Here is a 57,671-nt window from a genome sequence, read left to right on the forward strand (position 1 = left end):
CAGTTTCAGCGACAGCGATTTCGCTCTCGGAACGCTGCGGGTCGATGCCAGTTACAGCGATATCGAACGCCGCGCCGCATTGGCGCCGCTGTCGACCGCCAATCCGCTGGTCTATTACACCACGGGCCCCTTCGCGGTTCTGAACACGGCCGGCCAGACCACCCTGTTCAGTCAGCAGTTCGGTCTGCAGACGGCAGTTACAACGCCGCTGGATGGCCTGCGTCAGGGCATGAAGCTGACCTGGGGCGGCGATCTGGGGCGCGATGAGACCGAGCAGAAATTCCAGGATGGCATAAATGCCATTGCGCCGATGGAGCAGGTCAACATGGCTGCCTATGCGCAGCTCGATGTGCCGGTGGTGGAATATTTCCGCCTGCGCGGCGGCATGCGCTACGACCGGTTCGATCTTGATATCGCCAACTTCCGCCGTCCGGCCTATACCAATGGCGCCGCACAGCAGCCGGCCGTCAATGTCACCGGCGGCTCATTCATTTATGATGCCGTGGTCTACAATGCGGGATTCGTGCTGGACGTGGCGAAGGATGTTGAAGTTTTCGGCGGCATCTCACAGGGCTATTCGCTGCCTGATTATGGCGGTTTTACCCGCCGCGCCGGCTTCCAGGGCGTCAGCACCAATTTTACCACGCTGAGGCCGGAACCGCAGAAGGTGACCACCTACGAGATCGGTACGCGCGGCCAGCTTGGCCGTGGCAACGGCGGCATCAGCGGCTATCTGTCCAAGTCGGATCTGGGTACGACGTTCACGCCGGCGACCAACCAGATTTCGCAACAGAAGGAACAAGTCTTCGGCGTGGAAATGTATGGGGAATACGGGGTGAGTGACGCTGTCACGCTGGGCGGCACGTTCGCCTGGATGGAAGGGCAGTATGACTTCAACAGGGATGGCAGCATCGACAGCTTCCTGCCCAACAACCGCATCGGCAGCCCGATGAAGGCGACTCTGTATGCCGATTGGGAGATTACCCGGGACTGGTCCCTGCGCGGTGAAAGCGTCTATCACGGCTCACGCAATCGTGGCACCAACCAGGCCCGGTACGAACTCTACGATGCCCTGTTCCTCAATGCCGTCGCCGCCTACAAGCTTGGCAACGGTACCTTCAGCTTCGGCGTCGAGAATATCCTCGACAGTTTCGAGCTGAATCCGACGGCCAGCGCCACCCGCAATACGCCGGTCGCTGCCTATGGCCGCACGGTGGCGGCGCGTTATTCTCACAAGTTCTGAGGACCATGTTCGCATACGAAACAGAAGCAGCGCCCCTATATACATTCCGCTTCGTCGGTCGCTTCACGGCGGCCGACGAAGCGGCGTATCTGGCGGCCCTGGAAGACATCGTGCAGCGACCGCCGGGATTCGTCCTGGTGGTCGTCCTGCATAACGAGAACCGCATGTCGTCTGAGGGCAACAAGGCCCAGTCGCTGTGGTTCAAGCGTCATCGCGACCGCCTGGGCAGTCTGTGCCGCGGCATGGTGCGGGTGCGACCGGACATTGACCCCGCGACCTATGATGATGTGAACTTCCGCAAGGCGATGCCGTTTTCCACCGCAGTGATGCGTGAGGAAGTCGACGGCCTGGCCTGGGCAAAGGCGCAACTGGAGATCGTGGGATGAGTGCTGCAGTCGACACGGCGAAACCGGTCGAAGCCGGGGAGGGGCGCACCAGTATGCGCATCCTGCTGTCGCTGGTCGGCCTGTATGTCGCCCAGGGCATTCCGATGTATCTCTACGCGGCGGCCCTGCCGGCGATCCTGCGCGATGGTGGCGTGTCGCGTTCAGCCATCGGCCTGATCGGTATCCTGATGGCGCCGATGATGCTGAAATTCCTCTGGGCTCCGCTAGTCGACCGTACGCCGCTGCGTCTGTTCGGGCTGCAGCGGCTGGGCCATCGCCGCTCGTGGATCGTGCCAACCCAGCTGGGCGTCGTTGCCATGCTGGTGCTGTTTGCTTTCCTGCCGCCCACCAACATGTGGGTGGTGATCGGTCTCGGCTTTGTCATCATCATGCTCAGTTCGACCCAGGACATCGCCACTGATGGTTTTGCCACCGAGCGGCTGAAGGCCAGCGAGCGCGGACGCGGCAACGCCATCCAGGGCGGCAGTGTCGCCATCGGTGTCGTCATCGGCTCAAGCCTGACGCTTTATCTTTACAGCCAGGTCGGCTGGACGCCGACCATTCTGGTGCTGGCGGCGCTCTCGGCCGCCACGCTGCTGTTTGCCACACTGATGGACGAGCCGGCGGCAGCCGGGCGCTCCGTCACGGCAGACGCTGCCCCGCGTCCGTCGTTGCGCGCGGCGCTGAAGGATCCGGTCACCTATTCGGTGCTTGGCTTCGCGCTGATCTATCGCGCCTCCGAAGGCATCACCAAGGCGATGGAGAAGCCCTTCCTGGTCGACAACGGTCTGTCGCTCGAGGTGATCGGCTATCTCTCCGGCGCATCGGCGGCCACAGCGGGCCTGTTCGGCGCGGCGCTGGCCGCCTGGACCATCCGGCGCGCCGGGTTGTGGAATACCATCCTGTGGCTTGGCCTGCTGCGCACAGGCGTGTTCCTCGGCTGTGGGCTTTATGCCTGGCTGGGGCTGCAGAACCATGTGCTGCTGGTCGGTCTGGTCGCCTGCAACACGGTGTCGCGGTACATGGAAATCGTGGCGCTCTACACCCTCTTCATGGGGGCGGCCTCGCGCGACCGCGCCGGCACGGACTTCACACTGCTGTCCTGCGCGCAGCTCTTCATCTTCATGGCGGGGTCGCTGGTCAGCGGCGTGCTGGCCGATGCCACCGGCTATACCGGCCTGTTCGGCATCGCCACGGTGATCTCACTGCTCAGCCTGTGGCTGGCGCTGCGAAAGGTGCCGGCCAGTCACCCGGCCATGGCGGTCTAGGCGGTAGGCCCCAAAGCAACCAATCGGGCAAACGAAAAGCCCCGCTGATCCAGCGGGGCTTTTTTCATTTCAGGCCGGCGCGCCATTCTCGCGAGGCGAGGGCGCCAGGCAGGAAACCTTACTTGATCTTGGTTTCCTTGAATTCGACATGCTTGCGCGCCACCGGGTCGTACTTCTTGAACGACAGCTTTTCGGTCTTGGTACGCGGGTTCTTCTTGGTCACATAGAAGAAGCCGGTATCGGCGGTGCTGAGCAGCTTGATCTTCAGGGTAGTCGGCTTGGCCATGACTCGGATTCCACAAATAGCGGTGCGGCTGGGATTGGCGGCGCAGCATAGGGATTCGCACCCCGATGTCAACGCCTAAGGATTGTCCCAGCGGATCATCGGTTTACCCCGGCGGTAGCGCCAGAAAGCGGTGCGCTGCGGCTGCAGGTCCGGTCCCAGCGTCGCCACCTGGTCCAGCACGAATTCGGTGATGTCGGCCAGCGGCAGCCGCAGCGACGCCTGGACAGGCCGGAAGGCCAGATCCAGCAGCTCGCCGGAGCCACCCAGGGTCACCGGCAGGCCGGTGACATCCTGCAGGAAAAACCGGGCATGGAAGCGGATCGGGCTCTCGGCCGGGGTGATCGCCCGGCAGAGGTAGCGCAGGCCCGAAAGATCCGGCCGCAGGCGCCCATTTTCCAGCGCGCCGAGGAGAATTCCGGTTTCTTCCCAGGTTTCCCGGATGGCGGCTATTGCCAGCGCCTGTATTGTGAAATCACTATTTTTTAATAATGGTTTAATTGGATTTTCTGATCTGTCGGATGAGTCGAGCCGGCCGCCCGGAAAGGCATAGACATCGGGCAGGAAGCGGTGCCGGCCAGCACGGCGGCCCATCAGCACCTCGGGCCCACCATGGCTCTGGCGCACCAGCACCAGGCTGGCCGCCGGCTGCGGCGAAACCGGCGGGCTCATTCCCAGTCCAGCTGGCGCTGGCCCCGGCGCATATGGTGGAAGGGCACTTGCGCCGCCGGGTCGGCGGCGGCCGGGTGGTCCAGCCAGGCCTCCAGATGGGCGATCACATACTGGGTGATGCCGGGCAGCGGCAGGCCCTCGGTATCGGCCCGGGTGACCCAGCTCAGCTTGTCCAGTTCGGCTGAGGGGCGCAGCACGCCGTCGGCCGATTCGGCGGGTGCGGCGAAGAAGCGGGCGTCGAAGCGGCGCGGCCGGCCCGGCGGGGTGATGGCGCGGCAGATATACAGCAGCGGCGCCGGATCGGGCGCCAGGCCGCCGATGCAGAACTCGGTCCAGCTGGGCGGCAGGGCCGGCAACCGGCGGCTGGCCGGTCCAGCAATGCGCAGGCCCGATTCCTCATAGGTCTCGCGGATCGCCGCCAGCGCCAGGGCCAGACCCTTGCGCGGGCCGGTGCCTTTGGTGCGCGCCAGCCGCGCGGCGCTCACCGGGTTGAGGGCGGCGGCCGGGCGGATGCGGTAGTCGGCCATGTCGAGGCGGCCGCCGGGAAAGACATAGCGGTTGGGCATGAAGGCGCTGGCGCCGTGACGCTCGCCCATCAGCACTTCCAGGCGGCCGTTGCGGCGGCGATACAGCACCAGCGTGGCGGCGTCGCGGATCCGCTGCGGTTTCGGCTTCACCCCTGAGTCGGCAGTTCCCATCGCCGGAGTATAAGTCAGTGCGGCTCGCTGCCGAAGCCGTGCATGCGCCGGGCCCATTGCAGGCCGATCAGCGCGCCCTTGATCTGCGGCAGCAGCCACAGGCAGAGCAGTACGGTCAGCGGCAGCCACAGCACCATATGCAGCCATTCCGGCGGCTGCATCTTCTGCTCCAGCAGCAACATCAGCGGCACGATGATATGGGCGACGATCAGGATGGTGAAATAGGGCGGCGCGTCGTCGGCGCGATGGCTGGCAAGCCCGAGGCCGCAGGAGGCGCAGGTCTCGTTGACCTTCAGGTAGCGGCCATAGAGCCGGCCGGTGCCACACTGTGGACAGCGCCCGCGCCAGCCGCGCAGCATGGCCTGTCCTGTCGGGCGCTCGAACAGATCGTCGAGCGACAGTGGCATCACAGCCAGCCTTTGCGCTTGAACCACCAGTAGGGCAGCACCGCCGAGGCGACCATCAGCAGGATGGCCATCGGATAGCCGACCTGCCAGCTCAGCTCCGGCATATGCTGGAAATTCATGCCGTAGATGCTGGCGATCAGGGTCGGCGGCAGGAACACGGTGGCGGCGACCGAGAAGATCTTGATGATCTTGGTCTGCTGGATGTTGATCAGGCCCAGCGTTGCATCGAGCAGGAAGTTGCCCTTATGCGCGAGGAAGGCCGCCTGTTCGTTCAGCGACTGCACGTCGCGCGCCAGGGTTTTCAGCCAGGTGCGGCTTTCCTTGGTGCCGCGCTGCTCGGCCATGGTCAGCGTCAGGAAGGCGATCAGGCGGGTGAGCGAGACCAGACTGTCGCGGATGCGCGAATTCAGGTCCTCGACATGGCCGAGCTTGCGCACGGCTTCTTCCAGGTCGGTCTCGTCGGCGGATTCATGCTGCTGGCCGCCATAGCCGAAGATGTTGCGCGACACGCCATCCAGATCCTTGCCGGCGATTTCCAGCACGTCAGCGGCGCGGTCGATCACGGAATCGAGAATGCCGCACAGCGCCGCATCGGGCGAGGCCAGCAGATTGGGCTGGCGCTGGGCGCGGGCGACGAACTGGCGGAAGGCCAGCGGATCGGCATAGCGCAGCGTGACGGTGGCGCGCGGCGTGCGCATGAAGGTGACGGCGGTGGTCTGCGGCTGCGGCGTCTCGGCCTGGTACAGCACGTTCGCAGTCATGAAGCTGGAATCGCCTTCGCGATATAGCCGGCTGGAAATCTCGATCTCCTGCATCTCTTCGCGCGTCGGCATTTCGATGCCGAGCAGGCGTTCGACGATCTTCTCCTCGGCCTGGCTGGGTTCGAGCAGGTCGATCCACACGGCGCCGTCGGGCAGGGCCGCGTCAGGGGTCAGATCGATGCGTTGCAGTTGGCCGCCAAGCGGCAGGTAGGCAGTAATCATGCTGGCCGTCCCTGGTTCCGGCGCCGCCCCGGCGGTGCAGCGCGGCGCCCTTGTAGCCCCGGATTCCGGACCTGGGAAGCCCTGAAAATCACCTGCGGCGATTTTGCCGCAGGATCATCCTGCCTGAGCTCTGCGGCGGTTTTATGGCGTGACGGACGTGGGCGCGGGCAGGGCCAGGCCACGGGCCTGCATGACGCTGCGCAGGCGGTCGGGATAGTCCGAGATCAGGCCATCGACCTTCAGGCCGATCAGGCGGTCCATCTCGGCCGGCTCGTTGACGGTCCAGGGGATCACCTGCAGGCCCAGCCGGTGCGCCTCGGCCACCAACTCGGCCGTGACATTGCGCCAGAAGGGCGACCAGACCTGGCCGCCTGCCGCTTTCACGAGTGCCGGCGTGGAGGGGAAGTCATCGGCATCGAGGCCGCCGAGCCAGGGGCTGGCGCCGGGCTGGCCGCGCTGCACGTTGTCGGAATTACCGCCTTCGATGGTGAGATGGACGCGCGGGATTTCAGGGGCGAGGCGGCCGGCCACCTTCAGCGTGCGCCAATCGAAGGACTGGATGCTGGCGCGCTGGCTCAGACCGGCACTGCGGATGGCGAGCACCAGCGCGGTGGCAAACCGTTCGGGTGGCGCGCTCTCGTCAGGTTTCAGCGGGCTCAGCTTGGTCTCGATGTTGAAGCGCACGGCGGTATTGCCGCTTTTGGCGACCAGCGCGAAGACATCGCCCAGCAGCGGCATGCGGGTGCCGTCCACCGGCTTCTGCTCCGGATAGGTCTGGCCATAGCGGCTGGCGGGATCGAGGCGGCCGACATCGTAGCGCTGCAGTTCGGCCAGCGGCGTCTGCCAGATCGCCGGGCCGGGCGTGGCGATCCACGTGCCATCCAGCCGCACAAGATGTGGCAGCAGCACTGGATCATGGCCGACCAGCAGATGGCCGTCCTGTGTCAGGTTGACATCGAATTCCAGCGTGGTGACACCCAAAGCCAGCGCGGTGGCAAAGGCAGGCAGAGTGTTTTCCGGCGCCAGGCCACGGGTGCCGCGATGGCCCTGCAGGTCGAATGAGAAGGCCGGCGCGGCAACCGTCGCCAGCAGGAGGGTGGTGGCGAAGGCTGAGCGGATCATTTTCGTTTCTTGCTCCGGTGTTTCGACCAGGGGGCGCGGTTGGTGGCTTTTTTCACCGTCGGCCGTGCCGTGCCGCCACGGGTATCGCGCGGTTTGCCGCCGCCCATGCCGACGATCTCGAAGCGCAGGCCGCCGGTCACCGGCGTGGCTTCCGCCAGCAGCACGGTGAGCGCATCGCCCAGCCGGAAGCGTTTGCGCGTGCGTTTGCCGACCAGGGCGCGATGGGCCTCGTCATGTTCGTAATAGTCGTCGCCCAGCGTGGCGATCGGCACGAAGCCGTCGGCGCCGGTCTCGTCCAGTCCGACGAACAGGCCGAAGCGGGTGACCCCGGTGATGCGACCCTCGAATTCGGCGCCGACATGATCGGCCATGAAGGCGGTGATGAAGCGGTTCAGCGCATCGCGCTCGGCCTGCATCGAGCGACGCTCGGTCAGCGAGATATGCTCGGCGATGCTTTCGAAATTCTCGTGGTCCGCCGGCGGCAGGCCGTCATCGCCCAGGCCCAGGCCGCGGATCAGCGCGCGATGCACCAGCACGTCGGCATAGCGGCGGATCGGCGAGGTGAAATGGGCATATTTGCTCAGGTTGAGGCCGAAATGGCCGCGGTTCTCGGGCGAGTAGGTCGCCTGCATCTGGCTGCGCAGCACCACCTCGTTGATCAGCCGCTCATGCTCGCTGTCTTTCGCGGCTTCGAGGATGGCATTGAAATGCATCGGCCGCAGGCCCTGGCCCTTGGCCAGCTTGTAATCCAGCGTGGCGAGGAATTTGCGCAGGCTGTCGATCTTCTCGTCCGACGGCTGCTCGTGCACGCGGTACATGCAGGGCTGCTTGCGCTTTTCCAGTTCTTCCGCTGCCGCCACATTGGCCGCGATCATGAAATCCTCGATCACCTGATGGCTCAGCATATGCTCGCGCGGTTTGATGGCAGCGATATGACCGTCCTTGCCGATCAGCACCCGGCGCTCGGGCGCATTGATGGCCAGCGGCTGACGCGCCTCGCGGGCCTTGTTGACCGCCGCATGGCAGGCATAGAGAGGCTTGAGCACCGGTTCGAGGAAGGGCTGTGCTGCTTCGTCCGGCTCGCCGTCGATGGCGCGCTGCACCTGGCCATAATTCAGCCCGGCGGCGCAGCGCATCAGGCCGCGCACGAATTTGTGGCGCAGTTTATTGCCGTTCGCATCGAACCACAGATGCACGGCCATGCAGGCGCGGTCCTTGCCTTCGACCAGCGAGCAGAGATCGGCCGACAGCGCCTCGGGCAGCATCGGCACCACGCGGTCGGGGAAATAGGTGGAGTTGCCGCGCTGGCGGGCGTCATGGTCCAGCGCCTCGCCCGGCCGCACGTAATGCGCCACATCGGCGATGGCGACGATGGCATGCCAGCCGCCGGGGTTTTTCGGATCCTCGTCGGGTTCGGCGAACACCGCGTCGTCATGATCGCGTGCGTCTTCCGGATCGATGGTGATGAGCGGGATGGCGCGCAGGTCGTCACGCTTACCCAGCGTCACCGGCTTGGCCTTCTTGGCGGCCTGCAAGGCTTCTTCGCTGAACTTGGTCGGGATGCCCAGCGTGTGGATGGCAATCAGGCTCAGCGCCCTGGGATCGGTGCTGCTGCCGATCACCTCGATCACCTTGGCGGTCTTCAGGCCGAAGCGGCGGCCCTGCATCGGCTGCGCCACCACGATCTCGCCGGGCTTGGCATGACCGTAATGCTCGGGCGCGATCACGAATTCATGGCGGATCTTGCGGTCGGTCGGCTGCAGGCGGCCTTCGCTGTTTTCGGTGAGGGCGAAGACGCCCAGCACCGGCTGCTCGTCCCGTTCCAGCCGCTTGACCACGCGACCGGTGTAGCGGTTCTTGCCGGCGCGTTCGAGCCGGGCCAGCACGCGGTCGCCGACGCCCACATCGGCCAGCTCGCGACGGCGCTGCTTGCCGCTGACCTCAAAGATGATGCGCGGGGATTCGCCGTCGCCGGTCCATTCCACCGGGCGGCCCAGCAGGTCGCCGTCGCGGTCGAGCTTCACGATATCGACCAGCGTCACTTCCGGCAGGGCATCTTTCGGTGCCATGCGCTTGCCATGGCCCTGGTTGATATCGCCCTCGGCCTTCAGTTCGCGCAGCAGGCCCTTGAGCTGCACGCGCAGCTCCGGCCCCACGCCAAAGGCCTTGGCGATTTCGCGCTTGCCCACCTTGCCGGGATTCTCGGCAATGAACTTGAGGATGTCCTGCTTGGACGGAAGGCCCGGATGGACGTTCTTCTTGGCCACGCGCGTCAGGCCGCTGCGGCTTTCTTGGCCGCGGCTTTCTTCTTCGGGGCGGCCTTCTTGGCCTTGGCAGCTTTCGGCTTTGCGGCTTTGGGCTTGGCGTCAGCCGTCTCGGCCTTTGCCGCCTTCGGCGCAGCAGCCTTCTTGGCCCCGGAACTCTTCTTGGGTGCGGCCTTCTTCTTCCTGCCCTTGCCCTGGCCGGCGCGCGAGGCGATGGCTTCCACGGCCTGTTCCATCGTCACGGCCTCCAGCTCGATGCCACGTGGCATCGGGGCATTGGTCGAACCATGCTTGATGTAGGGACCATAGCGGCCGTCGATCACATTGATGATCTCGCCGTCTTCCGGATGCTTGCCGATCTCGCGCAGCACCTTCAGCTCGGCGCGCTCGCGCGGACCTTTGCGGCGTGCATCGGCATCGGCGATTTTCTGGACGGCATGATTGATGCCGATCTCCAGCGCCTCCATGGCGTCCTTCAGCTTGGTATAGGCGCCGTCATGCAGCAGGTAGGGCCCGAAGCGGCCCAGCCCGGCGAGGATCTCCTTGCCGGTATCGGGATGCGGGCCGATCACGCGCGGCAGCGCCAGCAGTTTCAGCGCCATCTCCAGGTTGACGTCCTCGATGACGACGCCCTTGGGCAGTGAGGCGCGCTTGGGCTTGGTCTTTGCCTTGCCTTCGCCTTCGGCCTCGCCCAGCTGCACATAGAGGCCGAACGGGCCCTGGCGCAGGGTGATCATCTGGCCGGTGGCCGGATCGGCGCCCAGGTCCTGCGGCCCGGAAATGGCGATCTCGCCATGGCCGTTGCCACCGGCGCTCAGCGGCCGGGTGTAGCTGCATCCGGGATATTCCGAGCAGCCGATGAAAGCACCGGTACGGCCGGCCTTGATGGCGAGCTGGCCCTTGTTGCAGGCCGGGCAGAGGCGGGCGCCCTTGCCGTCTTCGCGCGGCGGGAAGAAATGATGCTCCAGCAGCGCGTTGATGGCGTCCAGCACTTCGCCGCGGCGGCCCATCTTCTCGTCGATGCGGGTCACCGCATCCTTCACCGAGAAGGGGATCGGATTTTCCTTGGCGTCATGCAGGCTGAAGTCCTGCCAGAAATCTTCCAGCACCTTCTTCCACTCGAGCTTGTGCTCGGCGATCTCGTCCAGCTTTTCTTCCAGGCTGGCGGTGAAGCTGTAGGCGAAATACTGCTCGAAGAAGCAGACCAGGAAGGCATAGGCGAGCCAGCCGGCATCTTCCGGCGTGAAGCGCTTGTTCTCCAGCTTCACATAACTGCGCGCCTTCAGCACTTCCAGGATGGCGGCATAGGTGGACGGCCGGCCAATGCCCAGTTCTTCCAGCTTGCGCACCAGGCTGGCTTCCGAATAGCGCGGCGGCGGCTCGGTGAAATGCTGTTCCGGCGTGACGCCTTCTTCCTTCATCGCCTCGCCGACACTCATCTTCGGCAGGCGGGCGCCTTCTTCATCGTCGCCGCTCTTGTCGTCGACGCCTTCCTCGTAAAGCTTGAGGAAGCCGGGCGACAGCACGACCGTGCCGGTGACGCGGAAGGTGCCGGCCTTGTTGGCAGCCGCGATATCCACGGTGGTGCGTTCCAGCTCGGCGGATTCCATCTGGCTGGCCAGCGCGCGCACCCAGATCAGTTCGTACAGCTTGAGCTGTACCTCATCGAGATAGCGCGAGACGGCTTTCGGCCGGCGACGGAAGTCGGTCGGGCGGATCGCCTCATGGGCTTCCTGGGCATTCTTCTGCTTCGACTTGTAGACGCGCCAGCTTTCCGGCACGGCGTCGCGGCCGAAATCCTCGGCGATCACATCGCGGGCGGCGCGGATGGCCTCGTCGGCCATGCTGACGCCATCGGTACGCATATAAGAGATGAGACCGACGGTCTCGCCGCCGATATCGAAGCCTTCATACAGCCGCTGCGCCACCTGCATGGTCATCTGCGCCGAGAAGCCGAGCTTGCGCGCGGCTTCCTGCTGCAGCGTCGAAGTGGTGAAGGGCGGTGCCGGATGGCGCTTGGCCGGCTTGATCGAGACATCGCTGACGGCATATGTCTGGCCGGCCAGCTTGGCCACGGCAGCCTTGGCGGCGGCCTCGTTGTTGATGTCGAACTTGTCGAGCTTCTTGCCGGCCAGCTCGACCAGGCGGGCGACGATCTTCTGGTTCGACGGCGTCTGGAAGTCGGCGCCGATGGTCCAGTATTCGCGCGGCTTGAAAGCCTCGATCTCGGTCTCGCGTTCGCAGATCAGGCGCAGGGCCACCGACTGCACGCGGCCGGCCGACTTGGCCGAGGGCAGCTTGCGCCACAGCACCGGCGAGAGGGTGAAACCGACCAGGTAGTCCAGCGCGCGGCGCGCCTGCTGGGCATTCACCAGGTCCATGTCGATATCGCGCGGCGCCGCCATGGCGCCCAGCACGGCGGTCTTGGTGATCTCGTTGAACACCACCCGGCGTACGGTCTTGCCCTTGACGACCTTGCGGTTGTTCAGGGCTTCCAGCACATGCCAGGAAATCGCTTCGCCCTCGCGATCCGGATCGGTCGCCAGGATCAGGGTGTCGGCCTCTTTCAGGGCGCCGGCAATGGCACGGATCGATTCCGAGCCGCGGCCCGACATCTCGTAGTGCATCGCGAAGTCCTTGTCGGGCTCAACCGAGCCCTCCTTGGCCGGCAGGTCGCGGACATGGCCGAAGGAGGCCAGGACCTTGTGGCCGGGACCGAGGTACTTTTCGATGGTCTTAGCCTTCGCCGGGCTTTCGACGACTACGACTTTCATAAGGGGCTGTTTTCCAACAAAAATTCAACAAAGCGACGGCGAGACGGCACCCGACGCGGCCCGGGGAACATGGGCGATGCAATCCCCCTTGTCAAATCCAGGGGGGTAAGAGGCCATATAATATGGCTGTTTTCCGAGGAAAATCAGGAGTAGCGGTCTTCCGGGGCCGGTTCGATCGGGAAGGCGGCGACCAGTAGCATCCGGACCTCGTCGCTGCCGGCGGTCAGCGGCAGGGACAGGCGCTCCCAGCTGCGTTCCACCTGCCACTGCGAGCGTTTGTCGCGCGAGGTGTAATCGAAGGTGGCGGTATAGCGGCGCGACATCGGCATCCGGCTGTGCACCACGGCGTCATATTCGGTGCGCAGCAGATCGGCCTGCTGTTCCGGCAGCTCGTTGACCCGCTTGCCGGTCATGTCGACCTTGAACTGGTTCACGAAGGTCGAGCCGTAGAGACGATATAAGTAGTCGCCGTCATCCTTGCGCTCGACCAGCATCAGATTGCCCAGCCAGGGCTTCATCTCGATGGGATCGATATCGGCGCGGTCAGGCATGGGACGGCCCGCACGCTTGCCCGCCCAATAGGCGTAAAGCGACTGGAGCGTCTCCAGCGTCAGCTGCGGTGCACCTTCCAGCATCCGGCCCATAAAGCTGTTTTACTACCCCCGGTCGTGCGAAACCGGATGCCGACCCAACATCCAGTATGTTTCGCCATAGGATACCGCAAAAGCATGGGGATGTCAGCCCGTGGCAGCGCGGGAAGGACCGGGAATACACGCCAAACCTATCCCGGAAGGGCGCGCCGCTACTCCTTTTGCGTCCGGCGGGTTGCCGGCCGGCCTTGGTATGACTCAAAGCGGTGTGAACCCGACACGCGCTCCGGAGGCCCTGCCATGACACGCTATCTGCCGTTTGCGGCCCTGATCCTGATCCTGGTGGCGCTGGGGGTGCGGGCTGCCGAAGACCCGGCCGAGGTGGAGGCGGTGGTGGCCGCCACCATGGCCGCGCATCCCGATGGCGCCAAGCTGTGCCAGTCCGGGCAGGCCGGCATTCTCAATGCCGTGTCCATGCAGGTGAAAGACCTCGCCATGGCGGGCAAGGTCAGCGGCAACCCGCAGACGCTCGGCACCGAAGCCAGCGCGAAGATCGGCAAGGACTGCTTTGGCGGCTGAGGGTCGAATGGCTTTTCGTGCTGCCCCGCCGGACCAAGCCACTCCATGCGAACCCCGTCCGTGACGGGCAGCTGATCGTCATCGCGGGCAGGCCACGATTTTCTGTTGCCGCTCTCGTATCGGCTTGGTGAGATCATCGACACTGGCAACCACCCCGTCCGCCAAAGCTGCCGATGACGCACGGCAGGAGAGGTTGCTATGATCGGGCAGAGGAATTGTGGTCTGTCCCCGATTACTATTACTCGCGTCCCCTATTACTCGGTCCTGTTTCCAGGGAGATGGAATGACGCGTTTTTGGGATGCTCCGTGTATGCTGGCTTTGCTTAATTCTATCCGGGTGCACCCCTTCTAAGGCTGTAGCGGTTGAATATTCGGCTGAACAAGCGGCGCAAATTGGTGAAGAGGCCATAAGAAGACAAGATTATAGAAAAGCGCTAGGTGCAATCGCGCCCTTCGCAGAAACAGGTGATAGTGCTTGGACGTTCACATACGCGTATGTAATTCGGATGTGGATTGAAGACCAAACTCCACTTGAGCCTTGCCCTTATAATTATTCTGACATGCTGCGTTGGGTTCGGATGTCCGCTGCAAAGGGTGCGCAAGAAGCGGCAAATATTTATCGTGAGGGTTATCGCTTCGGTAGATTCTCTTTGTCCAAAGACCCGGAGCTTGAGGAGTGTTGGTGGCGGGTGGCAGCAGAAAATAGCGCCTCAGAGCGTATAAAAACGGCGAATGAATGCTTGGCTAATATGAACTGATAAGTAATCGGGGGCAGACCGCGATTGCCGGGACTTGATTTTGCGGTGTGGTTTCCCAAGTGATCTTGAGCCGCTGTTGCCCATCGTGAATACGGTCTTGCATTCAGCAGAGTCCTGGCCACACTTGGCCGCAATCGGCTTCCAACGGGACACAATGGGACTCAATTGGCCCTGAACGGGACGCAACTGGTATCGCATGGGCTCTCTATGGGATCCAAGCGGCTCTGAATTGGCGGCTGATCTGCGGTCTCGGGCCGCTACCGACTCAGCAGTGCCAAAGACTTAGCTGAAAAAGTGCGGCGTCACGCCGGCTTTTCGTGCGTTTCCGCCGGGCGCGCGAATTGCGGGAAGTTTGGATGCATCGCCAGCGGAATGACATCCGTCTTGGTGAAGCAGGGATAAAGCGGCATGCCGCGCAAGGTGGTCGCCACCGCCTCGCCATCGGGCAGGTTCCACAAGACGTAAGTGCCGAGCGCATTGGCCTTGCGCCAGATGCCGACCAGTTGCCGCTTGGCCAGCATGGCTTCCGAGGCGCGCCATTCGGCCTGCACCAGGTCCTGGAATTTCTCGCCGGCGCGCAGGTATTCGATGCGCACATCCACCAGGAACAGGTTGCTGTCCGGCTTCGGCCTGCTGTCGGGTTTCTCGTGCGCCGCCGCGCCGCGGGCAAACTGCGGGAAGTTCGGATGGCCGATCAGCGGCGTGACCTGCACATCGGTGAAGAAGGGATAGAGCGGCATGGCACGCACCTGGTTGCCGACCGCCTCGTTGGTGGGCATGTCCAGGATGAACATGGTGCCCATGCCGTTGGCCTTGCGCCAGATGCCGACGAACTGGCCTTTCGCCAGCAGCCGCTCTTCCTCATCCCACTCGGCGCGCACCAGCTGCTGCGCCTTGTCGCCAAGAGTTGTGAAGTTGAATTTCACATCGATCAGGAACAGCATCCGTTTTTCCTTTTTTTTGTCGTCGTCATTCCGGCCAAGCGAAGCGCGAGCCGGAATCCCATTTGTTTTGCTGTCGTAAATGGGATCCCCGGGTCTTCGCTGCGCTACGCCCGGGATGACGGGTTGGGCGTCAGTCCACGATCCGCTTTTTCACGTAGCTGCCCGGCGCGGCCTCGATCACCTTCAGTTTGCCGTCGCCCGGCTTGCGCGCGGGTACCTTGGGGCCGGACTTCGCCGAGAGCCATTTGTCCCAGTCATCCCACCACGAGCCGGGATATTCCTTCGCGCCCTTGATCCAGTCTTCCACGTCCAGCGGGTTGGTCTTGGTGTCGTTCAGCCAGTGCTGATACTTCTTCGCCGCCGGATGATTGATGACGCCGGCGATATGGCCCGAGCCCGCCAGCATGAAGCGCACCGGCCCGCCATAGAGCTGCGTCGCCTTGTAGACCGAGCGGTAGGGCGCGATATGGTCGTCGCGGCTGGCCTGCAGGTAGACCGGAATCTTGATCTTGCGCAGGTCGAGCCGCTCGCCGGCCAGCTCCAGCCGGCCCGGCTGCGACAGCAGATTCTGCTGGTACATATTGCGCAGATAGAAGCCGTGCATCTTGGCCGGCATGCGCGTGCAGTCGGAATTCCAGTAGAGCAGGTCGAAGGGGAAGGGCTCTTTCCCCAGCAGATAGTTGTTCACCACAAACGACCAGATCAGGTCGTTGGCGCGCAGCATGTTGAAGGTGGTCGCCATCTCGCCGCCATCGAGATAGCCCTTGTCCGACATCAGGCTTTCCAGATAGCTGAGCGTGTCCTCGTCGGTGAAGACGCTGAGTTCGCCGGCTTCCGAGAAATCCACCTGGGCGGCAAAGAAGGTGACAGCCTTGATGCGCTCGTCGCCCTTCGCCGCCATCCAGGCCAGCGTCGAGGCCATCAGCGTGCCGCCGATGCAGTAGCCGATCGCGGTGACCTCGTCCTCGCCGGTGGCCTTCTTCACGGCGTCGAGGCCGTCGAGAATACCTTCGCGCATGTAGCTTTCGAAGGTCTTGTCGATCATGGTTTCGTCAGGCTGGTTCCACGACACGACGAAGACGGTATAGCCCTTTTCCGTCATCCATTTGATGAAGGAATTCTGCGGCTTCAGGTCGAGGATGTAATATTTGTTGATCCAGGGCGGCACGATATACAGCGGCCGCTGGTAGACCTCTTTGGTGGTCGGTTCGAACTGCAGCAGCTGCATCAGGTCGTTCTGGTAGACCACCTTGCCGGGCGTCACCGCGATGTTTTCGCCGACGGTGAAGGCTTTGGCATCCACCATCTTCACGTTCAGCTTGCCGTGGCCGCGCTCCAGGTCCTCCAGCAGGTTTTCCATGCCCTTGACCAGGTTCTCGCCCTTGGAGTCGAGCGTGGCGCGCACCACTTCCGGGTTGGTCAGGGCGAAGTTCGACGGCGACATCGCGTCGACGAACTGCTTGGTATAGAACTCCACCTTGCGGGCGACCCTGGGGTCGACGCCCTCCACGCCGGTCACCGTCTGCTGCACCCAGCGCGAGGTCAGCAGATAGGCCTGCTTGAAATAGTCGAAGACGGCGCTGTCCTGCCAGGCCGGATCCTTGAACCGCTTGTCGCCCTTGTCGGGCTGGATCAGCGGGGCGGTCTCCTTGCCCATGAAGCGGTCGGTGGTGTTGGCCACCAGCTTGGCGTAGTCCTGCCAGAACTTGATCTGGGATTCGGCGAGCTTGGCCGGGTCGGCCATCAGCTTCTGGGCGATTTCCAGATAGGCGCCGCCGAGATTCAGGGGATCGGGATTGACCGGGGCGGGGGGCTTGCCGGAGGGGGCGGCCTCGGCCTCGGCCTGCTGACGGGCGGCATAATCGGCCATCAGCTTCTGGCCATGCTCGGCCATCTTGGCCCAGGTCTTGGCCCATGCCGCCGGGTCCGGCAGCGGAATATCACTGTCTGGCTTATTGTTGCCGTCCGGTTTGCCACTGTCCGGTTGCTTCGCCATCCGACAGTCCTTATTCTCGGGGCCCGTTTCCTCGCCTGTACGATTCCGGGTTTGCCCGGATTTTCTCGGCACGGATTGAGGTTAAGGGATAGGGAATCGCCCCGCAAGGCCGCTGCGCCGGTCGGGACGACGAATGCGTTTTTTAGGGCTTCAGGGGGTATGGATATGGCTTGGATCGGCACGGCTTCCGCCGGTAAGACGACGCGGAGCGCCCACGATCCGCGCAAGCTGGGCCTGCGCGGCACAGCTGCGCTTGCACTGCTGACCGCCATGCTCGGCCTGTCGGCCTGCGGCACCTGGGCCGATCCGACGCAGCTGTTCGGCAGCGACGAGGATGCACCGCCGAGCGCGGCCACGGCGACCGGTTCGCCCACGGCGGCCAACAGCGACCGTTTCCCCAATCTGGCCCGGGTTCCAGCCAAGCCCGTCGAGGTCAGTTCGACCGGCGAGCGCCGGCAGGCCGTCGATAACCTGGCGGCCGACCGCAACAATGCCCGCTATACCGATGAAGAGCTGAGGGCCCGTCCGGCGGACGGCGCCACGCCGCCGCCGACCCCGCGGGCTCCGGTGACGCAGTTACCGACCGGCACCTCGACCCAGGCGCGCGGTGCGGTGGCGCCGACGGTCCCCGGCCCGCAGGGCGGCGTCAGCCCGTCGCAGGCCATGCCGGCACAGCAGGCGCCGGCGCGTGCCGCCAGTGTGACCGACAGCTTCTCGCAGAGCCTGGCCCAGTCCGGTTCCAATACGCTGCCGGCCGGCCTGGCCCAGCCCCAGGGCAACAGCGCCTCCTATGCGGCGGCCCCGCTGCCCGGTTCGACCCAGTTGCTGGCCGTTGTGCGCTTCAACGCCAACGAGACGGCGCTGGGGAACGATGACAAGGCCCTGGTCAACAAAGTGGCCGAGTATTTCAAGGGTGTCGGCGGCAAGGGTTCGCTGCGGGTGGTCGGTTACGCGCCGGCCCCGGCGCAGTCGGGTCTGTCGCAGCGCCGCGCCGAACTGGTGGCGGCCGAACTGCGCCGGCGCGGGATTTCGCCGGCCCAGATCAGGCTCGACAGCCAGGTGGGTTCGACAGCACCGGCCTATTACGAAACCGCGGCGCGAGCTAGCGACCAGAACCGCCGGGTTGAAATCTACGTCGTAAACTAAACAGATTTCAGCTAAGGATCGGCGGGGGCGCGGGGCGAATAGCTGCCGCGCCTTCGTGTAACTGAAGCCCTGTTTTCATAACCAGTTTTCCATCAGTGGACCTGAAGACCATGGATACCGAGTTCTACCGCATCAAGCGCCTGCCGCCTTACGTGTTCGAGGAAGTGAACCGTATGAAGGCTGCGGCGCGAGCTCGCGGCGAGGACATCATCGACTTCGGCATGGGCAATCCCGATAACGCCACGCCCCCGCATATCGTGGCCAAGCTGGTGGAGGCCGCGCAGAATCCGCGCGCCCATCGTTATTCCTCCAGCCGCGGCGTGCCGGGTCTGCGCAAGGCGCTGTCGAATTATTATGGCCGCCGTTTCGGGGTGGAGCTTGATCCCGAGAAGGAAGCCATCGTCACGCTGGGTTCCAAGGAAGGCCTCGCCAATCTCGCCATGGCGATTTCGGCGCCGGGCGACACCGTGCTGGTGCCGAACCCAAGCTATCCGATGCATGCCTTCGGCTTCGTCATTGCCGGTGCCAATGTGCGCTCGGTCGCCATCGGCCCGGGTATCGATTTCATCGCCGGTCTTGATCGCGCCTATCAGCACAGCGTGCCCAAGCCGATCGCGCTGATCGTCAGCTTCCCGGCCAATCCTACCGCGATGACCGTCGATCTCAGCTTCTATGAGGAGATCGTCGACTTCGCCAAGAAGCGCAACATGTGGGTGATTTCCGATCTGGCCTATTCGGAAATCTACTTCGACGGCAATCCGCCGCCTTCGATCCTGCAGGTGAAGGGCGCGCGCGATGTCGCCATCGAATTCACCTCATTGTCAAAGACCTACAACATGCCAGGCTGGCGTATCGGTTTCGGCGCCGGCAATGCCACGCTGGTCGGTGCCCTGGCGCGGGTGAAGTCCTACCTCGATTACGGCGCCTTCACGCCGATCCAGGTGGCGGCCAGTGCGGCGCTGAACGGCCCGCAGGACTGCGTGGAGGAAATCCGTCAGACCTACAAGTCACGCCGCGACGTGCTGGTGAAGGGCCTGAATGCCGCCGGCTGGAATATCCCGCTGCCGAATGCGTCGATGTTCTGCTGGGCACCGATCCCGGAGCGCTATTCGCATCTGGGCTCAGTCGAGTTCTCCAAGCTGCTGCTGCGCGAGGCCGAAGTGGCGGTGGCGCCCGGCATCGGCTTTGGCGAGCATGGCGATAATTTCGTGCGTCTGGCCTTTGTCGAGAACGAGCATCGCACCCGCCAGGCGGTGAAGAACATCAAGCGGCTGCTCGGTTCGCCGTCCAATCTCGCGGATGAGAAGGCGGCGGCGAATGGCTAAAGTATACAAGACAGCGCCGGCGCCGCTGAAAGTCGGCATCGCCGGTCTGGGTGTGGTGGGGGCCGGCGTGCTGCGCCTGCTGCATCAGCATGGCGATGCGCTGGCAGCCCGCACCGGCCGCAAGATCATGGTGGTGGCGGTTTCGGCGCGCGACAAGCGCAAGAAGCGCGACATTCCGAAAGGCGACTGGCGCTGGTATGCCAAGGCAATTGACCTGGCCGGCGATCCCGATGTCGATGTCGTGGTCGAACTGATCGGCGGCGCTGACGGTGTCGCCCGCACCCTGGTCGAGGCTGCGTTGAAGGCCGGCAAGGGCGTGGTCACCGCCAACAAGGCGATGCTGGCCATGTATGGCGACAGGATCGCGGCGCTGGCCGAGACCAAAGCCGCGCCACTGGGTTTCGAAGCCGCCGTCGCCGGCGGCATCCCGATCCTGAAAGCGCTGCGCGAAGGCCTGATCGGCAACCGCGTGCAGGGCATCACGGGCATCCTGAACGGCACCTGCAATTACATCCTGACCGAGATGCGCGAAACCGGGCGCGATTTCCGCGACGTGCTGAAGGAAGCCCAGCAGCTGGGCTATGCCGAGGCCGATCCGAGTTTCGATGTCGATGGCGTCGATGCCGCGCATAAGCTGGCGGTGCTGACCTCGCTGGCCTTCAACACCAAGGTCGATTTCAAGGCCGTGCATGTGGAAGGCATCCGCAATGTCTCGGCTGTCGATATCGCCTTTGCCAAGGAATTCGGCTACCGCATCAAGCTGCTGGCGATTGCCCGTCGCACGACCAAGGGCGTGGAGCAGCGCGTGCATCCCTGCATGGTGCCGGCCAATACGCCGATTGCCCATGTGGATGGCGTGTTCAACGCCGTGGCTGCCGAGGGCGACTATGTCGGCCGTGTGATGTTCGAGGGTCGTGGCGCCGGCAGCAACCCGACCGCATCGGCCGTCGTGGCCGATCTGGCCGATATTGCCGCGGGCCGTTCGGCGCCGGCTTTCGGCGTGCCGGCAGCCAAGCTGCAGAGTCTGAAACCTGCCGCCATGGCCGATCATGTCGGTCGTTATTACATTCGCCTGATCGTGCGCGACCAGCCGGGTGTGCTGGCCGATGTGTCGGCTGTATTGCGGGATGAAAAGATCTCCATCGAGAGCCTGGTGCAGCGTGGCCGCTCGGAGGCCGAAAACCAGCCTGTCGCCGTGATGCTGATCAGCCACGAAGCGCGTGAAGCCGACATGACCCGCGCGATGAAAAAAATCGGCAAACTGCGGTCGGTGCTGCAGCCGCCGGCGCTGATCCGTATCGAACCGCTCTGACGCATCGGGATTTGCCATGGCCGCGACCAAAACGGGCAGCGTGAAAAGCAAGGCCAAACCGGACAGGGCGACCGCAAGTGCCGCAAGCCTTTCGGTTGAACGCAATCTCACGCTTGAAGTTGTGCGGGTGACCGAAGCTGCCGCTATTGCTGCCGCCCGACTGACCGGTCTGGGCGATGAGATGGCGGCCGACCAGGCGGCTGTCGATGCCATGCGCACGGCGCTGAACGATCTGGATATCGACGGCACCATTGTGATCGGCGAGGGTGAGCGCGACGAAGCGCCAATGCTGTATATCGGCGAGAAGGTCGGTACCGGGAAGGGGGCGCGGATCGATATCGCGCTCGATCCGCTTGAAGGCACGTCGATCACCGCCAAGGGCGGCAGCAATGCGCTCTGTGTGATTGCCTTTGCCAATGCCGGCTGTTTCCTCAATGCGCCCGATGTCTACATGGACAAGATCGCGGTTGGCGGCGGGCTCACCGACGGTGTGGTCGATCTCGATTACACGCCGGCTGAAAATCTGAAACGCCTGGCCGATGCCAAGGGTATCGCGGTTTCCGAACTGACCGTCTGCATCCTCGACCGACCGCGTCATATGGACCTGATCCAGCAGGTGCGGGCTACCGGCGCCCGCGTCTCGCTGATTTCCGATGGCGACGTGGCCGGCATCATCGCCACCACCGACCCGGCCACGGGGATTGATATCTACATGGGCTCGGGTGGCGCGCCGGAGGGCGTGCTGGCGGCGGCGGCGCTGCGTTGCATTGGTGGTCAGATGCAGGCCCGTCTGATCTTCCGCAACGAAGACGAACGCAATCGCGCCCGGCGTCTGGGGATTGAGAAGCTGGATCGCAAATACAGCCTCACCGACCTGGCATCCGGCGATGTGATTTTTTCTGCGACCGGCGTCACCGATGGCTCGATGCTGCATGGCGTGAAACGTGTCCCGGGCGGCTTCAAGGTCAACTCCATCGTCATGCGTTCGCAGACCGGCACCATTCGTCGCATCGAAGCCGTCATTCGTCCGCTCACACCGGCCTGAGCCATGCTGGCTGACAGCGGGCCGGCTTTTCTGGGCGTCGCACGGTCTGTGCAGGGCCGCCGCTGGCGCCTGCGCAACAGTGATGAGCGGCTGGCGCTGGCACTGGCGCAGCAGGCCGGCCTGCCGGAAATCCTCGGGCGCGTGCTGGCCGGGCGCGGCATCGCGCTGGAGGAGCTGGAAGATCATCTCAATCCGTCGCTCCGTCGCCTGCTGCCCGATCCCTCCCGCTTCCATGACATGGATGTCGCGGCCGAACGGCTGGCGGATGCGATCATCAAGGGCGAGAAGGTGGCGGTGTTCGGCGATTACGATGTCGATGGCGCGACATCGACGGCCTTGCTGAACCGCTTTTTCCGCGCCATCGGCCGCGACCTGCAGGTCTATATCCCGGATCGCCTGAAAGAGGGCTATGGCCCCAATGCCCCCGCCCTGCGCAAGCTGCGGCAGGAGGGCGTCGCCGTGGTCATCACGGTGGATTGCGGCACACTGGCTTTTGCGCCGCTGGAAGACGCCGCCTCGGTCGGCCTCGACGTGATTGTGGTCGACCACCATCTGGCCGAACCCGAACTGCCAAAAGCCGTTGCGGTCATCAATCCCAACAGGCTCGACGAGGCGCCGGGCTTCGGCCAGCTCGCGGCCGTCGGCGTCGCCTTCCTGTTCATGGTGGCGATCAACCGCCGCCTGCGCGCGCGCGGCTACTACAACACCGACCGTCCCGAACCGAATCTGCTCGGCTGGCTCGATCTGGTGGCGCTGGGCACGGTCTGCGATGTCGTGCCGCTCACCGGTCTGAACCGTGCCCTGGTCGGGCAGGGACTGAAGATTCTGCGTGGCCGCAGCAATGCCGGCCTGGCGGCGCTTGCCGATGTCGCCGGCGTCAACGAGCCGCCGGGCGCTTATCATCTCGGCTTTCTGCTGGGGCCGCGGGTCAATGCGGGCGGCCGCGTCGGTCAGGCCGATCTGGGCACCCGGCTGCTCTCCACCGACGATGTGCGGCTCGCCACGCAGATGGCGGCCGAACTCGACCGCTACAACCGCGAGCGCCAGGAGATCGAGGCCGGTGTCCTCATGGAGGCCATGGCCGAACTCGACCATGTGCCCGAGACGGCGGCGCTGGCATTGGTGGCGCGGCAGGGCTGGCATCCGGGCGTGATCGGCATTGTCGCCGCCCGTGTGCGCGAAGCCTCGGGTCGTCCGAGCTTTGTCATCGCACTGGACGAGAATGGTATCGGCAAGGGCTCGGGCCGTTCGATCCCGGGCGTCGATCTCGGCGCTGCCGTGGTGGCGGCCGGACAGGCCGGGTTACTGGTCAACGGTGGCGGCCATGCCATGGCCGCGGGCCTGACGGTGGAAACGGTGAAGCTGAACGAGCTGAAGGCCTTCCTGAACGAACGGCTGGCGGCGGCGGTGGAAAAGGCCGGCGCTTCGGCGTCGATGGGCTTCGACGGGGCCCTGGGCGTTGGCGGCGCCAATGCCGAGCTCTACGACAAGCTGGAACAGCTCGGCCCCTATGGCTCGGGCAATCCGGAACCGCGCTTTGCCCTGGCCGGTGCGCGCGTCATCACCGCCGATGTGGTGGGCGAGAAGCATGTGCGCTGCCTGCTGGCTTCGGGCGATGGCAGCGGACCGCGCCTGCGTGCCATAGCCTTCCGCAGCGTCGAGGGCGAGCTGGGTCCGGCTTTGCTGCAAGCGCGCCAGACCGGCTCGGCCCTGCATGTGGGCGGCCATCTGCGCGCCGATCATTGGCGTGGCGAACGCCGGGTGCAGTTCGTGCTGGAGGATGCGGCGCAGCCTGGCTGAAACGTCAGGGATTAGGCTCGACCGGCGGCGGAACAATTCCGCGCAGCCGTTCGCGATGCAGCACATACAAGCCGCTGGCCACGATCAGCAGGATGCCGCCAGCGGCCAGTTCGTTGGGCACATCGCCCCAGACCAGATAACCGATCAGCAGGGCCCAAAGCAGGCCGGTATAGCGTAGCGGCACGATCACCGGAACTTCGGCGTGACGGAAGGCGTCGACCGCGAGCTGATAGCCGGCCGCGATAAAGACTGCGGCGATGCTGAGCAACAGGGTTTCGTACCAGCCCATCGCCACCCAGCCTTCGACTAGCGCCAGCAGGGATGCCACGACAGCCATCATGCTGACATTGGCCAGGGTGATGATGACGTTCGGAATGGCGGCGTCGATGCGGCGGGTCACCAGGTCGCGGACCACAATGCAGCAGACGGCGGCGATCGCCAGAATGGAATAGCCATTGAAGCTGCCGGCGCTGGGCTGCACGACCAGCAGAACGCCGATGAAGCCGACAATGACCGCGCACCAGCGTCGCCAGCCCACGGATTCATGCAGCATCAACGCCACGACGGCGGTCATCATCAGGGGTGAAGCCATGTTGATCGCCATCATGTTGCCGATAGGCATATGGAACAGGGCAAACATGTAGAGGTAACTGCCGACCAGATCGGTGCTGCTGCGGATCAACACCCGGCGGTCGAGTAGTCTGCCCATCTGGCGTGTGGCGCCGACAGCATGGGCGATCCCCAGAATCAGGACCATGGCGACAAGGCCGCGCACGGCCATGATCTGGCTGGCCGGCACGGTGGCATAGACCAGCTTGCACAATGCTTCGTTGATGACAAACAGAACGATCGCTAGCGAAAACGATATGATGCCCCGGCGATTGCCGGAGCCGAATACCCGATTGTACAGCATGATATCCGTACGGGAGGGCTAGCGCTTCTGGTCCGGATGGGCGTGGATCGGGTCGACCCAGAAGACGTTTTCGGGCTTTTCCACCGGCTCGATATCCAGGTTGACCACCACCGGGTCCTGGCCCGAACGCACCAGCACGCATTCCAGAGTCTCGTCGGTGCTGGCATTGATTTCCTGGTGCGGCACATAGGGCGGGATGAAAATGAAATCACCCGGTCCGGCTTCGGCGGTGAATTCCAGATGCTCGCCCCAGCGCATGCGCGCCTTGCCCTTCACCACGTAGATCACGCTTTCCAGATCGCCGTGGTGATGCGCGCCGGTCTTGGCATCGGCATGGATATGCACGGTACCGGCCCAGATCTTCTGGGCGCCGGCGCGGGCGAAGTTGATCGCGGTGGCGCGGTTCATGCCCGGCGTCTGCGCAGTGTTGGGATCGAGCTGGCTGCCCGGGATCACCTTCACGCCGTCATGTTTCCAGTCGGTGTGGTGGGGGTGATCGTGGCCCATGGCGTCCTCCTGCTGATGGCGAATGGTAGGAGGCTGGCGGACGCCGGGCAAGAGGCGGGCTGTTTATTCTCTGTGACGCGGATCCAGCGCATCGCGCAGGCCGTCGCCCAGCAGGTTGAACGACAGCACGACGACGAAGATCGAGATGCCGGGATAGATTGCCATCCACGGCGCCTGGGTGAGGAAATCCTTGGCCGAGTTCAGCATGCTGCCCCAGCTTGGCGCCGGAGGCTGCTGGCCCAGGCCAAGGAAAGACAGGCTGGCTTCGGCGATGATGGCAGAGGCGATGGTAAGGGTCGCCTGTACCATCAAGGCCGGCCAGATGTTGGGCAGGATATGCCGGAAGGCAATACGCAGCGGCGAATTGCCCACGGCGCGCGCCGCCTCGATGTAATCCTCCACGCGCACCGCCTGCACCTGCGCACGGGTCAGGCGCACGAAGATCGGTGTCGCCGAAATGCCGATAGCGATCATGGCGTTGGTCAGGCTGGGGCCGAGGAAGGCCGCCAGCGCGATGGCCAGGATCAGGAAGGGCACAGCCAGCATAGCATCGGTGATGCGCATCAGCACGCCATCCACGAGACCGCCGGCATACCCTGACAGCAGCCCGACCGGAATGCCGATGGCCAGTGCGATGGCGACCGAGAGTACGCCGGCCAGCAGCGAGGCCCGGGCGCCGAAGATCACCCGCGACAGCACGTCGCGGCCGAGTTCGTCGCCGCCGAACCAGTTCTCCAGCGTCGGTGCGCCGCGTACAGCCCCCCAGTTGGCCTCGATGGGATCGTAAGGCGCGATCAGCGGCGCGAAGACAGCGCCAGCAACGAACAGCAGGACGACAACAAGGCCGACTACGGCGCCCCTGCGTCGCAACAGGCGACGGAAGGCGCGCTGTGCCGGGCTTTGTTCGACGGCCGGCTTGGCGGCGGGAGAGGCGAGGGCCATATCGGTCATGCGCGCAGCCTCGGATTCACGAGGAAATAGGCCACATCGGCCAACAGGTTCAGCACGATATAGGCGGTGGCGGTGCAGAGCACGACGCCCTGGACCACGGCATAGTCGCGATTGAACACCGCATCGACGATCAGTTTGCCGAAGCCGGGAATGGAGAAAATCTGCTCGGTCAGTACCGCCCCCGAAAGCAGCTGGCCGAATTCCAGCGCGCCGAGCGTGATCACCGGCACCGCGGCATTACGGAAGGCATGCTTGCCGATCACCACGCGCTCGAACAGGCCCTTGGCGCGGGCGGTGCGGATATAGTCGCTGGCCAGCACCTGCAGCATGGCGCTGCGGGTATGGCGCATGAAGACGGCGGCGATGCCGGTGCCGAGCACGAAGGCCGGCATGATCATTGCGACCAGATTGGCGCCAAGATCTTCACCGGGACTGACATAGCCCGAGGCCGGCAGCCAGCCGAGTTCGACCGAGAAAAACAAGATCATCATGATGCCGAGCCAGAAATTCGGCGTCGACAGACCCCAGAGGCCGACGATATTGGCGACATAGTCGGGCCAGCGGCCATTGTGGAGCGCGGAAATGACACCGGCGGGCAAGCCGATGGCCAGCGCCACCAGCATGGCGAGGATGGCAAGCTCCACGGTCACCGGCAGTTTTTCCACCAGCAGCTGGCTCACCGGCATCTGGATGCGGATGGATTCGCCAAAATCGCCCTGCAGCACGCCGCTAATCCACAGCCAGTATTGCACCGGCAATGGCTTGTCGAGATTGTACTTGGCCCGCACTTCGGCAATCGCCTGCGGATCGCGTTCCTCGCCGGCCATGGCAATGGCCGGATCGCCGGGCAGCAACTGCTGCAGCCCGAAAATGATGATCGACACGAACAGCAGTGTCGGCAGCAGGATGGCGATACGCCGGAACAGGAAGCGGGTCATGGGGCCTTGCTGGAAAGAAGGGACCGCACCCGGGTGGGCGCGGCCCCGTTACGATCAACCGTTCTTCATGCCGGTGAAGCGGATCAGGCCGTCCGGATATTCCTTGAATCCGGTCAGCTTGGGCGCGTAGGCCCAGAGCCACTTGCGATGCAGCAGATAGATGATCGGCCGCTCGGCATTGACGATCTTCACGGCTTTCTCCCAGGCCGTGCGGCGCTGGGCAATATCGGTGGTCAGACGTGAATCGTTGAGGATTTCGTCCAGCGCCGGATTGCACAGGCCGGAATAGTTGAGCGGCTGGTTGCAGGCATGGAAGCTGTACAGGTTGCCGTCCGGATCGGGACGACCGCTCCAGGCCAGGATATAAGCCTCGAAGTCGCCCTTATCGGCCATGTTCAGCGAGGTGGCGAATTCAGTCGCCTGAATGCGCACATCGAAGCCGGCCTCCTTCGCCATCGCCTGCACCACCTGGGCGATGTTGCGGGCGTCCGTCGTGGTGGGCGTCACCAGATTGACCACGGGGTTCGGATTGCCGGCTTCCTTCAGCAGCTGCTTTGCCTTGGCCACATCGCGCTTGGGCACCGGCACCGACTTGGTGTAGTTGGCGTTGGTCGGTGCAACCCACTGGTTGCCCGGCGTGGAAAGGCCGTCGAACACCACCTGGTTGATGCCGTTGCGGTCGATGGAAAGCTCCAGCGCCTCGCGGATTTTCTGGCTCGAACCGATCGGCGACTTCGCCTTGTCGCTTTTGCCGATATTGATGGTGATGCCGTAGTAGCCGATTTCGGTGATCTGGCCCGACTTCAGCTTCTTGTCCTTTTGCACATCCTTGAAGTCGGTGCCGGCGAGGCGCTCGATCAGGTCGAGCTGGCCCGACCGCAGGTTGGCCAGGCGCACGGTGGCGTCGATGAAGGGGCGGAACTCGATGCGCGACAGATGCACATTAGCCTTGTTCCAGTAGCCGTCATATTTCTCGACCACGATGCGGTCCTGGGCAACGCGCTCGACGAACTTGAACGGGCCGGCGCAGACCGGCGCGGTGGCGAACTTGTCACCCAGCGCCTTGCCGGCCTTCGGCGAGATCATCATACCGGCGCGGTCGGTCAGCGTGGCCAGCAGCGGTGCAAACGGCGCCTGGGTATTGATCTTTACGGTCAGCGGATCGACCACGTCAACAGTGGTGACAGCCGACAGTTCGCCACGGCGCTGCGAACCCTGCAGGGTCTTGTGGCGCTCGATGTTGTACTTCACCGCTTCGGCATCGAACTTCTCGCCGTCATGGAAGGTCACGCCGGGACGCAGCTTCATGGTCAGCGCCTTGTTATCGGCCGACCAGCTCCATTCGGTGGCGAGCTGCGGTACGACTTTCAGATCTGGGTCGATATCCACCAGCTTGTCGCACAGCGCCGAGAAGACGATGCGGCTGACGAAGGTGCGGGCCAGCGTCGGATCTAGAGCGTCGGGGTCTTCGGCGAGGCCGAATTTCAGGGTCTGGGCGGAAGCGGGCATGGCAACCGCGACAAGTGCGGCGGCCAGCATGGCGAAGGTGGTCTGTCTTAACATGGTCGGCATCTCCCCTGTGTGAATGACTTAGATTGCAGATGAGGTCACGAAACGGGCCTGCAGGCGCGCCAGTCGCTCGGCGCCGGCGCTGCCGCCTTCCACGGGCAACGGGGCGGCAACCGGCAGTTCGCGCCAGCGGTGACAGGCCACCGTATGGCCATCAATATTTTCCATCGAAGGAATGCTGCTGCGGCACAGATCGACGGCAAAGGGACAGCGCGTATGGAAACGGCAGCCGGCCGGAGGGTCGATCGGGCTGGGCACGTCGCCGGTCAGGATCACGCGTTGGCGCACGGCATTGGGCTGCGGCACCGGAATGGCGGAGAGCAATGCGCGGGTATAGGGATGTCGCGGATTGGTGAAGAGTTCTGTGGTCGTCGCCACCTCGACAATCCGGCCGAGATACATCACGGCAATGCGCTGGGCGATATGCCGGACCACCGCCAGGTCATGGGCGATGAAGATCATGGCAATGCCCAGCCGCGCTTGCAGATCCTTCATCAGGTTCAGCACCTGGGCCTGCACAGAGACATCCAGCGCCGAGACGGCTTCGTCGGCGACAATCAGATTCGGCTCGACAGCCAATGCGCGGGCGATGCCGACGCGCTGGCGCTGGCCGCCGGAAAATTCATGCGGATAGCGCCGGGCATGGGCCGGGCGCAGACCGACCAGCTCCAGCAGCTCTTCCACCCGGGCTTTGCGCTTTGCCGGCGGCAGCAGGCCGTGCAGCATCAGCGGCTCGGCGAGAATGTCGCCCACGGTCATGCGCGGATTGAGAGAGGCGTAGGGGTCCTGGAAAACCAGCTGCATTTCGCGGCGCAGATCCCGGAGCGCTGTTCCCTGCAGTCTGGTGATGTCGCGGCCGTCGAACATGATCTGCCCGGCGGTCGGATCGATCAGGCGCAGCACCAGGCGGCCGGTGGTGGATTTGCCGCAGCCGCTTTCGCCCACCAGGCTCAGCGTCTCGCCCGGCTTCAATGTGAAATCGACATCGTCGACGGCACTGACATAGCTGGTCGGCCGACCGAACCAGTTGGTTCGTGCGGTGAAATGCTTGGTCAGGCCGCGGACCTCGAGGAGATTGCTCATAGCAGCGGCGCCTTCCAGCAGGCCACGGCATGACCGGCCACGATATTGCGAAGCTCCGGCGCTTCAGCGCGGCATTGCGCCTCGACAAAGGGGCAGCGCGGGCTGAAACGGCAGCCTGCTGGCGGGTTGAGCGGGTCTGGCACACTGCCTTCGATGGCGGCCAGCCGCTCTTTGGTGTGATCGAGGCGCGGGATCGAGCCGAGCAGGCCGATGGTGTAGGGGTGCTGCGGTGTATCGAACAGCTGTTCCACCGGCGCCTGTTCGACGATGCGGCCGGCATACATCACCGCCACATGATCGGCCATTTCGGCAATCACGCCCATGTCGTGGCTGATCAGCATGATTGCCGTGCCCAGATCACGCTGCAGTTCGCGCAGCAGATCGAGAATCTGTGCCTGCACCGTCACATCCAGCGCTGTGGTCGGCTCGTCGGCAATCAGCAGCTCGGGCCCGCAGGCCAGCGCCATGGCGATCATGGCGCGCTGGCGCATACCGCCCGACAGCTGATGCGGATAATCATCCACGCGCTTTTCCGGCGCCGGGATGTTCACTTTGCGCAGCATGGCGATGGTCGCCTCACGCGCGTCTGTCTGGTTCAGGCCCTTATGCCGGATCAGGCCTTCCATGATCTGGTCGCCAATGGTAAAGGCCGGGTTGAGCGAGGTCATCGGCTCCTGGAAGATCATGGCCAGGCGATTGCCGCGCAGATCGCGCATGGCATCCTTGTCGATCTCGCGCAGGTCCATGCCACCGAAGCGGATGCTGCCGCTGGCAATACGGGCGCCACGATTGGGCAGCAGGCCCATGACGGTCAGGGAGGTGACCGACTTGCCGCAGCCCGACTCACCCACAATGCCCAGCGTCTTGCCGCTGTCGACGCTGAAGGAGACGCCATCGACGGCGCGAAACTCGCCGCCATCGGAGGAGAAAAAGGTTCTCAGGTCGTCGACTTCGAGCAGAGCCATCAGGGCTGCCCCGTCTGCTGGCGTTCCAGGCGCTGGACCTCGGCCTCGATCACGCTGCGGTCCCAGATGCCGCTCGGGTTGTCGCGGGTGGCGAAGAATTTCAGAAAGGCAGCATAGCGGCCCTGGGACACCCCATAGAGCCGGCGCAGCTCGGCCAGCGGCTCGTCGTGATCGTCGACCCGCAGGCTCAGTGCCGGATAGTCTTCAGCGGTGTGGATCAGCAACGCGGCGGACTGCTTGCCGCGCTTGTCGCCGCCTTCCGCCTGGCCCGCATCCAGTGCGTCGAGCAGGCGTTCGGCAAAGGGTTTCGCGCTGGCCGCAAAACTGGCGAAGGTCGCCTCGACGACGGCCGCACCGGCCAGCATGTTGCCGGCCACCGAGAAATCCTCGCCGGTCTTGTGGCCGCACCAGCCAATGCAATCGGCGCCGGTATGGGCTGCGGTGCGGCCCGCCCGATCCACCACATGCAGCTGCCGTGCAGACTGGCCGCCATCGGATGACGTCAGCCAACGGACCACGTCTGCGGCCGGCATGTCGTCATCCAGCATGCGCAGGCCGCGCGGCCCGTATGTGGGATTGATCAGGGCCTGGGTGGCGAGAGCGCCGGTGCCGCTTTTCGCATGGGGGCACAGCGCCCCGACGGCGAAGAACTTGGTCGTGACCGCAACGCCGAAGGCGCCAGTGGCTGGATCGCGGGCGACAATCGACCAGGTCATGGTTCAGCGACCCACCGCATAACCTTGCATACCGCGCGGATTGGCGCCGGCGCGCAGCAGAGTGCCTTCAGGTGTTTCATCGGTGGCAGCGGCGCAGAGCCGCCCTTCCGACCAGTCGCCGCCGACTTCAACCTTGTGGCCGCGTGCCTTCAACGCCTCAATGGTTTCTTTCGCAAAACGACCTTCCAGGCCGAGATGGCCGGGCTTGGCGGCACGCGGATAGAAGGAAGAGGGGAAGTGCTCGCTATGCCAGGCTGGACTGTCGATGGATTCCTGCAGATTCATGCCGTGATGCGCGATCTTGAGGAACATCTGCGGCGACCACTGGTCCTGCTGGTCGCCACCCGGCGTGCCGAAGGCCAGTGCCGGCTTGCCGTCACGCAACGCCATTGACGGCGACAGCGTGGTGCGCGGCCGTTTGCCGGGCTTGAGCGAATTGGGTAGGCCTTCTTCGAGCCAGAACATCTGCGCGCGCGTGCCGAGGGCGAAGCCGAGTTCGGGGATCACCGGCGAACTCTGCAGCCAGCCGCCCGAAGGCGTGGCCGATACCATGTTGCCCCAGCGGTCGATTACGTCGATGTGGCAGGTGTCGCCGCTGGCCGCACCGCGGCGATTCACGGCGCCATCGCTGCCGGCCAGGCGGCCAACCGTGGGCTCGCCGACACCGACGCCGCCCGCTTCGCCGGCCTTGATGCTGGTCAGCTTCGCGCCCTGGCCTACGGGATCGCCCGGGCGCAACTCCAGCGATGCCATATCGCCAATCAGTTTGCGGCGTTGCGCATTATAGGTGTCTGAGAGAAGCGCAGCCATCGGCACATCGACATGATCGGGATCGCCGTACCAGGCTTCACGATCGGCGAAGGCCAGCTTCGAGGCTTCGACGAGCGTATGAATGAAGTCGGGGCCGGCAGGGTCCATCTTGGCGAGATCGAAGCCCTTCAGCAGCGCGAGCTGCTGCAGGAAGGCCGGACCCTGACTCCAGGCGCCGCATTTCGCCACGGTCCAGCCGTGATAATCGTAGGTCAGCGGCTTTTCGACATAGGCCTGCCACTTCGCCATGTCGTTGCCGCTCAGCACGCCACGATGGCGGCGGCCTGAGGCATCCATGGCTTCGGTGCCGGTGCTGAAAGCATCGATGGCTTCGGCGATAAAACCTTCGCGCCAGGCGCTGCGCACGGCATCGATGCGCTGCTCGCGACTGCCGCTGCGCTCGCTACCGATCCTGGCCAGCTTGCGATAGGTTTCGGCCAGAGCTTCCTGGCGGAACAGGGTGTAAGGTTTCGGCAGATCGCCGCCTTTGGTGAGCCAGACAGCCGCTGAACTTTTCCATTCATTGCGGAAGAGATCCTGCACGGTGGCAATGGTGTCGATCACGCGCGGCACCAGCGGGCAGCCCTGGCTGGCGTAATGAATGGCCGGCGCCAGTGCATCGGCAATATCGATGGTGCCGTAGTCGCGCAGCATCAGCAGCCAGCCATCGACGGCGCCGGGCACACAGGGCGCAAGGAGGCCGGAGCCGGGGATAAGATCGAGGCCGAGCGATTTGAAATGCGAGATCGTGGCCTTCTCCGGCGCGGGACCCTGGCCGCAGAGCACGTCGATGCGTTTGGTTTTCGCATTCCACATCAGCGCCGGCAGGTCGCCGCCGGCGCCGTTCAGATGCGGTTCGCACAGATGCAGCGTGAAACCTGCAGTGACTGCGGCGTCGAAGGCATTGCCACCGCGCTCGAGCACGCCCATCGCAACCGAAGAGGCGATCCAGTGTGTGGTGGCGACGACGCCGAAATTGCCCTTGATCTCCGGACGCGTGGTAAAGGCGAAAGGAATCTTTGTCATGGTGCTTTTAAATCCGGAATGCTGAGGCTGCCTGGCTGGCCGAGCGGCGATACGGTCATGCCCTGGTCGTTGTTCATCGCTTTCAGCAGGGCTTCCTGATGCGATGCGATATGCTGCCGCATGACCGACGCGGCGCGCGTGGAATCGCGGGCTGCGATGGCTTCGGCGATCTCGAGATGCTGCTGCGCCGAGCGCATCTTGCCATCGGGCGTGCGTGCGCGGGCACGTGTGCTCTGCCACGAGGCGTCGTAGCGGATCTTGTCGATCACTTCGAACAGGTCGAGAAACAGACGGTTGCCGGCCGCTTCGGCCAGCGCGCGATGGAACGCGCTGTCCCAGCGTTCCAGCGTTGCCGGTTCGGTATCGATGCTGGCGGTGGCGACCCGTTCGGCCAGCTTGCGGATCATGGCGATCTGCTCGGCGCTGGCGCGATGGGCCGCAAGCTGCGCGATGCTGGGCTCGATATGCAGGCGCACTTCCATGATCTCGTAGAAATTCGTGCGGCTGGCGAGACGGCTGAGCGTCGGGGCAGAAGAGGAGGGGGCAGGACCAATAAAGGTGCCTTTGCCCTGGCGGCGCCAGATTTTGCCCTCGGCTTCCAGTTCGGACAGCGCCTGACGCACCACGCGGCGGCTGACGCCCAGGCGCGCGGCCAGACTGCGCTCGGTTGGCAGCGGGCTTTCCGGTGCATTGGCCTGCTCCAGCAACAAACGGCGCAGCAGTCCCACCGTGTCGGCGGCGGCATTGCGACGTTGCGGTTGTTTGAGAAGCATGTCGTTCATGATCTCGAACCTAAAACAAAATGGTTCGGAGCAACAACCATAAATCTTTGTTCTGAATGCCAATTTTCGAGGCGATTTGCTGCCTTTCCCGGCAATTCCGGTCTGAAAATTCGAACCAATATCAAAATTGGTACAAAGCCTGGCTCGGGCGGCGGATGCCAGAATCCGGCATCCAGAAGGGCTGGAACGTCTGCGGAATCTGGCGGGGCAGCGGCTATTGATTTGTGCAGCCGGAGCGGTTACACACCGCGTCGCGCCGGGCAGCCGGTGCAACAGGCCGACCCCATCGTCTAGAGGCCTAGGACGTCACCCTTTCACGGTGAAGACACGGGTTCGACTCCCGTTGGGGTCGCCAGCTTCTCAGCCAGCGACAATCTGCACTTACATCCCGACTCATGCGCGTGCGGTGCCATGGCCGCGCCGGTCATTCCGGCGCTGTGGTCTTTGCACAGGGCATCCGCTGATGTCCGCCCCGGCATGTATGGCGCTTGTGCGCCGATAGGTGGCTCGCTACGGTTGTTGCAAGACTGGGGATTCGCCGGAGGGGACGAGCATGATGGAGTCGGGACGCGTACTTATCACCGGCGGTGCTGGTTTCCTTGGCTCGCATCTGTGCGAGCGTCTGGTGAAGGACGGCAACGATGTGCTGTGCGTCGATAATTACTTCACCGGTCGTCGCACCAATGTCGAAAGCCTGCTGAAGAATCCGCGCTTTGAAATTATGCGCCACGACGTGACGTTCCCGCTCTACGTCGAGGTCGACAAAATATACAATCTCGCCTGTCCGGCGTCACCGGTCCATTATCAGCACGATCCGGTGCAGACCACGAAAACCAGCGTGCATGGCGCGATTAACATGCTTGGTCTGGCCAAGCGCGTGCGTGCGAAAATCTTCCAGGCATCGACATCCGAAGTCTACGGCGATCCGCAGATTCACCCGCAGACTGAAGAATACTGGGGCCATGTGAATCCGATCGGTCTGCGCTCGTGCTACGACGAAGGCAAGCGTTGCGCCGAGACTCTGTTCTTCGACTACCATCGCCAGCATGGCCTGAAGATCAAGGTGGGGCGTATCTTCAACACCTATGGGCCGCGCATGCATCCCAACGATGGGCGTGTCGTGTCGAACTTCATCGTGCAGGCGCTGAAGGGCAACGACATCACCATCTATGGGGAAGGCAAGCAGACCCGCTCCTTCTGCTATGTCGACGATCTGATCGAAGCCTTCGTGCGTCTGATGGCAACAGGCGACGATGTCACCGGTCCGATCAATCTCGGCAATCCGAAAGAATTCACGATGATCGAGCTGGCCGAGGCCGTCGTGCGCCTCACCGGTTCATCCTCCAAACTGGTCTTCCGTCCGCTTCCCTCGGATGATCCGAAGCAGCGTCAGCCCGATATCAGCAAAGCCAGGCAGCATCTGGGCTGGGAGCCGCGAGTCGCACTTGAAGACGGCCTCAAGGAAACGATCGCGTATTTCCGAAGCATTTTGTGATCTGCAGGTCCATTAGGGATATTTTCCTGTATTTTTTACGCCGCTTTACATCCCAAAAGCACTCGATACGCCCGGTTGTGATGTCTGAAGAGCGGGCGGGCTTGGTTGCAAATGCTGCAGCGCAGCATTTCGCGTCACGGTTGGGTGGCGGCCCTCGTCTGGGCTGAACGGCAGCCCTCAGTAACAACTTGGAATAATAAGGTTAATTTGTCTCTGTGACGAGACGATTACGGCCGAAAAGCGCCGCAAATCACCCTGTGGACAACTGTAGTTATCCACAGGGCTTAGGCGAGGGCGATGTACAAAAAATATAGCCCAGCCACCCTGATAAACTCCCGCGTGCATGATTTCGCTTGCGTTGACACAACAAACTCACTAATCCTATTCGCGCGTACAGAATGTTATTGCGAACCGCTACAGAAAGTGAGCGACGCCATGAGATACCACGCGAAGCAGCACCATGCTGCGCATTCGCTTTATGACGGCAAATCCGGTCGAATCCGCCTGCCTTTCAGCAGAAGTCGCGATCAGTACCGTTTTTCCTCAGCTTCTTCACAGCCGGACTTGAGCCGCGTCTGCCATTTGGCATCCGACGCGCCGGTTCGCTCGCCCATCACTCAAATTTCAATTCAGCGCTAAGCGCTATCTGGGGGACTTAAATCATGTCTGGTATTTCTCTGCTCAGCACGACCGTTATCGCCAACTTCACCACCACGGCGATCAAAGGTCTCTCCACCACTGACATCCAGTCGCTGAAGAGCACGCAGATTGCGGCCCTCAGCTCGACGGGCATTCAGGCGCTTGAGACCACGCAGGTCGATGCGCTGCTCACCTCGCAGGTCAAGGCGCTCACCGCCACGCAGGTTGGCTACTTCACCTCCGATCAGCTGGTCTTCGATGCGGCGCAGATCGCGGTGTTCAGCTCGGCGCAGCTGCAGGCGCTGAGCAGCACCAACCTCTCGAAGCTCGACACCACCCAGATCCAGGCGCTGGGCTCCAACCAGATCAAGGCGCTGACCACCACGCAGATCGGTGCGCTCGAAACTACCGACATCACCGAATTCACTTCGACCCAGCTGGGCCAGCTCACCACCACGCAGTTCCGCGCGCTGACCACCGACCAGCTCGAACAGCTCACCACCACGCAGGTCGCCGGTCTGCAGTCGACGCACTTCCAGGCGGCGACCACCACCCAGCTGCAGAACCTGAGCACCACTGTCTTCAGCGCGCTGAATGCCGCGCAGGTGAAGGGCTTCAGCACCACGCAGGTAGGCCTGCTTGACACCGACCAGGTGCAGGCGCTCAGCACCAGCGCGATCAAGGGCCTGTACACCACCCAGTTCCGTCAGCTCACCAGCACCAACCTTGCTGCCCTCGACACGACGCAGACGCAGGCGATCACCACGCTGCAGATCCAGTCGCTGACCACGACTCAGATTTCGGGCCTCGACACCACCGACGTGGCCGATTTCACCACCACGCAGGTCAAGGCGCTGCAGACCACCCAGCTTCGCGGCCTGAGCGCAGCGCAGTTGTCGGCCTTCGACACCACGCAGACCCAGGCCCTGGCCGGCACCCAGCTGGCTCAGCTGACCACGACGCAGATCGGCAACCTCGAGACCACCGACATCGAGGAATTCTCCTCGACGCAGCTCGGCGGTCTGACCGCCACGCAGATCGGCTCGTTCAGCACCACCAACCTGAACCAGCTGAGCAGCACGCAGTTCGCCGGCCTGTCGACCACGCAGATCAAGGGCCTGGCCACCACGCAGCTGGCGGCGCTCGACACGACCGAGATCGGCGACTTCACGTCCACGCAGATCAACGCGCTGACGGTCGGCCAGATCAAGCAGCTCAGCACCACGGCACTGGGTGAACTGACCACCACGCAGTCTGCCCGCCTGACCTCCACCCAGCTCGGCGCGCTGACCTCCACGCAGTTCGGCGCCCTCAGCACCACCACGATCGGCAATCTGACCACGACTCAGGTCAAGGGCCTGGTCTCGACCCAGCTCGGCCAGCTCTCCACCGAGCAGGCCACCGAGCTGACCACCACGGCGCTCGGCGCCCTGACTGCCGCGCAGCTCAAGGGTCTGAGCACCACGGCTCTGAACCAGCTGAGCAGCACCCAGGTCCAGACGCTTAACACCACGCAGTTGCAGGGTCTGACGACCACGCAGATCGCGGGTCTTGAGACCACCGATATCGACGACTTCACCTCGACGCAGTTCAGCCTGTTCACCTCGACGCAGATCGGCGCGCTGAACAGCACGAATCTGTCGCAGATGAGCACGACGCAGTTCCAGGCTTTGACTGCGACGCAGCTCAAGGGCCTGAGCACGACGCAGCTCGGTGCGCTGGAAACTGCCGAGATCAATGATTTCAGCAGCACGCAGCTGGGCCAGCTGACCACCACGCAGGTCAAGGCGCTGTCGACCACGGCGCTGGCTGAACTGACGTCCACGCAGCTGGGCGGCCTGACCAGCACGTCGCTTGGCTCGCTGAGCACCACGCAGATCGGCGCCCTGACCTCTACGGCGCTTGCCGGCCTCACTTCGACCGGCATCAAGGGTCTGACCACCGCGCAGGTCGCCAAGCTGAGCTCCGACCAGGTGGCCACGCTGACCACCACCGCACTTGACGGTCTGGTCGCCACGCAGGTTGCCAGCCTGACCACGACGGCGCTGAATGCGCTCGATACCACGCAGGCGCAGTCGCTGGACGCCACGCAGATCAAGGCACTCACGACCACGCAGATCGCGGGTCTTGAGACCACCGATGTGGCCGACCTGACCACCACGCAGCTCGATGCGGTGACCAGCACGCAGCTGAAGGCTCTGAACACCACGAACCTGAACCAGCTGACCTCGACGCAGTTCCAGTCGCTCGACACTACGCAGGTGCAGGGCCTGACCACGACGCAGATCGCGGGTCTCGACACCACCGACATCGACGACTTCTCGTCGACCCAGGTGAGCCAGCTGTCTGCCACGCAGATCGGCGCGCTGAACAGCACCAACCTGAGCCAGCTGAGCACGACGCAGTTCCAGGCGCTGACCTCGACGCAGGTCAAGGGCCTTAGCACGACGCAGCTCGGTGCGCTGGAGACCGCTGAGATCGGTGATTTCAGCTCGACCCAGCTCAGCTATCTGACCACGACGCAGCTCGCCTCGCTGAGCACCACGGCGGTGTCGGAACTGTCGTCCACGCAGGCCAGCGGCCTGAGCAGCGCGCAGCTGGGTGGCCTGACCACCACGGCGGTGGGCGCTCTGAGCACGACCGCGATCACCGGTATCGGCTCGACCGCCATCAAGGGCCTCAGCACAACCCAGATCGGCCAGCTGACCTCCGACCAGACCGCGGCGCTGACTTCTACCGCCATCTCCGGCCTGACCAGCACCCAGATCAAGGGTCTGACCACGACGGCGCTGAACGCCTTCGACACCACGCAGGCGCAGGGTCTGACCACCACGCAGATCGCGGGCCTGAGCACGACTCAGATCGCGGGTCTCGAGACCACTGATGTGGCCGATCTGACCACGACGCAGCTCGGTGCGCTGACCACCACGCAGCTGAAGTCGCTGAGCACCACCAACCTGAACCAGTTGACCAGCACGCAGTTCCAGGCGCTTAACAGCACGCAGCTGCAGGGCCTGACCACGACGCAGATCGCGGGTCTGGACACCACCGACATCGACGACTTCACGTCGACCCAGGTGAGCCAGCTGAGCACGGCACAGGTCGGCGCGCTGAACAGCACCAACCTGAGCCAGTTGAGCACCACGCAGTTCCAGGCGCTGACCTCGACACAGGTCAAGAGCCTGACGACGACGCAGCTTGGTGCTCTGGAAACCGCTGAGGTCAACGACTTCAGCAGCACCCAGCTCGGCCAGTTGTCCACGACGCAGCTGAATGCTCTGTCGACCACGGCGGTGGCTGAACTGTCGTCCACGCAGGTGGGCGGCCTGAGCAGCGCGCAGCTGGGCGGCCTGACCACGACCGCAATCGGCACCATCACCAGCACGGCGATTGCCGGCATCGGCTCGACGGCTATCAAGGGCCTGAGCACCACGCAGATCGGCCAGCTGACCTCCGACCAGTCGGCGGCGCTGACCTCGACGGCAATCTCCGGCCTGACCGCCACGCAGCTTGCCGGCCTGACCACGACGGCGCTGAATGCCTTCGACACCACGCAGGCGCAGGGTCTGACCACCACGCAGATCAAGGGCCTGAGCACGACTCAGATCGCGGGCCTCGAGACCACTGATGTGGCCGACCTGACCACCACGCAGCTCGGTGCGCTGACCACCACGCAGCTGAAGGCTCTGAACACCACCAACCTGAACCAGCTGACCTCGACGCAGTTCCAGTCGCTCAACACCACGCAGGTGCAGAGCCTGACCACGACGCAGATCGCGGGTCTGGATACCACCGACATCGATGACTTCTCGTCGACCCAGGTGAGCCAGCTGTCTGCCACGCAGATCGGCGCGCTGAACAGCACCAACCTGAGCCAGCTGAGCACCACGCAGTTCCAGGCGCTGACCTCGACGCAGGTCAAGGGCCTGAGCACGACGCAGCTCGGCGCGCTGGAGACCGCTGAGATCGGTGATTTCAGCTCGACCCAGATCGGTTACCTGACCACGACGCAGCTGGGCTCGCTGAGCACCACGGCGGTGTCGGAACTGTCGTCCACGCAGGTGGGCGGCCTGAGCAGCACGCAGCTTGGTGGTCTGACCACCACGGCGGTGGGTGCTCTGTCGACCACGGCGATTGCCGGCATCAACTCGACGCAGATCAAGGGCCTGTCGGCCACACAGATCGGTCAGTTGACTTCCGACCAGGCAGCCGCGCTGACCACTACGGCGATCACCGGCCTGACAGGGACGCAGATCGCGGGTCTGACGACCAGCAGCATCAACGCCCTCGACACCACGCAGTCGCAGGCGCTGACCACCACGCAGATCAAGGCATTCACGACCACGCAGATCGCTGGCCTTGAGACCACCGACGTGGCTGATCTGACCACCACGCAGCTCGGCGCGCTGACCACCACGCAGCTCCGCTCGCTGAACAGCACCAACCTGAGCCAGTTGACTTCGACCCAGGCACAGGCGCTGAGTGCCGCACAGCTGCAGGGTCTGACGACCACGCAGATCGTGAACCTGGATACGACTGACATCGACGATTTCTCGTCGACCCAGATCAGCCAGTTCACCAGCACCCAGATCGGCGCTCTGGAGAGCACCGACCTGGCCCAGCTGAGCACCACGCAGTTCCAGGCGCTGAGCACGACGCAGGTCAAGGGCCTCACCACCACCCAGTTGGGTGCGCTGGAGACGGCCGAGATCGGCGACTTCACCAGCACGCAGCTGGGCGCTCTGACCACCACGCAGACGGCGGGTCTGAGCACCACGGCTCTGTCTGAACTGAGCTCGACGCAGGCCAGCGGCCTGGCCTCGACGCAGCTGGGCGCTCTGACCACCACGCTGATCGGCGCTCTGTCGACCACGGCGGTGAGCGGCATCGGCTCGACGGCGATCAAGGGTCTCAACACCACCCAGGTGGGCCAGCTCAGCACCGATCAGGCTGCGGCCCTGACCACGACCGCCATCGGCGGCCTGGTTGCCACGCAGATCGCGGCGCTGACCACCTCGGCGCTGAACGCTCTCGACACCACGCAGTCGCAGGGTCTGACCACCACCCAGGTTAAGGCACTCACGACCACGCAGCTTGCGGGTCTCGAGACCACCGACGTGGCCGATCTGACCACCACGCAGCTGCAGGCGCTGAGCACCACGCAGCTGAAGGCACTGACCACCACCAACCTGAACCAGCTGACCAGCACGCAGGTCAACTCGCTGTCCAGTCTGCAGCTGCAGGGTCTGTCGACCACGCAGATCGCGGGTCTGGACACCACCGACATCGACGACTTCACGTCGACCCAGGTGGGCCAGCTGACGGCCACGCAGATCGGCGCGCTGAACAGCACCAACCTGAGCCAGCTGAGCACCACGCAGTTCCAGGCGCTGACCTCGACGCAGGTCAAGGGCCTGAGCACGACGCAGCTCGGCGCGCTGGAGACCGCTGAGATCGGTGATTTCAGCTCGACCCAGATCGGTTACCTGACCACGACGCAGCTGGGCTCGCTGAGCACCACGGCGGTGTCGGAACTGTCGTCCACGCAGGTGGGCGGCCTGAGCAGCACGCAGCTTGGTGGTCTGACCACCACGGCGGTGGGTGCTCTGTCGACCACGGCGATTGCCGGTATCAACTCGACGCAGATCAAGGGCCTGTCGGCCACACAGATCGGTCAGTTGACTTCCGACCAGGCCGCTGCGCTGACCACCACGGCGATCACCGGCCTGACAGGGACGCAGATCGCGGGTCTGTCGACCAGCAGCATCAACGTCCTCGACACCACGCAGTCGCAGGCGCTGACCACCACGCAGATCAAGGCACTCACGACCACGCAGATCGCTGGCCTTGAGACCACGGACGTGGCTGATCTGACCACCACGCAGTTGGGTGCGCTGAGCACCACGCAGCTGAAGGCTCTGACCACCACCAACCTGAACCAGCTGAGCAGCACCCAGGTCCAGTCGCTGAGCAGCCTGCAGGTGCAGGGTCTGAGCACCACGCAGATTTCGGGTCTGGATACGACTGACGTCGAGGATTTCTCGTCGACCCAGATCGGTCAGTTGACCACCACGCAGATCGGCGCGCTGGAAAGCACCACGGACTTGAGCCAGCTGAGCACCACACAGTTCCAGCAGTTCTCTACGACGCAGGTGAAGGGGCTCACCACCACCCAGCTCGGTTCTCTGGAGACGGCGGAAATCGCCGACTTCACCAGCACCCAGCTGGGCGCTCTGACCACCACCCAGGCGGCTGGTCTGAGCACCACGGCACTGTCTGAACTGACCTCGACGCAGGCCAGCGGCCTGACCGCGGCTCAGCTCGGCGCGCTGACCACGACGCTGATCGGCGCGCTCAGCACGACTGCTGTCAGCGGTATCAGTTCGACGGCGATCAAGGGGCTGAACTCCACCCAGGTGGGCCAGATCAGCACCGATCAGGCGGCTGCCCTGACCACGACCGCCATCGGCGGCCTGGCCAGCACGCAGGTCGCGGCGCTGACCACCTCGGCGCTGAACGCTCTCGACACCACGCAGGCGCAGGGTCTGACGACCACGCAGGTGAAGGGTCTGACGACCACGCAGATTGCGGGTCTTGAGACCACCGACGTGGCCGATCTGACCACCACGCAGCTGCAGGCGCTGAGCACCACGCAGCTGAAGGCTCTGACCACCACCAACCTGAACCAGCTGAGCAGCACCCAGGTCCATTCGCTGGGCAGCCTGCAGCTGCAGGGTCTGAGCACCACGCAGATCGCCGGTCTGGACACCACCGACGTCGACGACTTCACGTCGACCCAGGTGAGCCAGCTGACCAGCACGCAGATCGGCGCGCTGAACAGCACCAACGTGAGCCAGCTCAGCACCACGCAGTTCCAGGCGCTGACGACGGCGCAGGTCAAGGGCCTCACCACCACCCAGCTGGGTGCTCTGGAAACGGCCGAGATCGGTGACTTCAGCAGCACGCAGGTGGGCGCTCTGACGAGCACCCAGCTGAATGCCCTGAGCACCACGGCGGTGGCTGAACTGTCCTCCACGCAGGTGGGCGGCCTGAGCAGCACGCAGCTGGGTCAGTTGACCACGACGCTGATCGGTGCCCTGAGCACCACGGCGATCAGCGGCATCAACTCGACGCAGGTGAAGGGCCTGTCGGCCACACAGATCGGCCAGTTCAGCTCTGACCAGACTGCTGCGCTGACCACGACGGCCATCACCGGCCTGACCACGGCGCAGATCCAGTCGCTGTCGACCAGCAGCATCAACGCCCTCGACACTACGCAGTCGCAGGCGCTGACCACCACGCAGATCAAGGCTCTGACGACCACGCAGATCGCCGACCTTGAGACCACCGACGTGGCTGATCTGACCACCACCCAGATCGGTGCCCTGACGACCACGCAGGTGAAGTCACTGACCAGTACCAACCTGAGCGAGTTGACCTCGACCCAGGCACGGGCGCTAACCAATCTGCAGCTGCAGGCCCTGACGACCACGCAGATCGTCAACCTGGAGACCACCGACATCGACGACTTCACGTCGACGCAGGTGAGCCAGCTGAGCAGTACGCAGATCGGCGCCCTGGAAAGCACCGACCTGGCTCAGCTCGACACCACGCAGTTCCAGGCGCTGACGACGACGCAGGTCAAGGGTCTGACCACCACCCAGTTGGGTGCTCTGACCACGGCCGAGATCGGCGACTTCACCAGCACGCAGCTGGGCGCTCTGACCACCACGCAGGCGGCGGGTCTGAGCACCACGGCGCTGTCTGAACTGACCTCGACCCAGGCCAGTGGCCTGACCGCGGCTCAGTTGGGTCAGTTGAGCACCACGCTGATCAGCGCCCTGAGCACGACCGCCATCAGCGGCATCGGCTCGACGGCGATCAAGGGTCTGACCACCGCCTCGGTGGCCCAGCTCAGCACCGATCAGGCTGCGGCCCTGACCACGACCGCCATCGGCGGCCTGGTTGCGACGCAGGTTGCCGCTCTGACCACTTCGGCGGTCAAGGCGCTCGACACCACGCAGTCGCAGGCTCTGACCACGACGCAGATCAAGGCCCTGACCAGCACGCAGGTCGCTGCCCTTGAGACGACGGATGTGGCCGACCTGACCACGACCCAGATCGGTGCGCTGGCAACCACCCAGCTACAGGCTCTGACGGATGACAATCTGGCTCAGTTCGACACGACGCAGTTCCAGGCCCTGGCTAACACCCAGATCCAGGCCCTGACCACGACCCAGATTGCCAACCTCGACACTACGGACGTCGGCGACTTCTCCTCGACCCAGGTGAGTGCGCTGTCGGCCCTGCAGGTTAAGGCCCTGACGACCACCAACCTGGAACAGCTCAACACCACCCAGGTGGCGGCCCTGAGCGTTCTGCAGATCAAGGCGCTGTCGACGACGCAGGTTGCGGATGTCGGCACCACCTTCATCGCGGAACTGTCCTCGACCCAGGTCAGCCAGCTGACCACCTCGCAAGTCGCGGCCCTGAGCACGACCAACTTCAACCAGTTGAGCTCGACTCAGGTTACCGGCCTGGCCAGTACGCAGATCGCGGCGCTGACCAGCACGCAGATCGGCGCCTTGGATACGACCGATATTGGTGATTTCTCCTCGACCCAGATCACGGCGATCTCCACCACCGCGATCCAGTCCCTGACGACGACCAATATCACCGAGCTGACTTCGACCCAGGCCAATGCCTTTAGCGGGGCCCAGGTCAACGTCCTCAGCCCGGAACAGGTCGAAGCCTGGCTCGAAGCCCTCGGCTAAGAAGCACGCTCGGGGAGGCAGGATATCAGCAATGATGGTCTTGCCTCCCTGAACAGCTTCACGTAGTGATGCTGCAGGGGGCGCACCCCACCATCGGCCCGGAGTCGCCCTCCGGAAGGCCGGCGGAAGAGGGACGGGGTTGAAATGAGCGAATCTTTCGAGAGTCTGATCGCCCGACTGGCGAGTCAGCCGTTTTCCATTACCGAAGCCGTCGGTGCGGCCGGTGCGTTACAGGCCGCTGGCGAAATCGACCGTGCCGCCACCCTGTACAAGCTATGGCTGCGCTGCAATCCGACCGACCCGCTGCGCTATGTGGTGCAGTTCAATCTCGGCACCATCCTGAGCAATCATAACGATTTGCCAGGGGCCCTGACGGCTTTCGAAGACGCGATCACCGCCAATCAGGATTTCTATCCGGCCTATATTAATATCGGCAACGTGCTGGAGCGGCTCGGCCGTGTCGGCGATGCCATCGGCCGCTGGAACACCATCACCCAGCGCCTGGCGACTATCACGGCTCCCAGCATCGAGCACAAGGCGACCGCCTACAAGCAGATCGGGCGTGTGCTCGAATCGAACCTGCAGCATGCCGCCGCCGAGGATGTGCTGAAGCAGGGCCTGAGCCTCAATCCTTCGCAGGTGGATGTGGCGCAGCATTATATGTCGCTGCGCATGATCCAGTGCAAATGGCCGATCGTCGAACCGTGGGAAGGGGTCACCCGCAAGGATCTGCTCAAAGGCTTTAGCCCGTTATCGCTCGGCGCCTATTCCGACGATCCGATCTTCCAGCTTTCGGCGGCACAGAATTACAACCGCACCATCGCCGATCCGCCGGCGGGCAGCGCCTATCTGTGGCAGAGCACGCCGCGCCAGCCGTCCAAGCGTCTGCGCATCGGGTATCTCTCGTCTGATCTGCGCGAGCATGCCATCGGCTTCCTGATGTCGGAGTTGTTCGAACTGCACAACCGCGAGGATGTCGAAGTCTTTGCGTATTACTGCGGTATCCCGGGCGAAGATCCCACCAAGATCCGCATCAAGGCCGCCGTCGAACACTGGGTCGACATCACCGGGATGGATGACCTCGGTGCAGCAAAGCGCATCGCCGCCGACAATATCGATGTTCTGGTTGACGTGAACGGCTATACGCGCGACGCCCGCACCAAGGTGCTGACGTATCGTCCAGCGCCGGTGATCGTGAACTGGCTCGGCTTCCCCGGCACCATGGGTAGTCCGTACCACCAGTATGTGATCGCCGACGAGTGGATCATCCCGAAGGACTACGAAATCTATTACACGGAAAAAGTCCTGCGCCTGCCGTGCTATCAGCCGACCGACCGCAAGCGTGTCATTGCGCCGGAAAAGCCGAGCCGCGCGGAATTCGGCCTGCCAGACGATGCCGTGGTCTTCTGCTGCTTCAATGGCAGCCACAAGTTCTCGCGCTTCACCTTCGACCGCTGGCTGCGCATCCTGCATGGCGTGCCGGGCAGTGTACTGTGGCTGCTGGGGTCGTCCGACCTTGTGCACGACCGCCTCAAGGCCTATGCGACCGAAAAAGGCATCGCACCGGAGCGCATCATCTTCGCCGGCAAGATGCCGAACCCGAAGCATCTGGCGCGTTACCCGTTGGCCGATCTGTTCCTCGATACCTTCCCCTATGGCGCCCATACGACGGCGTCGGATGCGCTGTGGATGGGCGTGCCGGTGCTCACCTTCTCGGGCCGCGGCTTCGCGTCGCGTGTCTGCGGCAGCCTGGTGCGCGCTGCCAACCTGCCGGAGCTGGTGGTCGAGACGCCGGAAGCCTTCGTGCAGAAGGCGATCGAACTTGGCAATGACCGCAAGGCCATGCAGGCTTATCGCGAGAAACTGGCGGCAACGCGCGATTCCTCGGTGCTGTTCGACATGAACGGCCTGGTGAAGAATCTGGAAGGTCTGTATCGCCAGATGATGAAGGATTTCGAGGACGGCAATATGCCGAAGCCGGATCTGGCCAATATGGATGTCTACCGCGACCTGGCGGTCGAGGAAGACCACGAAGCCCGTGAAATGCTGGCCATCGAGGACTTCAACGGCTTTTACCAGGAGAAGCTGGCGGCACGGCACAAGTTCCGGCCGGTGCCCGAAGACCGCCGCCTGTGGACGGCGAAGGTCATCAAGGCCGCGGAAAAGAAATACGCGCGCTGAGGCGCTGGACTGCCCGGGCCGGCAACGGCCGAACCGGGCAGGGAGGAAGGGTGATGAACGACGTCGAGGGCGGTAGCGGTCTGGATGCCGAAAAGACGGCCGGCCTGCTGTTCAATTTCCATGGTCAGCGCGCGCTGCGGATTGCCGCCAATCGGGCCACCAAGCTAGCCGAGGATGGCGACAGGGGCGGGGCCATAGAGTGGCTGCGCATCTCCGAAGCCGTCAAGAAAATCATCCAGCCTGGTAACTGATCCTTCAGACAGATCGCTTAACCAGATTTGGCGCGCCGTCCGGCCAGACCAGAAGGATTCTCCATGAACCAGACCGATTCCTTCCGAGCCCTTACCGGGGCCAACGTGCGTGTCAAAATCGTTGATATCGGCGCCAACCCGATCGACGGCGATCCGCCCTACGCCAAGCTGCTCAATAGCGGCATTGCCGATATTGTCGGTTTCGAGCCCAATCCTGAGGCTCTGGCCAAGCTGAACGAACAGAAGGGCCCGACCGAGACCTATCTGCCCCATGCGGTGGGCGACGGCCGCCGGCATACCCTGCATATCTGCCAGGCGCCGGGCATGACCTCGCTGCTGACCCCCAATCCCACCGTGCTGAATATGTTCCACGGCTTCCCCGACTGGGGGAAGGTGATGTCGACCCTCGAGATCGACACCCTGCGGCTGGACGACATTGCCGAAACCGTGGGCATCGATCTGGTTAAGATCGATGTGCAGGGTGCCGAGCTGATGGTGTTCAAGAACGCGACCGACCGCCTGTCGAATGCACTGGTGATCCAGACCGAAGTCGAATTCCTGCCGCTCTATATCGATCAGCCGCTGTTCGGCGATGTCGATGTCTTCCTGCGCAGCCAGGGCTATGTCTTCCACCGGTTCTTCCCCACCGTCAGCCGTGTGCTGGCGCCGATGATGGTCGATAACAGCATTTATGCCGGCATGAGCCAGACCGTATGGGCCGATGCCATTTTTGTGCGCGACTACACCAAGCTGGAACGGCTGAGTGATCGCCAGCTGCTGGCCATGTCGGCCATCCTGCACGATTGCTACCAGTCCTATGACCTGGTGCTGAAACTGCTGCTGGAGCATGACCGCCGCACCGGCGGCAAGCTCGGCTCGTCCTATCTGGGCCTGTTGCAGCAGCCCTGATCCGGCCACACCCGGCTGCGGCCGGGATTGGCGCATCGCTGCGATGCTTCTAGACTGCAAGCGGCCGGATGGATTCCGGCCGGTGCAGTGTGAAGGAGATCGCCATGGCCCGCGCCCAAGCCACCATCGGTGCCACCCGTTATGCCGTCAGCATCAAGGCCGGCCATCATGCCGTGGTTGCTGACGAAGGGCCAAAACTCGGCGGGATGGATGTCGGCCCGGCACCCTACGAGCTGCTGCTGGCGGCTCTCGGCGCCTGCACGGCCATCACCCTGAAAATGTATGCCGAGCGTAAGGAATGGGACCTGCAGGCGGCCCATGTGGCGCTGCTCTATACCCGCGAGAACGATCAGGCCCGCATTGAGCGCACACTCACCTTCGAAGGCGGCCTGGACGATGCACAGAAGGCACGGCTGGCCGATATTGCCGAACGCACGCCGGTGACGCTGACGCTGAAATCCGGCACCGCCATTCACACTAGGCTGGGCTGAACCATGCAGAGCCGCGCTTTCGATTTCACCGGCGCCCAGGGGCAGAAACTGTCCGGCCGCCTGGAACTTCCCGACGGGCCGGTCAAGACCTATGCGCTGTTTGCGCACTGCTTCACCTGTACGAAGAAATCCATTGCCGCCGTGCGCATCACGCGGGCACTGGCGGCGCGCGGGATCGGTGTACTGCGCTACGACTTCACCGGACTGGGTGAAAGCGGCGGCGACTTTGCCGACAGCACCTTCAGTGCCGATGTGCAGGATATCGTGGCCGCGGGGCGGATCATGGCCGAAGCCGGATTCCCGCCACAGCTGCTGATCGGTCACAGCCTGGGTGGTGCAGCAGTGCTGGCGGCCGCGCAGGATATGCCCGGCATTGTAGCCGTGGCCACGCTCGCCGCACCGTTCGATGTGGAACATGCCACCGGCCAGTTCGGTGCTTCGCTGCAGGAAATCATCGAGAAGGGTGAGGCCAGGGTCGATCTCGGCGGCCGCCCTTTCACGGTGCGCAAGTCGATGATCGATGACCTGCATAACCATGACCAGGCCGCACGCATTGGAAAATTGCACAAGGCGCTGCTGGTGTTGCACGCGCCGCAGGATCTGGTGGTCGGCATCAACAACGCCACCTCGATCTTCACGGCAGCCAGGCATCCGAAAAGCTTCGTCTCGCTGGACAGCGCCGATCATCTGCTGACCCGTCCCGCCGATGCGGATTACGCAGCCGAAGTGATCACGGCCTGGGCCTCGCGCTATGTCACCGGCCAGGCCGTGGCAGCTGACGCGCCACCGGCGGACACAGGCGAAGGCGTGGTGGTGGAGGAAACGCGCGCCGGCAAATACCAGGTTGCCGTGCGTGCACCCGGCAGCACCTTCTTTGCCGACGAGCCGGTGGCCGCCGGCGGTATGGGCACCGGCCCGTCACCCTACGATCTGGTCGCGGCCGGCCTGGGGGCCTGCACGGCGATGACGCTGCGCATGTATGCCGATCTGAAGGGCCTGCCGCTCGGGCGCGTGCGTGTGGCGGTTGCCCATGCCAAGGACAAAGATCGCAAGCCTGCCGATGTGTTTTCGCGCCGCATCAGCTTTGAAGGAATACTGAGTGCCGAGCAGAAGGCAAAGCTGATGGAAATCGCCGATCGCTGCCCGGTACATCACACGCTGGAGGCGGGGGCCTCCGTGCAGACCGAGGCGGGCGAACCGCCGGCGCCGGCCGGCCCGGTGGCCGAGCATGTACAGGACATGAAAGAGACCTGCGAGAACTGCTGAACTTTCCGCGGCTTTTCTCCCGTATAGGACTGCAGGAATTCCAAATGCTAAAATCTGTGGCTGCGTAAAAACGGTTGCGCTATCCTTTTTGCCTCGACGGGTGAGGGGGAATCGATGCGTTACGTCCGGGGTGTTGTGCTGGCAATGCTGGCGCTCGTTGTCAGTGCTTGCCGGTTTCAGGCCGATGTGAACCGTTTTCCGTCCACGACTCTGCCGCAGGATCTGGGTGGGAAGACATTCGCCTTCATGCCGCTGGACAGCCAGCGCGGCAGTGTCGAATACGAAAACCACGCCGCCCTGATCGCCGGTTACCTGGAGAAACAGGGCTGGCGACGTATCACCGACATCCGGACCGCCGATTACATGGTCGCCTTCTCCTACGGCCAGTCCGATGGCCGCCAGGTGAATACAGAAATCCCGGTTTGGGGCCAGACCGGCGGCGGCACCAGCACCACCTACGGCACCGCGAACGCCTATAACCCCAGCACCCTCAATTCCGCTTACGGCAACTATTCCAGCACCACCTACACCACGCCGACCTATGGCGTCGTCGGCAGCCACACGATCAGCAAGACCCACTATACCCGTTACCTGGACACCCAGATTTACGACTGGAAGCGTTCGATCGTTGAAAACAAGCTGGTCGGTGTCTGGGAGGCCAAGGCGACCAGCGTGGGCGAGAGCAGCAGCTTTGCTGTTGTCTCGAAATGCATGGTGCGGGCGGTGTTTGCCGATTTCCGGAAAAGTGGATCCGAACGGGTTGTGCTGCAACAGGCTGAGTGTCAGTAAAAGAATTTATATAAATCAATATATTACGTTAACTACATGATCCTTCACGCTATCTTTGCGCAAGCATAATAAACACTAAATATATGTTTATTATAATATTTCACGATAGACATTCATAAAATAAATCTGATTATATCGTATCAATGTGAAATTAGAGTCGGAGTGCGCCATGCTGCGCCAAGTCCTCCCTGTGAATGGCAAGAGCCGTCCGCCTGCTGCCGCCATCCTGTCGCCGCGGCAGGCCAAGAAGCGTCTGCCGCCGCTGATGTCGCTGCGTACCTTCGAGGTGGTGGCGCGGCATCTCAGCCTGATCAAGGCCGCCGACGAGCTCTGCGTCACGCCGGCGGCGGTCAGCCACCAGATCCGCACGCTGGAAGCTCATCTCGGCCTGTCGCTGTTCCGCCGCAACGGCCGCAGCATCATCCTCACCGATGCCGGGCAGGCCTGCCTGCCGGGTATCCGCGACGGCTTCGAACGCCTGAGCGATGCGATCAGCCAGTTGGAGACCCTGGGCGAGGGCGGGGTGATCACCGTCAGCGTCGCGCCGTCCTTTGCAGTAAAATGGCTGGTGCCACGGCTGGATCGTTTCCAGGAGAAATTCCCCACCGTTGACGTGCGGGTCGCCGCCTCGAACCAGCTGGCCAATTTCGCCAATGACAATGTCGATGTCGCGATCCGTTACGGTTCGGGCCGTTATCCCGATCTGGAGGTCGAGCGCCTGCTGCCGGAAGCGATCTTCCCGGTCGCCAGCCCCGAGCTGGCAGCACGGCTGAAGTCACCGGCCGACCTGCAGCAGGTGACCCTGGTGCATGACGACAGTCCTGATGACGATCAGTCCTGCCCGAGCTGGCAGATGTGGCTGCGCGCGGCTGGTTTCAGCGATGTCGACTGGAATCGCGGCCCGCGCTTCACGCAATCCAGCCTCGTGCTGGAAGCGGCGCTGCATGGCAAGGGCGTAGCGCTCGCCAAGGCGACGCTGGCGGAGGCCGATCTCAAGAGCGGCCGCCTGGTGCGCCTGTTCGGCGATCAGACGCCGATCGACTTCGCCTATTACATCGTCGGGCCGCAGCGCAAGCTGAAGCTGCCTAAGGTGGCGGCTTTCATCGACTGGCTGCGCGACGAAGTGGCCTTACGCGACTGAAGCAAAGGGCTCCCAGTGCGGATGCAGCGCGCGGATCTGTGTACGGTGCAGCCGCCGGCGCGCCGCCGGATCGAAGGCGTCGCGCCGATGCATGACGGCGACGTTGTTCCACAGCAGCAGGTCGCCGGGCTGCCAGCGATGACGCAGCACGAACCGCTCCTGCCGCGCATGGGTCCACAGCTCGTCGAGCAGTGCATGGCCCGCCGTGGTATCGAGGTCGCTGACCTGGCGGTTCAGGGTACGGCCGAGGAACAGGGCCTGCCGGCCGGTTAACGGATCGCTGTTGACGATGGGATGCCAGGTGCCGGCACCGGCCTTGGTGTTGGTCCGCGCGGTGCCGGCGCTGGTATAGCCGGCATCGTGGAAGATGCGATGGCGCGCAATCGTGGTTTTCAGGCCGAGCGGCAGCGCCTCATAGGCACCGAGCAGATCGAGGAACCAGGTATCGCCGCTGCCGTCCTGCGGCAGTTCGCGGGCGAGGAGCGCGCAGGCCACCGGCGGATCGCTCACATAGGTCATGTCGCTGTGCCAGGCGAGTTCGCCATCGCCAAGGCCGCCGAGCGGCTTGCCCTCGCGTTTGATGTTCGACACCACCGCGATTTCGGCGAAGCCGTCGAGGCTGGACTTCTCGGTATCGAAATTAGGGGCGGGGTCGAGGCGGCCCAGCGTGCGGCTGAACTGCAGCAGGTCGCTGTCGCTTACATGCGTCTGGTCGCGGATGACCACCACGCGGGCCTGTCGCCAGGCATCGACCACGCGGCCCAGCAGGCGCTCGCTGGGCTGGGCCAGATCAAGGCCGCGGATTTCCGCGCCAAAACTGTCGCCCAGCGGGCGGATATCGAGAACCATGAGCCAAACCTCCTGCGAACAGCGTCAGCCTGCAGTTTCACGCGCTCCGGTGTGAAAATCACGCAAATAAATGTATATCATGATTCAAGAACGTTTGCATTTGTGAAATTGGAGCTGCGCCTTATTCCTCATGGTCAGACCTGTGTCCGCCCAGAAGGAAAAAACATGCGCCTGTCCCGTCTCGCCCTTGCCCTCGGCCTTGCCGCGGTTCTTGGTTCCACCGCCCCGGCGCAGGCCGAAACGAACGAGGTGCGCATCGCGCAGCAGTTCGGCATCGGCTACCTGCCGCAGATCATCGTCCGCAACCAGAAACTGATCGAGAAACACACCGTGGCGCTCGGCCTGCCGGCGGCAAAGGTCACCTGGGCGCGGCTCTCGGGTGGTGCGGCGAGCAATGATGCGCTGCTCTCGGGCAGCCTGGACTATGCCGCTGCCGGCATCGCCCCGGTGCTGGTGCTGTGGGACAAGACCCGCGGCAACCTGGATGTGCAGGCGGTCGGCGCGCTCGATGCCTCGGCGGCCTTCCTCAACACCAGCAATCCCAATGTGAAGACCGTCAAGGACTTCACCGAAAAGGATCGCATTGCCGTCGCCGCCGTGCGAGCCTCGATTCAGTCGCTGTGGCTGCAGATCGCCGCCGAGGCGGCCTGGGGCCCGGGCCAGCATAACAGGCTCGATACGCTCACCGTGACGCTGCCGCATCCGGAAGCCACCGCCGCACTGCTCTCGGGCAAGTCCGAAATCACCGCCCATTTCGGCACGCCGCCGTTCAACTTCCTGCAGCTTGAGAATCCGAAGATCCATCGCGTGACGACCTCCTGGGATATCCTCGGCGGCCCGAGCAGCGTCAACCTGCTCTACACCACCGGCAAGTTCCGCAAGGAGAATCCGAAAACCTACCAGGCGGTGTTCAACGCCTTCGAGGAAGCCTTCGCCATCATCAACCGCGATCCGAAGGAAGCCGCGCGCATCTTCGTCGAGGAAGAGAAGGGCAGCTACACCGTCGACGGGATCGAAAAGATTCTGAAGGACCCCTCGGTCAAGCTGAGCTGGGCGCCGCTCAACACCCAGAAGGTGGCGGACTTTCTGCACCGCACCGGCGCGATCAAGAATAAGCCGGCCTCCTGGAAGGACTACTTCTTCCCCGAGATTCATCCGCAGACCGGGAGCTGAGTGGATGAGCCCGGCCAGCATCGCCCGCCTGCCATCGCCACTGCTGTCGGCGCGTGGCGTGACCCTGCAGTACAAAACCACCGACCGTCTGGTCACGGCGGTTCAGCGGGCCAGTTTCGACGTGCATGAAGCCGACCGCTTCGTGCTGCTGGGGCCGTCGGGCTGCGGCAAGTCAACGCTGCTCAAGTCCATCGCCGGTTTCCTGGCGCCGGTCGAGGGCGAAATCCTGCTGGAGGGCCAGACCGTGCGCAAACCTGGCCCGGACCGCGTGATGGTGTTCCAGGAATTCGACCAGTTGCTGCCCTGGAAGACCGTACGCGAGAATGTGGTTTTTCCGCTGACCGAGAACCGCGTGCCGCGCAACCAGGCGATCGAGAAGGCCGATCACCTGTTGGAGAAGGTCGGGCTCTACAAATTCCGCGATGCCTATCCGCATACATTGTCGGGCGGCATGAAACAGCGCGTAGCGATTGCCCGCGCCATGGCGCTGGAACCCAAGGTGCTGCTAATGGACGAGCCGTTTGCAGCGCTCGACGCGCTGACCCGGCGCAAGATGCAGGACGAGCTGCTGCGGCTGTGGGAAGACGTTCGGTTCACCCTGTTGTTCGTCACCCACTCCATCGAGGAAGCCATCATCGTCGGCAGCCGCATCCTGTTGCTGTCACCGCATCCCGGCCGCGTGCGCGCCGAACTGAACGTGCCGCAGAACCATGGCCCGGCCGGTGGCGAGGCGCAGACCGTGCTCGGCCGCCGCATCCACCATCTGCTGTTCGGCGATACGCCCGTTCATACCGAAGAGGTGCGGGCCCATGGCTGACGGTATCGTGCTGCATCCGGCTCATCAGACTCTGGCCGAACGGCCGGAATTCATCCGTCCGGTCGAGGCCGCCTTCGGCGATGTCGAGGTGGAGCGCAAGCTCAGTGTGCCTGAGCGTATCTTCCGCATCGATGCGGTGCGTCAGGTCTCGCTGCTGCTGATCCTCGCCGCCATCTGGCAGGTCTATGCCGCATGGCTGAACAACCCGCTGATCATCCCGACCTTCCGCGATTCCATCGTGGCGCTGTGGGACGGCTTCGTAACCGGGCCGCTGCTGATCCGCGCCTGGACCTCGATCAAGCTGCTGCTGGCCGGCTATCTCGCCGGCATCGCGGTCGCCACCGTGCTGACTCTGCTGGCGATTTCCAACCGGATCGGCACCGATCTGCTCAACCTGCTCACCGCTATGTTCAACCCGCTGCCGGCCATCGCGCTGCTGCCGCTGGCATTGCTGTGGTTCGGCCTGGGCGAAAAAAGCCTGATCTTCGTGCTGATCCATGCCGTGCTGTGGCCACTGGCGCTCAATGCCTATAGCGGCTTCCAGGGCGTCAGCGAGACACTGCGGCTGGCGGGACAGAGCTTCGGCCTGCGCGGCCCGCGTTACGCCTTCAAGATTCTGATCCCGGCGGCATTCCCGGCCATCCTCACTGGCCTGAAAATCGGCTGGGCCTTCGCCTGGCGTACGCTGATCGCCGCCGAACTGGTCTTCGGCGTCAGCTCGGGCTCGGGCGGCCTGGGCTGGTTCATCTTCGAAAACCGTAACCAGCTTGAGATCGCCAATGTTTTTGCAGGCCTCCTGACCGTTATTGGAATTGGCCTGCTGGTCGAAAGCATCATCTTCCGCAGCCTCGAGCGCATCACCGTGCGCCGCTGGGGCATGCAGCGCTAACAGGGAGGAGAGACCCATGGGTATCGCGCAAACCAAACCCGACTTCGCCTATCGCCGCTTCGACGCGCCGCTGGGCGGCGAGATCGTCGGCCTTGACCTGTCGCGTCCGCTCAGCGAGGAGACCTTCCGCGCGGTGCGCGACAGCTTCCTCGATGCCACGGTACTGGTCTTCCGCGGCCAGCAGGACCTGACGCCGGAACAGCAGATCGCCTTCAGCCGCCGCTTCAACGAGCTGCAGATTCATGTGCTGAAGGAATTCCATCTGCCCGGCCATCCGGAAATCCTGGTGGTCTCCAATGTGGTGGACGAGACCGGCCGCAAGATCGGTCTGGGCGATGCCGGCCGCTACTGGCATTCCGATCTCTCCTATGTGGCCGAACCCAGCCTTGGGTCCATGCTGCATGCGCAGGAGCTGCCGCAGGACGGCAGCGGCGACACGCTGTTCGCCAATATGTATCTGGCCTATGAAACGTTGCCACAGGAGATCAAGCAGCGCATCGTCGGGCGCCGGGCGGTGCATTCCTACACGCTGAAATACGATGCATTGCGGGCCATTTCCAATGCCCGTAACGCGCTGAGCGACGAGCAGAAGCGCCAGGTGCCGCCCAGCATCCATCCGGTGGTGCGCACCCATCCGGAAACCGGCCGCAAGGCGCTGTTCGTGAGCGAAGGCTTCACCGGCTCCATCGAAGGCCTGTCCGAGGGCGAGAGCGAGGAGCTGCTGAAGTTCCTGTTCGCCCATTCCACCCAACCGGCTTTCGTCTATCGCCACCAGTGGCAGCCGGGCGACATGGTGTTCTGGGACAACCGCGCCACCGTGCATCTGGCCACCGGCGCCGGGCCGGGCCAGCGCCGCACGCTCTACCGCACCACCATCAAAGGCGATGTGCCTCGTTAAATCAGACAACAGAAAAGGGGAAATCCTATGCGTCGACAGTTTCTGAAAACCACCCTGGCGGCAGCGGCCGTCAGCCTGGTGCTGCCCATGATGACATCCGGGGCAGTGCGGGCCCAGGACCTGACATTGCTCAACGTGTCGTATGACCCGACGCGCGAGCTGTATCAGGATGTGAATGCGGCCTTCTCAAAGAAGTGGGAAGCCGACAACAAGCAGAAACTCAACATCCGCGCCAGCCATGGCGGTTCGGGCAAGCAGGCGCGCTCGGTGATCGACGGCCTGGAATCCGATGTGGTGACCCTGGCGCTGGCCTCCGATATCGACGAGATCGCCGAATTCGGCTTGCTGTCGAAGGACTGGCAGAAGAAGCTGCCGGACAATGCGTCGCCCTATACCTCGACCATCGTCTTCCTGGTGCGCAAAGGTAACCCGAAGAACATCCGGGACTGGGATGACCTGATCAAGTCCGATGTCAAGGTGATCACGCCGAACCCGAAGACCTCGGGCGGCGCGCGCTGGAACTACCTGGCCGCGTGGGGCTATGCCGCCCGCAAGACCGGCAGCGAGGAAGAGGGCAAGAAGTTCGTGCAGGCGCTGTTCAAGAATGTGCCGGTGCTGGATACCGGCGCGCGCGGCAGCACCATCACCTTCGTGCAGCGCAATTTGGGCGACGTGCTGCTGGCCTGGGAGAATGAGGCCTTCCTGGCGATCAACGAGTTGGGCAAGGACAAGTTCGACATCGTGGTGCCCAGCGTCTCGATCCTGGCCGAACCGCCGGTGGCGGTGGTCGACAAGGTGGTCGACAAGCGCGGCACCCGCAAGGTGGCCGAGGCTTACCTGAACTTCCTCTACACCAGGGAAGGCCAGGAGATTTCGGCCAAGCATTACTACCGCCCGCGCAATACGGAAGTGGCGGCCAAGTATGCCGACACCTTCCCGAAGCTGACGCTGTTCACCATCGACCAGCAGTTCGGCGGCTGGGCCAAGACCCAGAAGGCGCATTTCGGCGATGGCGGCGTCTTCGACCAGATCTACAAGCCGGGCAGCTGATCCCGCAGACCTTCGCGCGTCATCCGGGCGTATTCCCACCCTCCGGCCCGGGTGACAGACGAAAAGGGGCCGGTCGCAAGACCGGCCCCATCTTTTTGTCCGCCGCTTTTACTGGGGCTCAACTGCCCGGCTGGCTGTGGATTTCCGGGAAGAACAGGTCCTTCCAGACCGGCTTGGCCTGGATGCTGCCGATACGGTTCATGA

Annotated in this window: 46 protein-coding genes and 1 tRNA gene (2 of these 47 only partly in view); 24 read left to right on the top strand and 23 right to left on the bottom strand. The window is 63.7% G+C overall.

Features of this window, described 5'->3' with window-relative positions:
* The 3 genes in view from AC1ROB_RS20530 to AC1ROB_RS20540 are tightly spaced (at most 5 nt apart) and all read left to right on the top strand, a layout consistent with a single transcriptional unit that may run on beyond the window.
* Positions 1 to 1,243 carry the 3' portion of a TonB-dependent receptor gene (locus AC1ROB_RS20530; RefSeq protein ID WP_492973232.1) on the top strand. Its footprint begins 896 nt before the window's first position, so 1,243 of the gene's 2,139 nt are visible here — the last part of the coding sequence; the start codon falls outside the window, past its left edge; its stop codon occupies positions 1,241 to 1,243.
* A 5-nt stretch (positions 1,244 to 1,248) separates the two neighbouring features.
* Positions 1,249 to 1,629 (top strand): hypothetical protein, encoded by a 381-nt coding sequence (locus tag AC1ROB_RS20535; protein ID WP_492973231.1) that lies wholly within the window; start codon positions 1,249 to 1,251, stop codon positions 1,627 to 1,629.
* Positions 1,626 to 2,897, top strand: a complete 1,272-nt coding sequence (locus tag AC1ROB_RS20540; RefSeq protein WP_492973230.1) for an MFS transporter — start codon at positions 1,626 to 1,628, stop codon at positions 2,895 to 2,897. Before AC1ROB_RS20535 ends, AC1ROB_RS20540 begins: the two co-directional genes overlap by 4 nt.
* Before the next feature lie 118 nt (positions 2,898 to 3,015).
* Here AC1ROB_RS20540 and rpmG read toward each other — a convergent pair whose 3' ends face one another.
* The 9 genes from rpmG to AC1ROB_RS20585 form a co-directional block, all read right to left on the bottom strand.
* Positions 3,016 to 3,183, bottom strand: a complete 168-nt coding sequence (gene rpmG / locus AC1ROB_RS20545) for a 50S ribosomal protein L33 (protein WP_297684618.1) — start codon at positions 3,181 to 3,183, stop codon at positions 3,016 to 3,018.
* A gap of 75 nt (positions 3,184 to 3,258) precedes the next feature.
* Positions 3,259 to 3,852 carry an NUDIX hydrolase gene (locus AC1ROB_RS20550; protein WP_492973229.1) on the bottom strand — a complete coding sequence of 198 codons (594 nt, stop codon included), beginning with the start codon at positions 3,850 to 3,852 and terminating at the stop codon, positions 3,259 to 3,261.
* Complete coding sequence (locus tag AC1ROB_RS20555; protein ID WP_492973228.1) at positions 3,849 to 4,550, bottom strand: NUDIX hydrolase; 702 nt, start codon at positions 4,548 to 4,550, stop codon at positions 3,849 to 3,851. Before AC1ROB_RS20555 ends, AC1ROB_RS20550 begins: the two co-directional genes overlap by 4 nt.
* Before the next feature lie 14 nt (positions 4,551 to 4,564).
* Entirely contained in the window at positions 4,565 to 4,957 is a 393-nt protein-coding gene (locus AC1ROB_RS20560) for a DUF983 domain-containing protein (protein WP_492973227.1), read from the bottom strand.
* Positions 4,957 to 5,940, bottom strand: a complete 984-nt coding sequence (locus AC1ROB_RS20565; RefSeq protein ID WP_492973226.1) for a magnesium transporter CorA family protein — start codon at positions 5,938 to 5,940, stop codon at positions 4,957 to 4,959. Before AC1ROB_RS20565 ends, AC1ROB_RS20560 begins: the two co-directional genes overlap by 1 nt.
* A 141-nt stretch (positions 5,941 to 6,081) precedes the next feature.
* Positions 6,082 to 7,062, bottom strand: coding sequence for a glycerophosphodiester phosphodiesterase (locus AC1ROB_RS20570; RefSeq protein WP_492973225.1), 981 nt, complete (start codon positions 7,060 to 7,062; stop codon positions 6,082 to 6,084).
* On the bottom strand, positions 7,059 to 9,329 hold the full coding sequence (gene rnr / locus AC1ROB_RS20575) for a ribonuclease R (RefSeq protein WP_492973224.1): 2,271 nt from the start codon (positions 9,327 to 9,329) through the stop codon (positions 7,059 to 7,061). Before rnr ends, AC1ROB_RS20570 begins: the two co-directional genes overlap by 4 nt.
* 5 nt (positions 9,330 to 9,334) lie before the next feature.
* The gene (gene topA / locus AC1ROB_RS20580) at positions 9,335 to 12,100 is read right to left on the bottom strand and encodes a type I DNA topoisomerase (protein WP_492973223.1); all 2,766 of its coding nucleotides are present in this window, start codon (positions 12,098 to 12,100) and stop codon (positions 9,335 to 9,337) included.
* A 143-nt stretch (positions 12,101 to 12,243) separates the two neighbouring features.
* Positions 12,244 to 12,744 (bottom strand): PAS domain-containing protein, encoded by a 501-nt coding sequence (locus AC1ROB_RS20585; protein WP_492973222.1) that lies wholly within the window; start codon positions 12,742 to 12,744, stop codon positions 12,244 to 12,246.
* A 246-nt stretch (positions 12,745 to 12,990) separates the two neighbouring features.
* Here AC1ROB_RS20585 and AC1ROB_RS20590 point away from each other — a divergent pair, with 246 nt between their 5' ends.
* On the top strand, positions 12,991 to 13,269 hold the full coding sequence (locus AC1ROB_RS20590; protein WP_492973221.1) for a hypothetical protein: 279 nt from the start codon (positions 12,991 to 12,993) through the stop codon (positions 13,267 to 13,269).
* 1,060 nt (positions 13,270 to 14,329) lie between these two features.
* Here the strand turns inward: AC1ROB_RS20590 and AC1ROB_RS20595 are convergent.
* Together AC1ROB_RS20595 and AC1ROB_RS20600 are read right to left on the bottom strand one after the other, a co-directional pair.
* Complete coding sequence (locus AC1ROB_RS20595; protein WP_492973220.1) at positions 14,330 to 14,971, bottom strand: muconolactone Delta-isomerase family protein; 642 nt, start codon at positions 14,969 to 14,971, stop codon at positions 14,330 to 14,332.
* 130 nt (positions 14,972 to 15,101) lie between these two features.
* The gene (locus tag AC1ROB_RS20600) at positions 15,102 to 16,967 is read right to left on the bottom strand and encodes a PHA/PHB synthase family protein (RefSeq protein WP_492973219.1); all 1,866 of its coding nucleotides are present in this window, start codon (positions 16,965 to 16,967) and stop codon (positions 15,102 to 15,104) included.
* A 165-nt stretch (positions 16,968 to 17,132) separates the two neighbouring features.
* Between AC1ROB_RS20600 and AC1ROB_RS20605 the strand changes: the two genes are divergently transcribed.
* The 5 genes from AC1ROB_RS20605 to recJ all read left to right on the top strand — a co-directional run bounded on the left by AC1ROB_RS20605 (position 17,133) and on the right by recJ (position 23,595).
* On the top strand, positions 17,133 to 18,113 hold the full coding sequence (locus AC1ROB_RS20605) for an OmpA family protein (protein ID WP_492973218.1): 981 nt from the start codon (positions 17,133 to 17,135) through the stop codon (positions 18,111 to 18,113).
* Between the two features lie 110 nt (positions 18,114 to 18,223).
* A complete protein-coding gene (locus tag AC1ROB_RS20610) occupies positions 18,224 to 19,438 on the top strand; it encodes an LL-diaminopimelate aminotransferase (RefSeq protein WP_492973217.1) in 1,215 nt (404 codons plus the stop codon).
* The gene (locus AC1ROB_RS20615; RefSeq protein ID WP_492973216.1) at positions 19,431 to 20,750 is read left to right on the top strand and encodes a homoserine dehydrogenase; all 1,320 of its coding nucleotides are present in this window, start codon (positions 19,431 to 19,433) and stop codon (positions 20,748 to 20,750) included. Before AC1ROB_RS20610 ends, AC1ROB_RS20615 begins: the two co-directional genes overlap by 8 nt.
* Positions 20,751 to 20,766: 16 nt before the next feature.
* Positions 20,767 to 21,795: a class II fructose-bisphosphatase gene (gene glpX / locus AC1ROB_RS20620; protein ID WP_492973215.1), complete on the top strand. Its 1,029-nt coding sequence runs from the start codon at positions 20,767 to 20,769 to the stop codon at positions 21,793 to 21,795.
* A gap of 3 nt (positions 21,796 to 21,798) precedes the next feature.
* Positions 21,799 to 23,595 carry a single-stranded-DNA-specific exonuclease RecJ gene (recJ, locus tag AC1ROB_RS20625; RefSeq protein ID WP_492973214.1) on the top strand — a complete coding sequence of 599 codons (1,797 nt, stop codon included), beginning with the start codon at positions 21,799 to 21,801 and terminating at the stop codon, positions 23,593 to 23,595.
* Between the two features lie 4 nt (positions 23,596 to 23,599).
* On the opposite strand, the gene AC1ROB_RS20630 is transcribed toward recJ, so the two are convergent.
* From AC1ROB_RS20630 to AC1ROB_RS20675, 10 genes are all read right to left on the bottom strand, one after another.
* Positions 23,600 to 24,508, bottom strand: a complete 909-nt coding sequence (locus tag AC1ROB_RS20630) for a DMT family transporter (RefSeq protein WP_492973213.1) — start codon at positions 24,506 to 24,508, stop codon at positions 23,600 to 23,602.
* Positions 24,509 to 24,526: 18 nt separating this feature from the next.
* Positions 24,527 to 25,015 carry a cupin domain-containing protein gene (locus AC1ROB_RS20635; protein ID WP_492973212.1) on the bottom strand — a complete coding sequence of 163 codons (489 nt, stop codon included), beginning with the start codon at positions 25,013 to 25,015 and terminating at the stop codon, positions 24,527 to 24,529.
* A 63-nt stretch (positions 25,016 to 25,078) separates the two neighbouring features.
* Entirely contained in the window at positions 25,079 to 25,966 is an 888-nt protein-coding gene (locus AC1ROB_RS20640; protein WP_492973211.1) for an ABC transporter permease, read from the bottom strand.
* A complete protein-coding gene (locus AC1ROB_RS20645) occupies positions 25,963 to 26,904 on the bottom strand; it encodes an ABC transporter permease (RefSeq protein ID WP_492973210.1) in 942 nt (313 codons plus the stop codon). The genes AC1ROB_RS20640 and AC1ROB_RS20645 overlap by 4 nt, the downstream gene beginning before the upstream one ends.
* Before the next feature lie 54 nt (positions 26,905 to 26,958).
* Positions 26,959 to 28,467, bottom strand: a complete 1,509-nt coding sequence (locus tag AC1ROB_RS20650) for an ABC transporter substrate-binding protein (protein WP_492973209.1) — start codon at positions 28,465 to 28,467, stop codon at positions 26,959 to 26,961.
* A 27-nt stretch (positions 28,468 to 28,494) separates the two neighbouring features.
* Positions 28,495 to 29,556, bottom strand: a complete 1,062-nt coding sequence (locus AC1ROB_RS20655; RefSeq protein WP_492973208.1) for an ABC transporter ATP-binding protein — start codon at positions 29,554 to 29,556, stop codon at positions 28,495 to 28,497.
* On the bottom strand, positions 29,553 to 30,521 hold the full coding sequence (locus tag AC1ROB_RS20660; RefSeq protein ID WP_492973207.1) for an ABC transporter ATP-binding protein: 969 nt from the start codon (positions 30,519 to 30,521) through the stop codon (positions 29,553 to 29,555). Before AC1ROB_RS20660 ends, AC1ROB_RS20655 begins: the two co-directional genes overlap by 4 nt.
* Positions 30,521 to 31,237 (bottom strand): DUF1028 domain-containing protein, encoded by a 717-nt coding sequence (locus AC1ROB_RS20665; protein WP_492973206.1) that lies wholly within the window; start codon positions 31,235 to 31,237, stop codon positions 30,521 to 30,523. The genes AC1ROB_RS20660 and AC1ROB_RS20665 overlap by 1 nt, the downstream gene beginning before the upstream one ends.
* A gap of 3 nt (positions 31,238 to 31,240) precedes the next feature.
* The gene (locus AC1ROB_RS20670; RefSeq protein WP_492973205.1) at positions 31,241 to 33,073 is read right to left on the bottom strand and encodes a gamma-glutamyltransferase family protein; all 1,833 of its coding nucleotides are present in this window, start codon (positions 33,071 to 33,073) and stop codon (positions 31,241 to 31,243) included.
* A complete protein-coding gene (locus AC1ROB_RS20675) occupies positions 33,070 to 33,855 on the bottom strand; it encodes a FadR/GntR family transcriptional regulator (RefSeq protein WP_492973204.1) in 786 nt (261 codons plus the stop codon). Before AC1ROB_RS20675 ends, AC1ROB_RS20670 begins: the two co-directional genes overlap by 4 nt.
* A 279-nt stretch (positions 33,856 to 34,134) precedes the next feature.
* Between AC1ROB_RS20675 and AC1ROB_RS20680 the strand changes: the two genes are divergently transcribed.
* The 10 genes from AC1ROB_RS20680 (at position 34,135) to AC1ROB_RS20725 (ending at position 51,791) form a co-directional block, all read left to right on the top strand.
* Positions 34,135 to 34,210: transfer RNA gene (locus AC1ROB_RS20680), tRNA-Glu, on the top strand.
* Between the two features lie 198 nt (positions 34,211 to 34,408).
* Complete coding sequence (locus tag AC1ROB_RS20685; RefSeq protein ID WP_492973203.1) at positions 34,409 to 35,350, top strand: UDP-glucuronic acid decarboxylase family protein; 942 nt, start codon at positions 34,409 to 34,411, stop codon at positions 35,348 to 35,350.
* Between the two features lie 662 nt (positions 35,351 to 36,012).
* On the top strand, positions 36,013 to 44,763 hold the full coding sequence (locus AC1ROB_RS20690) for a hypothetical protein (protein ID WP_492973202.1): 8,751 nt from the start codon (positions 36,013 to 36,015) through the stop codon (positions 44,761 to 44,763).
* Between the two features lie 144 nt (positions 44,764 to 44,907).
* Entirely contained in the window at positions 44,908 to 46,944 is a 2,037-nt protein-coding gene (locus AC1ROB_RS20695; protein ID WP_492973201.1) for an O-linked N-acetylglucosamine transferase, SPINDLY family protein, read from the top strand.
* 53 nt (positions 46,945 to 46,997) lie between these two features.
* Positions 46,998 to 47,195 carry a hypothetical protein gene (locus tag AC1ROB_RS20700; protein ID WP_492973200.1) on the top strand — a complete coding sequence of 66 codons (198 nt, stop codon included), beginning with the start codon at positions 46,998 to 47,000 and terminating at the stop codon, positions 47,193 to 47,195.
* A gap of 63 nt (positions 47,196 to 47,258) precedes the next feature.
* Positions 47,259 to 48,104 (top strand): FkbM family methyltransferase, encoded by an 846-nt coding sequence (locus AC1ROB_RS20705; protein ID WP_492973199.1) that lies wholly within the window; start codon positions 47,259 to 47,261, stop codon positions 48,102 to 48,104.
* Positions 48,105 to 48,208: 104 nt separating this feature from the next.
* Complete coding sequence (locus AC1ROB_RS20710; RefSeq protein WP_492973198.1) at positions 48,209 to 48,595, top strand: OsmC family protein; 387 nt, start codon at positions 48,209 to 48,211, stop codon at positions 48,593 to 48,595.
* Between the two features lie 3 nt (positions 48,596 to 48,598).
* Positions 48,599 to 49,861 (top strand): bifunctional alpha/beta hydrolase/OsmC family protein, encoded by a 1,263-nt coding sequence (locus tag AC1ROB_RS20715; protein ID WP_492973197.1) that lies wholly within the window; start codon positions 48,599 to 48,601, stop codon positions 49,859 to 49,861.
* Positions 49,862 to 49,975: 114 nt separating this feature from the next.
* Entirely contained in the window at positions 49,976 to 50,650 is a 675-nt protein-coding gene (locus AC1ROB_RS20720) for a DUF4136 domain-containing protein (protein ID WP_492973196.1), read from the top strand.
* Between the two features lie 169 nt (positions 50,651 to 50,819).
* Positions 50,820 to 51,791 (top strand): transcriptional regulator GcvA, encoded by a 972-nt coding sequence (locus AC1ROB_RS20725; protein ID WP_492973195.1) that lies wholly within the window; start codon positions 50,820 to 50,822, stop codon positions 51,789 to 51,791.
* On the opposite strand, the gene AC1ROB_RS20730 is transcribed toward AC1ROB_RS20725, so the two are convergent.
* Complete coding sequence (locus AC1ROB_RS20730; RefSeq protein WP_492973194.1) at positions 51,780 to 52,640, bottom strand: TauD/TfdA dioxygenase family protein; 861 nt, start codon at positions 52,638 to 52,640, stop codon at positions 51,780 to 51,782. The genes AC1ROB_RS20725 and AC1ROB_RS20730 overlap by 12 nt on opposite strands.
* A 165-nt stretch (positions 52,641 to 52,805) precedes the next feature.
* On the opposite strand from AC1ROB_RS20730, the gene AC1ROB_RS20735 reads away from it, so the two are divergent.
* Genes AC1ROB_RS20735 through AC1ROB_RS20755 form a run of 5 tightly spaced genes read left to right on the top strand, consistent with a single transcriptional unit; the run spans position 52,806 to position 57,467 of the window.
* The gene (locus AC1ROB_RS20735) at positions 52,806 to 53,813 is read left to right on the top strand and encodes an ABC transporter substrate-binding protein (protein ID WP_492973193.1); all 1,008 of its coding nucleotides are present in this window, start codon (positions 52,806 to 52,808) and stop codon (positions 53,811 to 53,813) included.
* Positions 53,814 to 53,817: 4 nt separating this feature from the next.
* A complete protein-coding gene (locus AC1ROB_RS20740) occupies positions 53,818 to 54,630 on the top strand; it encodes an ABC transporter ATP-binding protein (RefSeq protein WP_492973192.1) in 813 nt (270 codons plus the stop codon).
* Positions 54,623 to 55,519 (top strand): ABC transporter permease, encoded by an 897-nt coding sequence (locus tag AC1ROB_RS20745; protein WP_492973191.1) that lies wholly within the window; start codon positions 54,623 to 54,625, stop codon positions 55,517 to 55,519. Before AC1ROB_RS20740 ends, AC1ROB_RS20745 begins: the two co-directional genes overlap by 8 nt.
* Positions 55,520 to 55,535: 16 nt before the next feature.
* Complete coding sequence (locus AC1ROB_RS20750; protein WP_492973190.1) at positions 55,536 to 56,417, top strand: TauD/TfdA dioxygenase family protein; 882 nt, start codon at positions 55,536 to 55,538, stop codon at positions 56,415 to 56,417.
* Positions 56,418 to 56,444: 27 nt separating this feature from the next.
* Positions 56,445 to 57,467, top strand: coding sequence for a sulfate ABC transporter substrate-binding protein (locus tag AC1ROB_RS20755; protein ID WP_492973189.1), 1,023 nt, complete (start codon positions 56,445 to 56,447; stop codon positions 57,465 to 57,467).
* 118 nt (positions 57,468 to 57,585) lie between these two features.
* Here the strand turns inward: AC1ROB_RS20755 and AC1ROB_RS20760 are convergent, their stop codons facing one another.
* Positions 57,586 to 57,671, bottom strand: partial view of an ABC transporter substrate-binding protein gene (locus tag AC1ROB_RS20760; RefSeq protein WP_492973188.1) — the 3' portion only. Its footprint extends 895 nt past the window's final position; only the last 86 of its 981 coding nucleotides appear in the window; its start codon lies off the right edge, out of view; its stop codon occupies positions 57,586 to 57,588.

The organism is Ferrovibrio sp. GW821-FHT12F09 (assembly GCF_058806775.1).

Coding starts and splice junctions, on each gene's coding strand:
- recJ (WP_492973214.1), top strand. CDS start 21,799: ATGCTGGCTGACAGCGGGCCGGCTTTTCTGGGCGTCGCACGGTCTGTG.
- AC1ROB_RS20750 (WP_492973190.1), top strand. CDS start 55,536: ATGGGTATCGCGCAAACCAAACCCGACTTCGCCTATCGCCGCTTCGAC.
- AC1ROB_RS20595 (WP_492973220.1), bottom strand. CDS start 14,971: ATGCTGTTCCTGATCGATGTGAAATTCAACTTCACAACTCTTGGCGAC.
- rpmG (WP_297684618.1), bottom strand. CDS start 3,183: ATGGCCAAGCCGACTACCCTGAAGATCAAGCTGCTCAGCACCGCCGAT.
- AC1ROB_RS20755 (WP_492973189.1), top strand. CDS start 56,445: ATGCGTCGACAGTTTCTGAAAACCACCCTGGCGGCAGCGGCCGTCAGC.
- AC1ROB_RS20690 (WP_492973202.1), top strand. CDS start 36,013: ATGTCTGGTATTTCTCTGCTCAGCACGACCGTTATCGCCAACTTCACC.
- AC1ROB_RS20535 (WP_492973231.1), top strand. CDS start 1,249: ATGTTCGCATACGAAACAGAAGCAGCGCCCCTATATACATTCCGCTTC.
- AC1ROB_RS20720 (WP_492973196.1), top strand. CDS start 49,976: ATGCGTTACGTCCGGGGTGTTGTGCTGGCAATGCTGGCGCTCGTTGTC.
- glpX (WP_492973215.1), top strand. CDS start 20,767: ATGGCCGCGACCAAAACGGGCAGCGTGAAAAGCAAGGCCAAACCGGAC.
- AC1ROB_RS20685 (WP_492973203.1), top strand. CDS start 34,409: ATGATGGAGTCGGGACGCGTACTTATCACCGGCGGTGCTGGTTTCCTT.
- AC1ROB_RS20740 (WP_492973192.1), top strand. CDS start 53,818: ATGAGCCCGGCCAGCATCGCCCGCCTGCCATCGCCACTGCTGTCGGCG.
- topA (WP_492973223.1), bottom strand. CDS start 12,100: ATGAAAGTCGTAGTCGTCGAAAGCCCGGCGAAGGCTAAGACCATCGAA.
- AC1ROB_RS20655 (WP_492973208.1), bottom strand. CDS start 29,556: ATGAGCAATCTCCTCGAGGTCCGCGGCCTGACCAAGCATTTCACCGCA.
- AC1ROB_RS20610 (WP_492973217.1), top strand. CDS start 18,224: ATGGATACCGAGTTCTACCGCATCAAGCGCCTGCCGCCTTACGTGTTC.
- AC1ROB_RS20555 (WP_492973228.1), bottom strand. CDS start 4,550: ATGGGAACTGCCGACTCAGGGGTGAAGCCGAAACCGCAGCGGATCCGC.
- AC1ROB_RS20735 (WP_492973193.1), top strand. CDS start 52,806: ATGCGCCTGTCCCGTCTCGCCCTTGCCCTCGGCCTTGCCGCGGTTCTT.
- AC1ROB_RS20560 (WP_492973227.1), bottom strand. CDS start 4,957: ATGCCACTGTCGCTCGACGATCTGTTCGAGCGCCCGACAGGACAGGCC.
- AC1ROB_RS20745 (WP_492973191.1), top strand. CDS start 54,623: ATGGCTGACGGTATCGTGCTGCATCCGGCTCATCAGACTCTGGCCGAA.
- AC1ROB_RS20705 (WP_492973199.1), top strand. CDS start 47,259: ATGAACCAGACCGATTCCTTCCGAGCCCTTACCGGGGCCAACGTGCGT.
- AC1ROB_RS20615 (WP_492973216.1), top strand. CDS start 19,431: ATGGCTAAAGTATACAAGACAGCGCCGGCGCCGCTGAAAGTCGGCATC.
- AC1ROB_RS20600 (WP_492973219.1), bottom strand. CDS start 16,967: ATGGCGAAGCAACCGGACAGTGGCAAACCGGACGGCAACAATAAGCCA.
- AC1ROB_RS20665 (WP_492973206.1), bottom strand. CDS start 31,237: ATGACCTGGTCGATTGTCGCCCGCGATCCAGCCACTGGCGCCTTCGGC.
- AC1ROB_RS20715 (WP_492973197.1), top strand. CDS start 48,599: ATGCAGAGCCGCGCTTTCGATTTCACCGGCGCCCAGGGGCAGAAACTG.
- AC1ROB_RS20725 (WP_492973195.1), top strand. CDS start 50,820: ATGCTGCGCCAAGTCCTCCCTGTGAATGGCAAGAGCCGTCCGCCTGCT.
- AC1ROB_RS20590 (WP_492973221.1), top strand. CDS start 12,991: ATGACACGCTATCTGCCGTTTGCGGCCCTGATCCTGATCCTGGTGGCG.
- AC1ROB_RS20675 (WP_492973204.1), bottom strand. CDS start 33,855: ATGAACGACATGCTTCTCAAACAACCGCAACGTCGCAATGCCGCCGCC.
- AC1ROB_RS20640 (WP_492973211.1), bottom strand. CDS start 25,966: ATGACCGATATGGCCCTCGCCTCTCCCGCCGCCAAGCCGGCCGTCGAA.
- AC1ROB_RS20585 (WP_492973222.1), bottom strand. CDS start 12,744: ATGGGCCGGATGCTGGAAGGTGCACCGCAGCTGACGCTGGAGACGCTC.
- AC1ROB_RS20540 (WP_492973230.1), top strand. CDS start 1,626: ATGAGTGCTGCAGTCGACACGGCGAAACCGGTCGAAGCCGGGGAGGGG.
- AC1ROB_RS20700 (WP_492973200.1), top strand. CDS start 46,998: ATGAACGACGTCGAGGGCGGTAGCGGTCTGGATGCCGAAAAGACGGCC.
- AC1ROB_RS20710 (WP_492973198.1), top strand. CDS start 48,209: ATGGCCCGCGCCCAAGCCACCATCGGTGCCACCCGTTATGCCGTCAGC.
- AC1ROB_RS20670 (WP_492973205.1), bottom strand. CDS start 33,073: ATGACAAAGATTCCTTTCGCCTTTACCACGCGTCCGGAGATCAAGGGC.
- AC1ROB_RS20635 (WP_492973212.1), bottom strand. CDS start 25,015: ATGGGCCACGATCACCCCCACCACACCGACTGGAAACATGACGGCGTG.
- AC1ROB_RS20605 (WP_492973218.1), top strand. CDS start 17,133: ATGGCTTGGATCGGCACGGCTTCCGCCGGTAAGACGACGCGGAGCGCC.
- AC1ROB_RS20645 (WP_492973210.1), bottom strand. CDS start 26,904: ATGACCCGCTTCCTGTTCCGGCGTATCGCCATCCTGCTGCCGACACTG.
- AC1ROB_RS20570 (WP_492973225.1), bottom strand. CDS start 7,062: ATGATCCGCTCAGCCTTCGCCACCACCCTCCTGCTGGCGACGGTTGCC.
- AC1ROB_RS20550 (WP_492973229.1), bottom strand. CDS start 3,852: ATGAGCCCGCCGGTTTCGCCGCAGCCGGCGGCCAGCCTGGTGCTGGTG.
- AC1ROB_RS20565 (WP_492973226.1), bottom strand. CDS start 5,940: ATGATTACTGCCTACCTGCCGCTTGGCGGCCAACTGCAACGCATCGAT.
- AC1ROB_RS20730 (WP_492973194.1), bottom strand. CDS start 52,640: ATGGTTCTCGATATCCGCCCGCTGGGCGACAGTTTTGGCGCGGAAATC.
- AC1ROB_RS20695 (WP_492973201.1), top strand. CDS start 44,908: ATGAGCGAATCTTTCGAGAGTCTGATCGCCCGACTGGCGAGTCAGCCG.
- AC1ROB_RS20650 (WP_492973209.1), bottom strand. CDS start 28,467: ATGTTAAGACAGACCACCTTCGCCATGCTGGCCGCCGCACTTGTCGCG.
- AC1ROB_RS20660 (WP_492973207.1), bottom strand. CDS start 30,521: ATGGCTCTGCTCGAAGTCGACGACCTGAGAACCTTTTTCTCCTCCGAT.
- AC1ROB_RS20630 (WP_492973213.1), bottom strand. CDS start 24,508: ATGCTGTACAATCGGGTATTCGGCTCCGGCAATCGCCGGGGCATCATA.